We start from the raw sequence: 57671 nt of genomic DNA on the forward strand, positions 1-57671 counted from the left end.
CTTCGTTGGGCCAATAATTCCAGCCACTTGGCCATGGCATCCCACGTGCTGAAGCACGGGGCATCAGGGCGTCCTCCCGAGGAGGCCCGCCAGCTTGAGGAGGCACATCATGGATATCCGGTTCCACGGCGTTCGCGGCAGCATCGCGGTTTCTGGCTCACGCATCGGCGGCAACACGGCCTGCGTGGAGGTGACGAGCCAGGGCCACCGGCTGATCCTCGACGCGGGCACGGGCCTGCGCGCGCTGGGCGAGTCGATGATGCGCGAGCCGATTCCGCACGACGTGACGATGTTCTTCTCGCACCTGCACTGGGACCACGTGCAGGGCTTCCCCTTCTTCACGCCGGCGTACCTGCCCACGTCGCGGCTGACGATGTACGGACCCGGCGCGAATGGCGCGCAGGCGCTCCAGTCGGAGCTTGCGGCGCAGATGCAGCCGCCGCACTTCCCGGTGCCGCTGAGCACCATGCGCTCGAAGATGGACTTCCTGTCCGCGCTGCACGCGAGGACGGTGGAGGTGGGCCCGTTCAAGGTGACGCCCATCGACGTGCCGCACCCGCAGGGGTGCCTGGCGTACCGCGTGGAGGCGGACGGGCACTCGTTCATCTACGCCACGGACGTGGAGCTGCGGCTGGAGGACCTGTCGCCGGAGGTGGCGCGGCTGTTCGAGGGCGCGGACGTGCTGTGTCTGGACGCGCAGTACACGCCCGACGAGTACGACGGGAAGAAGGGCATCCCGAAGAAGGGCTGGGGCCACTCGACGATGATGGACGCGGCGGGCGTGGCGAAGACGGTGGGCGCGCGGCGGCTGTGCCTGTTCCACCATGACCCGGCGCACTCGGACGAGGTGCTGGAGGACATGGCCGAGCAGGCGCGGACGCTGTTCCCGGTGTGCGAGCCGGCGCGCGAGGGCCAACGACTGGTGCTGGGCCGCGCGGCCTGAGAGGTGGGCCGGACGATGCCACACGGATGCTATGGTGACGCTTCGGCCTTCATCCTCCCGCCCCTGCCCACCATGCCCCCCGCCCCGGATGTCACCCAGGTCCTCCTCCCCTTCGGGGCGCTGGTGGGCCGTGAGGTGGACCTCGACGCCTTCCTCCAGACGTTGATGGACCGCATCGCCGCCACAATGCAGGCGGACCGGGGCACGCTGTGGTTGTTGGACCCCGCACGGCGCGAGCTGTTCAGCCGCGCGGCGCACCTGCCGGAGGTGTCCCAGATTCGCGTGAAGCTGGGCCAGGGGGTCGCCGGCACCGTGGCCCAGCAGGGCCAGCCCATCAACGTGCCGGACCCGCGCGGCGAGCAGCGCTTCTTCGCGGACATCGACCGGATGACGGGCTACCGCACCACCAGCCTGCTCGCGGTGCCGCTGCGCGACGTGGACGGCGCGCTGTACGGCGTGCTCCAGGTGCTCAACCGCCGGGGCGCGGACCGCTTCACGCATGAGGACACCGAGCGGCTGGACGCCATCGCGTCGCAGGTGAGCTCCGCCCTGCAGAGCACCAGCCTCTACCAGGAGCTGCAGCGCGCCAAGGACCAGCCCCAGGCGCCGGTGGGCTACTTCTTCAACCGCATCATCGGCGAGTCCCCGCAGCTGCAGAGCATCTACCGGCTGGTGCGCAAGGCCGCGCCCACCGACGCCACCGTGCTGCTGCGCGGAGAGAGCGGCAGCGGCAAGGAGCTCTTCGCGCGCGCCGTGCACGTCAACGGCCCGCGCCGCGACAAGCCGTTCATCAAGGTCGACTGCGCCGCCCTGCCCGCCACGCTCATCGAGAACGAGCTGTTCGGCCACGAGAAGGGCGCCTTCACCGGCGCGGACCACCGGATGCCCGGCAAGTTCGAGGCGGCCGACAACGGCACCGTGTTCATCGACGAGATTGGCGAGCTGCCCCTGCCCGTGCAGGGCAAGCTGCTGCGTGTCCTGCAGGACCGCGAGTTCGAGCGCGTGGGCGGCACGCAGGCCATCAAGGTCGACGTGCGCATCGTCGCCGCCACGCATCGGGACCTGGCGCGCATGGTGGCCGAGGGCCGCTTCCGCGAGGACCTCTACTACCGCATCAAGGTCGTGGAGGTGGTGCTGCCCCCGCTGCGCGAGCGCGGCGCCGAGGACATCGAGCGGCTGGCCCGGCACTTCGTCGCCACCGCCGCGCGGCGCCACCGGCTGGTGACGCCCCGCCTCAGCCCCACCGCGCTGGAGCGGCTCAAGCGCTACCGCTGGCCGGGCAACGTGCGCGAGCTGGAGAACTGCATCGAGAGCGCCGTGGTGCTGTGCGAGGGGGAGATCCTCGAGGAGCACCTGCCCCTGCCGGACATGGACCGCGTCCCCGGGAGCGCGCCCGCCGAGCCCGCGCGCGCCACGACGCCCGCCGCGTCCGAGACGGGCCTGAGGTCCCTGGCCGAGGTGGAGCGCCTGCACATCCTGCGCGTCCTGGACGCAGTGAAGGGCAACCGCACCGCCGCCGCGAAGGTGCTGGAGATCGGCCGCAACACGCTCGCCCGCAAGCTCAAGGAGTACGGCCTCGCCGACGAGGCGTGAGCGCCGCGCCCCGGTGGGCAGGCGGCCTTCCGCGTCAGTCCAGAATTACCCCTTGGAACCGACAGCACGTGCCTCCCGGTAGAACCTGGAGCATGCTGGAGCAGCCATCCATTCCGTCCGAGGGGAAGCCCATGAAGGTCATCGAGTCGCTGCTCGCCCAACTTCCGCCGGCGCTGGCCGAGAAGCTTCCGGACGTGAAGCTGCAGGACCAGGACATCCGGGTGACGCTCGCGCAGGAGGGCCTCACGCGGGACAACATCCTGCCGCCCAAGCTGAGCCTCGCGGACTTCACGCTGTCGTTCGATGGGGCCGTGGAGGCCACGGTCCGCAACTTCAACTCGCCCGGCGACGTGGACGAGAACGGCGTGGTGGGCGAGCCCGCCGCCGCCAACGCGCCCGCCTCCGAGGGCTCCCGGCCCCAGTTGCTGCTGGGAGGAAACACCGGCTGGATGCGCTACCAGGCCACGGCGCGCATCAAGTCCGCGGGGTCCACCGGCTCGCTACCGTTCGTGTCCGGACAGGGCAAGAGCGAGGTGTTCGCCACGCTCAGCGACTACCGTGCGCACCCGCTGACGCGGAACATGCGCGAGGCGGCGAAGGAGGACCTGTCGCATCCACGGCTGCTGGTGTTGTCCACGGACCTGACCAAGCTGGGCCCGGGTGACGCGGTGGCGTGGCAGGTGCGCGGGACGCTGGAGGCGGGGCTCGAGCTGAACTGGGCGGACCTGTTCACCACGAACCTGGCGAACCTGGCCTTCGTGCGCACCAGCGAGCTCATCGAGCTGAAGACGGCGCTCGACGCGAAGGTGGGCGCGCGCGTGTCGCTCACGGACGACTACCAGCTCGTCTTCTCCCGCCCCGCCGCGAGCCGCATCCAGCTGGCCGTGCGCAAGGCGAAGTCGCGCGAGGCCACGCTGGGCGCGGGGCTCAACCTCCAGGTGGAGCTGGCCGACGCGGAGGCGGTGCGCAAGCGGCTCGGCGAGGTGCTCACGGCCATCACCGGGCAGGCCGAGGCGAAGGTGGAGGAGCTGGTCGACAAGGCCCTCGACAAGGTGCTCAGCGCCGAGGAGCAGGCCCAGCTTCGCGGCATCCTGGAGCGGCTGGGGCTGGACCCGCAGCTGGTCGTCCTCGACCACCTGAAGCAGGAGTGGGCGCAGCTCAAGCAGAAGGTGTCGAGCGCGCTCGACACGTTGGTGAAGGCGCGCGTGGCGGCGTCCTTCCAGTACGAGTACCTGCGCGTGTCCGAGTCCTCCACGCTGCTGGAGGTGGAGCTGGACGAGGCCACCGCGCTGCGCTTCCACGGCTCGCTGCTGCGCGGCAGCCTGGTGGACCTGCTCGCGTGGCTGCGTGAGCCCGCGAACGCGGGGAGCTACACGCTGCGCAACTACCTGAACACGTCCTCCGCCACGCTCCAGTCGACGGTGGGCTTCACGCTCGGACTGGGGAGCTTCGAGGTGCTCAAGTCGCGCTCCACGCGCAAGCAGACCTGGGTGAACCAGGAGAACTTCCAGGGCGCGCGGCGGCAGGCGTTCCTGGGACAGCGCGCGTACGAGGACTCGTTCCTGGGGCACCGTGGCCGGTGGGTGGTGGACTTCCGCGCGGACATGGAGGCGTTCACGCTGGCGCCGACGGCGCCGGACTTCCGCCTGGGCCTGCACATGCTGCTGTGGGGCCAGAAGAAGAAGCTGTCGAAGCAGGAGCTGCGCGAGGCGGTGGACGACGCCGTCGTGTGGGGCGTGCTGGACGCGAACGACGCCGCCACGGTGCTGACGAGGCTCGACGCGCACGTGGGCAGGTCGGACGTGGAGACGCAGCTGGAGATCAAGGTGTCGGACGACATGCTGCGCGAGTTCCTGCCGCGACTGCAGGGCTTCGACGTCAAGCTCTTCTCCCGCGCGCTCGCCCGGGCCATGCCGTGGAGCGAGCAGACGGCGCGGGTGTCCCCGGAGTTCCGCAAGCTGGTCTACGCGCCCATCTGGGAGTCGTACCTCAACGAGGTCCTGGACAAGGGCAGCTTCCTGTCCGGAGACCTCTCCCCCACCCTCGCCGCGCAGATCGCCCAGTGGTTCATCGAGCGCGACGCGACGGTGAAGCAGCTCGCCTCGGACCTGCTGCTGCGCGAGAAGACGTGGAGTGGCACGGGCGGCAGGTTCACCTTCGCGGAGGTGACGCAGGCGAACAGCGGGACGTTGGGAAAGTGCCGCCGCTTCGTCGCGGGCCTGGTGCGCCTGCGCCGGTCCATCGACGAGCGGCGGAGCGGCGAGGAGCTGCGCGCGGTGCACGGTGAGCTGGAGGGGATGTGGAACACGGGGTTCCATCTGCGCGCCGCGGGGGCACTGCTCGCCGAGGTCGCGAAGGCCACTCCGCGCGGGCTCGGCGGCATCGAGCGCACGTTCACCGTGCGGATCGCGAGCAGCCAGGAGCAGCTCGTCTTCTCCACCGCGTGGGGTCCGTCGTCGTCAACGTAGGCAGGGCGCGGAGCTCACAGCGTGCGCGACAACATCAGCGCGGCGGCCACGGACATCACCCCGGCCGCCGTGAAGTGCGTCCAGGCGCGGCGAGCCAGCGTACCTCGCGTGTCCTGCGCCTCCGGACCCAGGACGACCAGGGCGGGTCCGCCGCCGCGACCGCACAGCTCGTAGGAGCCCTCGCTCGAGCCCCGTCGGAGCTCCCCCACCACGAAGCACGTCTCGCCCGCGGTCCCCACGCGCTCCCAGGACAAGGCCCAGGGCTCGTCCGTCAGCTGGCGAGCCTCGGGCACCGAGGCGCCCTCCGGCGTCACCGGCCGCTCCTCGAGCCACGCGGAGGGCGTCGGCAGACAGACCGTCCTGCAGCGGCGGGGCCGCACGGGCGCCATCAACGACGCGGGCGAGAAGCGCACTCGAGCCCGGATGCGCGCGCCGCGCAACGTCAGCGTCGGGGAATAGGCGCGCTCACGAGACAGCAGCGTCCCCTTGCGCCCATCCGAGGCGACCTCGCGCAGCTCCGCTTCGTAGAACGCGCAGCCCACGCCCCCTGGCGATGTCAGCTCCTCCTGCGCATCGAGCGTACCCTGGAAGACACCCCAGCTCATGGAGGCCCCGGCGCGCAGCTCCGCCACGGCGTCATCCAGGCTCTTCGGCGCCGAGTCGCGCAGCAGCTCCGAGCCCGAACGGACCCGGGTGCCCCGCACCGCGAGCAGGGCCGCCGCCACCAGCAGCGCGATGCCCAGCGACCTGCCGAACGACTCGGACGACCACACCACGAAGGCGACATTGCCCAGCCCGGAGACGAGCAGGAAGCCACCGAAGGCCAGCAACCCGAACCAGACGAGCGGCAGACGGGGGACTCGCGAGTCCGGCCCCCGCCGTCCCACGGTCAGCACGGCCACCACCAGTCCCGCCAGGAGCGCCGCATAGATGGGCGCCAGCACGGCGCGCCAGAATTCCATCCCGTCCCCCGGCCGCACGAACAGGGCCCGCTCCACGCCAGACCCCGGATACCGAGGGAAGGTGGTACGCCGGACAGGCTCGCGCAAGGTCGCCCGGAGTCTCACCCCGTCCCGCGCCTGACAGGTGCCGCGGGAACCGCCCTCCGTCGGACGGAGTCCGGCCGGGTCGTGCGAGGGAAGTGTTGAGTACGTGAGGATTCCACGACAGGCGCCGACAAGTCGTGAGCCCAGCCCGCTTCGGCGCGCAGGTGCTGGAGAAACAGCTCAGGAAGCAAGAGAGTGCGCTTCAGACGGCCATGGAGTTGCCGCACCCGCACGTTCGCGAGGAATCGCGGAGCTCGATAGATGCTTCGGCTGCTCTCGGACAAGCTGTCCGGGTGAGGCGTAGCGACGGCTCCTTCCGCCCCCCCGAGTCACCTCAGGCCGCTGAACCCACTACTGCTCCTGGCCCGCGGAGGCCCGGCGCAGCGGCTGCTCGCGAAGCTGTCCCTTCACCTTCAGGTCATCGAAGGTGCAAGCGAGGTTACGGCATCCCACCGCCACCTTGGCGACGCGGTTCTCCAGGCCGGGCAGCAGCTTGCGGGCGAAGCGCTGCCGTCCGAGGAACCCTTCCGCGAGCACGCCGCCCTTCACGCGGCTGAGCTTCAGGCGCACCTGGTAGGGCCCCCGGTCGGGCAGCGGCATCTCGTCCTCGACGAGCCCGTCCGTGTCCTGCGCGCTGTTGCCGACGATCTCCTGTCCGTCCTCGGCGAAGTAGCGCCACGCCAGGCGCATGCCGACCTCCGGAATCGCGAAGGCCGACACCTGGAGGTCCCGGATGCGGAAGGACAGCTCGCCGTAGTGCTGTGAGTCCGGCTCGTCCGGACGGTACTCGTCCCCGAGCGGCTTCACGTCCATCATCACCGAGGCGTCGAAGTGGTCCGCCGCGAAGTAGCGCGTCGCCACATAGGCGCGAGGCACCAGTCGCCGGCCACCGGCATCCTGCCCCCCCTGCCATGCGCGGAGCTGTCCGCCTTCGACCTTCCACAAGCCGCTGTGGAGATTGAGCTCCTCGGGGCCCTTGTCGTCGAAGGACACCTCGAAGCGCGCCTCGCCATCCGGCGTCGCCGCCTCGACCAGGGTCGCCGTGGAGAAGGCCTCCGCGTACGTGTTCGGCGGGTTCGGCTTCTCGGGCATCCGCCCGTTGACCCATCGCGCGCCGAGCCCCAGCACCGCGAGTCCACCCACCACCGACAGGCCTGCACGCACCCGTCGCCACCCGGTCCGCAGCTTGCGGGTGATCTGACTCGTCGACTTGCGACGCCCCTCGATGGGATGCGTCGGCCGGGTCGTCTGGTTGGGCGCGGACGTCGAGGCCACCAGCAGCTCCAGCGCCTCGCACAGCTCCGTGGCCTTCGCGTAGCGCGCCTCGGGGTCCGTCTCCAGCAGCCGGTCGATGATGTGGTCCACGCGCGGGTCCAGGCCCGGCACCCGCTTGGACGGCAGCTTGAAGCGCCCCAGGGGAAGCTCCCCGGTGAGCAGCTCGTAGAGGACCACGCCCAACGAGAACAGGTCCGCGCGGCCGTCCACGCTCTTCGCGTCGCGCCGCTGCTCGGGGGCCATGTAGTTGAGCGTGCCCATGGCCACCGCCGTCGCGGTGAGCTGCAGCCGGGCCTCGGACTGACGGATGCCGGCGAGACCGAAGTCCGCCACCTTCACGTTGCCGCGCCCGTCCAGCAGGATGTTCTCCGGCTTGAGGTCGCGGTGGATGATGTCCTTGTCGTGCGCGCACTCGATGGCGCGCGCCGCCTGGAGCATCAGCTTCAGGCCCTGCTGCGGCGTCAACGAGCCGGTAGAGATGGCCTCGCGCAGCGAGCGGCCCTCCACGAACTCCATCACGAAGTAGTAGTGCTCGCCGGCCACGCCCCGGTCGATGATCTGCACGATGTTCGGGTGGTTGAGGGCGGCCAGCGCCGTGGCCTCCTTCTCGAACCGCGCCACGAACTCCGGGTCCTTCGCCAGCTTCGGCGGGAGCAGCTTCACCGCCACCGTGCGACCCAGCGAAGTCTGGCGCGCGAGCCACACCTCGCCCATGCCGCCGCGGCCCAGCAGCTCCTTCAGCTCGAAGCCCGGCAGCGTCACCCGCGCCGCCGCCACGAACGTCTCCACCGAGTGGATGTCCAGGTCGGAGTCGGCGTCGCCCCGCCCCGTCGGCCGCGTCGAGCGCACCACCGTCGCGTCCACGGGCACATCCATCCCCGGCGTCGAGGAGGGCAGCGCCACGCCACTCGGGCCAACGCCGCCCGACTCGTTCGAGGACTGCGGGACGCCCTGCCGACCGTTGCCCGGACCGTCTCCTCCGCCCGAAGCGTTCTGCACGAGCACCTCGCCTGCGCGAACGCCCGGCAGGGGCACGCCGAACGGTGCACCCGGAGATGCCCCGCCATGCCCGGGAGCATCGCCCCCCGCAGCGTTCGGAGACGCGGCGACACGCGCCAGCGCATCACCCGCTGCGCCCACCCCTGGCGCCGCCACTCCGAACGGCGCGCCTGGCGACACGCCGCCACGGACGGAGGCCTCGCCTCCGGCAAGCCCCGAGGCCACCGGAGCCTCGCCGCCCACGCTCACGCCCGGCAGCGCGACGCCGCCCGGTGAGGAATCGATGGCGGTCCCCGTCACCCGCAGGCCGGGCACGTCCGTGTCCCCGAAGGACACCTCCACACCACTGTCGCGCGCCGCGTCCCCCGCCGCTTCCACGTCTCTCATGTCGGCCACACCCGAAGACGCGTCCAGGCGCGCCACCGGGCCCACTGACGCGGCGTCACCACCCGCGCTCACAGCGGCGCCCAGGCGCGCTCGCGCCTCGGAGCCCGACGTCACGCCGGCCGCGGACGTCCCACCCACCCACGAGGCACCCGCCCTCGCGATTCCACCCGGAGCCGCGCCGACCCTCGACGAGCCGGGCTCCCGCTCCTCACTCCAGTCGATTCCGCTCGACCCCGCGGACGCATCCCGCAGCGCTCCGCCATTCGCATAGCTGGGGCTGCGCGACGCGCGCTCCTCCCCCAGCCCCGGGACCACCGTGTCGCGCGTGTGCTCGTTCAACGGCTGCGCCCGGTGCGGCGCGAACGTGATGTTCGAGTTGCCCGCCCCCACCGGCTTCACACCGCCCACGTCCTGACGACGCACCTCGAAGCGGATGCCACAACGGCACGTCAGCTTCTGCCCGCTGACATAGACCCGGGTGTCATGTTGGGTCCCGCAGTTGGGACACTCCTGGGTCGTCGTCATCGGCGCGGGGAGGCGGCGGTCGTATGTTCCACGCCATGGACGCGGTAGGTGGGGACGGCCTTCTCCTTGCCCTTGACCTGCAGCGCCGGCAGCTCCTCCACGTCGAAGCCCGCGCCGGACCTGCGCACCGTCGACTCCGACGCGAGCACCTCGCCGCTCTTGGCCATGCCACACAACCGCGAGGCCGTGTTCACCGTGTCGCCGATGGCCGTGAACTCGTGCCGCTCCGCGCTGCCCATGTAGCCGACGACCGCCTGGCCCGTGTTGATGCCGATGCCCACCTCGATGGGCGCCTTGCCGGCCGCCACGCGGTTGCGGTTGATCTGATCCACCGCCTCCTGCATCTCCAGCGCCGCCCGCACCGCCCGCGCCGCGTCGTCCGGATGCGACAGCGGCGGACCCCACACCGCCATCACACAGTCGCCGATGAACTTGTCCAGGTTCCCCTCGTAGCGGAACACCACGTCCGCCATCGCCGTGAAGAAGGTGTTGAGCATCGACACCACTTCCTGCGGCGACTCGTTCTCGGAGATGGTGGTGAAGCCGCGGATGTCCGCGAACAGGCAACTCACCTCCGCCAGCCGGCTCTGCCGCAGGTCCTCCGTCTCACCGGAGATCACCGCGTCCGCCACCGCCTTGGACAGGAAGCGGCTCAGCTCCGCGCGCGTCACCGCCTCCGCGCGGATCTGCTCGCCCAACGCCGCGTTCTCCAGCGCGATGCTCGCCTGCGAGGCGATGCCGGAGAGGATGTTCAGGTCCTTCTCCGAGAAGGCGTTGATCTGCTGGCGGCTGTCCAGGAAGAGCACCGCTTGAATCTTGGAGTTCACCATCAGCGGCACCGCCATGGCCGAACGGATGCCCTGCGCCACGATGCTCTCCGCCGCGGAGAAGCGCTCGTCGATGATGGCGTCCGCCGTCAGCACCGCCTTGCCCGTCTCCACCACGCGCTTGAGCACCGTGTCGGACAGCATGACGTTGACCGGCTTGCCCGTGCGGTGGTGCACCGCCGCCGGGATGAACTCCCCGTCCCCGGCCACCTTCAGGATGACGCCGTGGTCCGCCGCGAGCAGCTGGAAGGCCACCTTGAGGATCTGCTCGAACAGGCCCGTCTGGCTGCCCTGCGTGCTCACCTGCCGGTGGAACTCGTGGGCGATGCGCAGCTTCTCGTAGTCGCGGCGCAGCGCCTCGCCGTCCGTCATCTGGTCCACCGGACGGAAGTTCTGCGGCACCTGGTCCATCTGCGCCAGGAACGCGGGCATGGACACCGACTGCGCCACCACCGTCACGCCGGGCGCCGCGGGCGCGGGGACCACCGGCTGCTCGCCGCTGTGGAAGATGAGCCGCGAGGAGCCCAGGGCAATCTCGTCCCCGTCCTTCAGCCGCAGCTCCTTCACCCGCTTGCCGTTGACGAACGTCCCGTTCGAGGACCCCAGGTCCTTGAGGACGAAGTCCTTGCCCACCTTCTCGATGGTCGCGTGCTCCTTGGAAACCTCGCGGTCCACCAGGCGCAGCGTGTTGGACGGATGACGGCCGAGCGACGTCAACGGCCCCAGGGGGAACTCCCCCAGAGTGCCGTCCGCGAAGCGCCCGGTCAGCCGGGGGCCTCGGAGCTGTTGCCCGGATTTCGGAGCGAATGGGGCGGGAACCTGGCTCACGCGCGAATCCTCACCGGCCCGGACACTACCAGAGCCGCCTGGGAAGCGGGGAACGTCTGGTGGCGCTGGCCGACCAGGGCCCCCTCCGGAGGGCTGCACGGCCGGTCAGGGTCCCGCTCCTGGGACGGCGCGTCAGCTCCGTCCACCCCCTCCCCCTGGTCCCCCATCCTCCGCCCCGCTTCTCTCCCAGGGCCCACACTGGTAAGGGGGGCCCGTGCGAATCAAACAGAAGCCCGAAGACTTCAGCGTCAAGGAATCCTACCGCTTCGATGAAGTCGCCTCCGGGCGTTTCCGCGTCTACCTGATGGACAAGCAGAAGCTGTCCACGTTCGACGCCGTGGCACGCCTGCGGGACGCGTTCGGTCTCAAGCCGGGCTCCATCAGCTATTGCGGCCTGAAGGACAAGCAGGGCCGCACCGAGCAGCTCATCGCCGTGGACGGCGCCGACGTGGACATGCAGGAGCCGGACCTCCGCCTGAAGTACCTGGGCCGGACGAACAAGGCCCTGTCCTCGGCGAACATCACGTCCAACCGCTTCTCCGTGACGGTGAGGGCCCTGGAGGAGTCGTCCCTGGGCCCCCTCAACGTGGCGGCCGCCGAGGTGAACCGCCTGGGCGTCATCAACTACTTCGACAGCCAGCGCTTCGGCTCGCTCAAGCACGGGCAGGGCTTCATCGCCAAGGACCTCATCCGGGGCGACTTCGAGGCGGCGCTCCACAACTACCTGGCCAAGCCGTCGGAGCTGGACCGCTCCGAGGACGCCAAGGTGAAGGCCTTCTGGCGCGACAACTGGGGCCACTGGGACGCGCGCGTCCCCTTCGAGGGCACCAAGAAGTACCACCGCGTCCTGCGCTCGCTGCGCGAGGAGCCCAAGAACTTCACCCGCGCCTTCCTGCAGATCGACGCGGACTACCGCGCGATGCAGCTGTTCACCTACCAGAGCTACCTCTGGAACGAGGGCGTGCGGCGCTACCTGCAACTGCTGTTGCCGCGTGAGTCGCTGTTCCCCATGCGCTACCAGGCCGGCTCGCTCCTGTTCCACAAGGACGCGGATCCGCAGACGCTGCGCGTGCTGCGCGACGCCACCTTCCCCCTGCTCGCGCCCAACAGCACCTTCACGGATCCGAAGATCGAGGACGCCGTGCGCTGGGTGCTCGGCCGCGAGAAGCTCAAGCTGTCGGACCTGGTCATCCCCGGGGCCGAGCGCATGCTCTTCTTCAAGCACGAGGAGCGCCCGGTCCTCTCCTTCCCGCACAAGCTGGTCATCGGTCGCACGCAGCCCGACGAGCTCAACCGGGGCAACATCAAGGTCAACGTCGCCTTCACCCTGCCGCCGGGCGCGTACGCCACGCTCGTCGTCAAGCGCCTGTTCCACTTCGAGTACGCCGAGGACACCGCGGAGGAGATCCGCGCCTCCCAGCGCGCGCACCTCGTCGAGCAGGAGCAGGCCGAGGGTGCCCCCTCCAGCCGCCGCGGCCCTCCCGTCCGTGAGGAGCGGGGCACCGGCCGCCGGGCCCCCGCCGCCCGTGGCGCCGCCGGCCGCCGCGCCGAGACCACCTTCGACGAGGAGCGTCCGCGCGCCTCGGACCGCCGTGCGCCCGCGCGCGGCGAGGCCCCCAGCCGGCCCGGTCGGCGCACCACCTCCGAGGTCGAGGCCCCCGCCCGTCCCGGACGCAAGAGCACGGCCGAGGTCTCCGAGACGCCCACCCGGGGCCGCTCGCTCGCCCAGCAGGCGGAGCCCAAGCCCAGGCAGGAGCCCGCCGCCCCGCTCGGCTTCCGTGAAAAACAGCGCCAGCGCAAGGCCGCCCGCGAGGTCGCCCGGGCGGAGACCGAAGCCAAGCGCTCGAAATCACGGAAGAAATAAGTCTGCAACGGCGATGAAACACCTGGACGCAATGGGGGAGCGCGCACACCGTAGACCCAGGTGTGAACGCTCTTGCCCTCGACGACGCTCCCGGGACCCTCGCCCACGCCATCGGGATGCTGATGGCTGACGACGCCGTCCCCCTCCCCTGGAAGGCCGACGTGCAGGCGGCCCGCCGTGGAGATCCGTCCGCCTTCGAGTCCCTGGTGCGCAGCGTCCAGCGCCAGGTCTACGGCCTGGCGCTCCGGCTGCTGCAGAGCGAGGCCGAGGCCGCGGAGGTGTCCCAGGAGGCGCTCCTGCGCGCGTACCAGAACCTGCACCGGTACGACGACTCGCGCCCGTTCGACCTCTGGGTGCTGGCCATCACCCGCAACCTCTGCCTGGACCTGCTCCGCCGCCGCACCAAGGTGCGCACCGAGGAGCTGGAGCCCATGAAGGAGGTGCTCCCCAGCAACGAGGCCTCCCAGGAGGAGGGCGCCATCGCCCGCGAGGAGCGCCAGTCGCTGGAGGAGGCCATGGCCACGCTCTCCGTCGATGATCGTGAAGTCCTCGCGCTCTACTACGTCCAGAAGCGCACGACGAAGGAGATCGCCCAGATCCTCGGGTGCGCCCCTGGCACCATCATGGCCCGGCTCTTCAGGGCCCGAGAGAAGCTTCGCAAGAAGATGAGCACGGAGGAGGCCCCCCGATGAGCGCGCACCCCTGCCCCGACCTCGAGGTCCTCTTCGCCGAGCTGGAGGAAGGTGAAGGCCCCGCGCTGGACCACGCCGCCGAGTGTGACGCCTGCGCGGGGGTCCTCGAAGAGCACCGGCTGATGGAGAACGACCTGTACCGGCTGGCGGATCCCCTCCCGCCGCCGACCCTGGTCGCCAGCGTCATGGCACGCGTGGCGGCGGAGCCCGTACCTCAGCGTCGCGAGGTCTGGTCCGGGCTCGCCATCCTGCTGACCTCGTTGCTCGGTGGGCTGGGCTACCTGGTGATGAACGACCAGGCGCTCGGCCGGCTGGGCACGGGCGTGGCGTCCTTCCTCGTGGAGGGGCGCTTCCTGGCCGAGGGCGTGCTGAGCGGCGCCCGTGCGTTGTGGTCGACCGAGGGCCTGGCCGTGGCCGCATTCCTCGCGTTCCTCCTCCTGACGTCGCTGGCCGGTCTCAAGCGGCTCGCGGGCAGCGCCCCCACCCCCTCCGAAGCCTGAGCGCCCCATGAAGATCTCCTCCCGATTCCTCATCCCCGCGTTGCTCCTGGGCGCCCCCCTCGCGCTCGCCGAGTCCGCCCCCGCCGCCCGCGCCGCCGAGTCCGCGCCCGCCGCGAAGAGCATCGACGTCTCCTTCCGCGGCAGCCTGCGCGACGCGCTGAAGACCATCGCCGACAAGGGCGGGCTCAACCTGGTCGTCACCGGCGACCTGGACGTCCCCGCCGAGGTCCACCTGCGCGGCATCTCCGCCGACCAGGCCCTGCGCACCGTGTCCCGCGCCTACTCGCTGCGCATGGAGCAGGACGGCTCCATCATCACCCTGCGCCCCATGACGCCCTCGGAGAAGGAGGCCGCGGCCCAGGGGCTCGCCGAGCCGGCGCCCGCGCCCCAGGCGGTCCCCGCGCCCGTGGCCCCGCCCGCGCCACCCGCTCCGGCGGCGCCCGCGGTCGCCTCCGAGGGCTCCGAGCACGAAGAGGAGTCCGCCACGGACGCGGAGACGATGCGCGAGGTGCGCGAGCAGATCCGCGAGCAGATGCACCGCACCCGCGACGAGCTCAAGCGCTCGCGCCGCTCGGGGGCCCGCAACGTGGTGGCGCGCGGTCAGTCCCTGGAGGTGAAGGAGGGACAGACGGTGGAGAGCGCCGTGGTGTACGGCGGCAACCTGGTGGTGAAGGGCAACGTGGAGAAGGACGCGGTGGCCTTCGGCGGCAACCTCATCGTCCACGGCCACGTGGAGGGTGACGCGCACGCCTTCGGCGGCAACGTGGTCCTCAAGCCCGGCGCCTCCGTGGAGGGCGACGTGTCCTCCTTCGGCGGCAACGTGGACCGCGAGGACGGCGCGAACGTGGAGGGCAGCATCAACACCTTCGGCGGGGCCAACATCGGCCGCGTCGTCGCGAAGGAGCTCAACAAGGGCCTCCAGGAGTCCAGCGACGAGGGCGAGGAGCGGCGGCGCAACCGCGACGACGACGACGGGGGTGGGCTCGCCGGGTTCATCCTCACGTTCGCGGTGCTCTTCGGGCTGGGCTTCCTGGGCCAGATGTTCTTCCCCTCGCGGATGAAGCAGCTGGGGGATGAGATCCGCGCGCGGCCGGTGCAGAGCGGCCTGACGGGCCTGCTCGGGGTGGTGGCGATGATTCCGCTCACGGTGGTGCTGGCCATCACCATCATCGGCATCCCCGCGGCGCTGGTGCTGTGGATGGCGGCGCCCCTGGCGGCGGCCCTGGGCTTCGCGGCGGTGGCGAGCGAGCTGGGCACGCGGCTGCCGGTGATGCGCGGACGCAAGACGCAGGCGGTGGTGCTCGCGCTGGGGTTGCTGGTGTTGCTGGTGGTGGGCGCCATCCCCGTCTTCGGCGCCATCGTCTCCTGCCTGGTGGTGCTCATCGCCCTGGGCGCGGTCATCCGGACCCGCTTCGGCTACCGGCCGCGCGGCATGGGCATCCCCGAGCCCATCCACACCCACGGGGAGCAGCCGCTCTGACGCACCCGCGCCGGGATTTGCCCGGCGCGTCAAGGACCACGGCCTGCACGGCCGCCCGCTCCACCCACCGGGGATCGCCACGAGGCCTGAGACGGCCCGTCGCGGTCCCCGGTGACGTTCTGCGGGAGTCTTAGAGAAGTTCCAGCGCGCCATCACCTCGACTGTCGGCTGGGCCTCATGACCGGGGTGCGTCATGCGCCGACAGGCTTTGACCACCCGCGGGCGTTACGCCATTTTGCGCGGCACCCATGCGACGTCTCCCAGATGCCTCGTTGCGCGGCAGGGCCATCACCGTGGACCTCGAGGGCGAGAGCATCCCCGCCATCGAGGGCGAGCCGGTGGCATGTTCCCTCGTCGCCGCGGGCGAGCCCATGCTCGCCCGTTCCGTGAAGTACCACCGCCCTCGCGGGCCCTACTGCTTCGCCGCCGCGTGCTCGCAGTGCCTGATGCGCGTGGACGGGCTGCCCAACGTCTACACGTGCCGCACGCCCGCGCGCGACGGCATGAAGCTGGAGCGGCAGAACGCGTACCCCTCCGCGAAGGTGGACGTGTTCGAGACCATCGACTGGTTCTTCCCCAACGGCCTGGACCACCACGAGATGTTCGCCGGCGTGCCCGTCGCGGAGACGGTGATGGCCAAGGTGGCCCGGCAGTTGGCGGGCCTGGGCCTGCTGCCCAAGGACGCAGCCCCCGCTCCCCCGCCGTCTCGCACGCTGCGCACCCGCGTCGCGGTGGTGGGCGCGGGCGCCGCCGGGCTCGCCGCCGCGAGGGAGCTGACCGGACGAGGCATCCCCTTCCTGATGTTCGAGCGCGAGGACCACGTGGGTGGCCGGCTGGCGCACGGCGCCCCGGAGGCGGACGCGCCCGCCATCGACGACGTGGCCACGCTCGCGCGGGACAGCGTCGTCACCCGCGCCACGGCGCTGGGCCTGTACGACGACGAGCAGGGCCGCTACCTCGCGGTGGGCGCCCGGGAGAACGGCGAGGCGCGGCTGCTCAAGGTCTACGCGGAGCGCTTCCTGCTCACGCCCGGTGGACACCCTCCGATGGTGCCCTTCGAGAACAATGACCTGCCCGGCGTCTACGCGGGCCGCGCGGCCAGCCTGCTGTTGCGTCGGCACGCGGTGGCGCCGGAGCGCGCGGCGCTGGTGGGCTGGGGCCAGGAGCTGCAAGGGCTGGCGCGGCTGCTCGAGGAGCACGGCGTGAAGGTCGCCGTCGTGGTGGACCTGAAGGGCGCGCCGGGCGCGGGAGCGCATCCGACGACGGTGGAGGGCTCGGAGCCCAAGGCGCACGGCCTCCGGCACGTGAGCGGGTTCAGCTTCACGCCGCGCCAGGGGGGACGGCGCAAGGTGGACTGCGACGCGGTGCTGGTGTCGGTGCCGGTGACGCCCAGCTTCGAGCTGGCGCGGCAGGGCGGCGCCAAGGTCTCGTTCGAGGCCTCGCGCGGACTGTTCCGGGTGGAGGCGAGCGCCGAGGGCCGCACCGACGCGGCGGACGTGTTCGTGGCCGGAGACGTGACGGGCGGTGGCAGCGCGAAGGAGGCGTCCGATGCGGGCCGCCGCGCGGCCCAGGCGCTGGTGGAGGGACTGTCATGAGCAAGTCGATGATCTGCTCCTGCGAGGACGTCACCGCGGACGACGTGCGGCACGCGGTGTCGCGGGGCTACTGCGACGTGGAGTCGGTGAAGCGCTACACGGGCTTCGGCACGGGCATCTGCCAGGGCAAGAGCTGCCTGTCCGCCGTGGCCGCGCTCCTGGAGCAGGAGAAGGCGCTCAAGGCCGACGCGGTGGTGCCCTTCACGCCCAGGCCTCCGCTCTACCCCACCGAGCTGCGGCTGCTCGCGAGCGCCCCGGTGGACGAGTCCCAGCCCCCCGTGGGCGGCGTGCCCCAGGAGGTGGATGCCTTCCCCAAGGGCCTGCGCCCCACCGAGCCCCTGCCCGCCAAGGCCAAGGTGGTCATCATCGGCGGCGGCATCATGGGCCTGGCGCTCGCGTACAACCTGGCGCGCGAGGGCGAGACGGACGTGGTGGTGCTGGAGCGCGGCTACCTCTGCGCGGGCGCGTCCGGCCGCAACGGCGGCGGCGTGCGCATGCAGTGGGGCACCCCGGCGCTGGTGGAGCTGGCCAAGCGCTCCATCGACCTGATGAAGGGCTTCGCCCGGGAGATGGGCATCAACGTGTGGCTGCGCCAGGGCGGCTACCTGTTCCTCGCGCGCACCGACGCGGTGGCCAGGCGGCTGGAGCGCAACGTGGCGCTGCACAACCGCTTCGACGTGCCCACCCGGCTCGTCACGCCGGACGCCGCGCGCGACATCGTCCCGGGCCTCACGATGAAGGGCTGCGTGGCCGCGTCCTTCAACCCCGAGGACGGCGTCATCTTCCCCTGGCCCTTCCTGTGGGGTTACGCGCAGGGCTGCCGCAAGAAGGGCGTGCGCGTGGAGACGTACACGGAGGTGACGGGCTTCGACGTCAGCGGCGGACAGATCCGCAAGGTGAAGACGGACCGCGGCGACATCGCCTGTGACACCGTGGTGCTCGCGTCCGGCGCGTGGAGCCCCGAGGTGGCGAAGCTCGTCGGCGTGCAGCTGCCCAACGAGCCGCACCGCCACGAGATCCTCAGCACCGAGCCCCTCAAGCCCTTCCTGGGGCCGCTCGTGTCAGTGCTCGACTCGGGCCTGTACTTCAGCCAGTCCATGCGCGGCGAAATCGTGGGCGGCATGGGTGACCCCAAGGAGCCCGCCGGGCTCAACATGGGCAGCACCCTGCGCTTCGTGTCCCGCTTCGCCCAGGCCCTCATGGAGCAGCTGCCCCACGTGGGCCACGTGAAGGTGCTGCGCCAGTGGGCCGGCTGCTACGACGTGACGCCGGACAACAACCCCATCCTCGGGCGCACCCCGGGCCTGGACAACCTGCTCCAGATGTCCGGCTTCGTCGGCCACGGCTTCATGATGGCCCCCGCCGTCGCCGAGCGGATGGCGAAGTGGATGCGCACCGGCGAGTCCGACGAGCTCTTCACCCGCTTCAACCTGCGCCGCTTCTCCGAGGGCACGCTGGAGCGCGAGGACATGATCATCGGCTAGGCGCCCGCGCTCCGCTCACCGCGCCCCCGGGCCGCGTTCCCCCTCTTCAATGAGCGAGCGGAACGCGGCCCGTGGATTTTTCCGTCGCTGTCCGGGACCACGACACCCGACGCCGGGAGCGTCCCATTACAGGACAGTTCCGGAATTAATTGTAAATCACGAATATCATGAAGACTCTCGGCGGCGACGCGAAGGGGCTTTACAACCGCCGGTGACGGAGCGGAGCACGCGCGCACCACCCGGGGCTCGGCGCGAGGAGGGCTGTCGAGTGGAAGTGTCCCGCGCGGAACGCTGGCATGGGGAGTGCCTTGGGCACGCCGCGCGCAATCCCGCGTGTGGAGGAGACCCGATGTTCGCCAAGAGCCTGCGTGCGTTGTTCGTGATGGGTGCCCTGTCGGCCTGCGGTACCGAGCAGTCCCCCGATGTCCCGGACCAGGAGGCGAACGAGCCGCTGCAGTCGCAGGAATCCAACGTCATCGTCGGCTCGGTGAACTGGGTGAGCTCCACCACGCTGACGGGCGCGCAGGCCACGGCGGCCAAGGCGGTGGGCTACCTGTCCATCCCGGCGGTGGGCAGCCGCTGCACCGCGTGGCTGGTGTCACCGGATGTCATCATCACCAACAACCACTGCGTGGGCAGCGCGTCCGAGGCCGTGGGGGCCCGGGTGTCCTTCAACTACATCGACGGCGTCGCCTCGGCCAGCCGCGTCTGGTACTCCTGCGCCACGTTCATCAGGACGTGGTCCACCGACGACATGACGGCGCTGCGCTGCTCGGCGACCAACGGCCAGCTCCCCGGCAACGTGCAGGGCTACCTGACGGTGGCCAGCGCCAACGCCGCCACCAACGCGAGCATCTACGTGGTGCACCAGAACTGCGACTACTACACGTCGTCGGGCTGCTCGCCGACGAAGAAGCTGTCGCCGGGCGTGGTGAAGAACGCGAACTACTCCACCACGGACCTGTCCTACGACGCGGACACGCTGGGCGGCTCGTCGGGCTCGCCCGTGCTGTCGACGGGCTCCAACCAGGTGGTGGGCCTGCACCACATCGGCCTGGGCGGCAACTCGCAGGGCCGCGGCACGGCCAACACCGGCGTGAAGGCCACCCGCGTGAAGGCGCGTCTGGCGGAGATCGGCCTCTAGGCCGTCACGCCGGATTGGGCTCGCGCGCCAGCAGCACGGGCGACGCGAGCCCCACGGGCAGGGCGTCGGGCGCGGCCAGGGCCTCGCGGCGGACACCGCGCAGCGCCAGCCGCCCCAGGCTCCGCTGGAGCCCTCGTGGCAGGAGGGGCAACAGCCGCATCACCCAGCGGTGTCCCCAGCCCGGGTACACCAGCGCCTCGCCCCGCTCGAAGGCCGCCAGCGCGGCGCGAGCGCAGCGCTCGAGCGACATCTGGAAGAAGGGCGCGCGCCCCGCCTCCTCGGCGCCCGAGTCCCCCACCGGTCCCGGAGCCACGCGGGTGATGACCACGCCGCGCCCCTCCACCTCCAGCCGGAGCGACTCGGTGAAGCCGTCGAGGAAGCGCTGCGTGGCGGCGAACATCGCGGAGCCGGGCAGCATGAGCTGCGCCGCGCCCGAGCCGATGTTCAGCACCCCGCCCCGCCCCCGCTCCAGCATGGGCGCGAGCAGCCGGTGCGTCAGCAGCGCGGGCACCCACACGTTCGAGCGCAGGAGCTCCTCCAGCCCTCCCCAGCGCGCCTCCGCGTAGAGCCCCCGCAGGCCCAGCGTGGCGGTGTTCACCAGCACGTCCACCCGGACGAACTGCGCCTCCAGCGAGGCCACCATCGCGTCGACCCCGCGCGGCTCGCACACGTCGCAGGCGTGGAGGAGGACGCCCAGGGTGGGATAGCGCGTGAGCAGCTCCTCACGCAGCGGCTCCAGCCGCGCCACCTCGCGGTCCACCAGGACCAGCGTGCGGACGCGCCGGGACAACAGCCGGGCAAGCTCCCGGCCGATACCCCCGGCCGCGCCGGTGATGAGGACCGTGGCCTGATCAATGGGAGGTCGCATGGGGGCCATCCTGCGCACGAATCGCGGGCCGCGCTCGCCTCCCCGCAAGCTTTGCGCGTCGCGGTAGCGAACGGGCGGGCAGGCGCTGGCACGCAACTTCCATCTGAGGACGTTCGGCCCCACCCCAAGAGAGGGCCTTTCACCTCAGCGAGGAGCCGACCATGGCAGCGCCATCCCGAATTCTCGTCCCCGTCGACCTGAGCGAGGGCTCTCGCTCCATCGTCGACTACGCCCTCCAGCTCGCCCGTCCCTTCAACGCGTCGGTGGAGGTCCTCCACGCGTGGGAGCCCCCTCAGTACGTCGCGCCGGACTTGCTCGTCGCCGCCCCCGGATGGAACCCGCTCTCGCTGGAGCAGGTCGCCCTGGACACGGCGGGCAAGGAGCTGGCCACGCTGCTCAAGCAGATGGAGCCGGCCTCCGTCCCGCTCAAGCACCGCGTGGTGGTGGGCGAGGCGGCCTCCACCATCCTGGAGCTGGTGGAGAAGGAGGGCTTCGACCTCATCATCATGGGCACCCACGGCCGCCGGGGGCTGTCGCGCATGCTGCTGGGCAGCGTGGCGCAGAAGCTGGTCTCCCGCGCGCCCTGCCCCGTGCTGACGCTGCACGTCCCGCAGGACACCCAGAAGTAGGCGTCAGGGACTCAAGGCCCGAGCGCCGCCTTCAGGGCGGCCTCGCGCCGGCGCGCCGCGAGCACCGTGGGCACCGCCAGCACCGTCATGGCCACCATGACCAGCGCCGCGCCCAGAAGCTCGCGCGCCCCCACGCCCGGTAGCCCCAGCCACAGCGACAGCCCCAGCGTGGCCACCACGCCCGCGAGCACGCTGGAGGCCCGGTTCACCGGCACGGAGAACGCGTTCTCCCGCGCGTCCAGCAGGATGAGCCCACCGAAGATGCCGGTGCCCTGGGACAACAGCCCCACCAGCATCTCCTCCAAGAGCCGCCCGCGGGCGAACATGCCGGTGAAGCCCTCGCGGATGTCCAGCGCCGGCCCCGCGCCGCCCCACACCGCCACCAGCCCGAGCACCAGCACCAGGAAGGGCGTGGCCACCATCTGCTCCTCCACGAAGTAGCGGATGGACAGGCTCTTGTCCTCGGATTTGGCCAGCCGGCTCATCGCGCGCAGGCGGATGAAGTAGCTCAGCAGGTACACGCCGACGTCCAGCGCGGCCACCCACGTCAGGGTGGCGCGCGCGTCCTTCCCCGACGCGACGAGCACGGCGGCGAAGCTCAGCACCAGCGCCACCCACGAGGGCCAGCGCACGTGCCTGCGGCTGAGCACGTCCACGATGGGCGCCAGCACCAGCACCCCGCCGCGCATCAGCAGCATCATGAAGACGATGGAGGTGCCCTCCAGCGTGTACGCCAGCGTCGTGGTGCCGATGATGGCCGCCGAGCACATCCCCGACAGGAACGTCCACGCCCCCGGCGCGGGCACCCGCAGGCCCAGCACCTGGCGGTGCGCCGCGAAGCGCCACCAGCGCTTGAGCGAGAGGAAGACGAACATCCCCACCATCGACGTCGCCGCGCTCACCGGCAGGAGCGTGAAGCCGACGATGCCCTCCTCCATGCCCGGCAGGGAGCCGCTCGACAACGCCTTCGTCAGCGCGCTGTACGGGGCATACGCCGCGAAATAGCCGAAGGCATAGGCCCAGATGGTCAGGTCATGCGAGGAGGAGTCTTGCTGTGTCGACGATGTGGCCAGGGGAAACCTCGGGGCGTGCGGGCCAGGGCCTCCCCCACCCTACTGCAAGCCGCGCGCCCCGACCTGCCTCCCGGGAGGGAAACAAACCCATGCAATGGGTGTGGGCCTGCCGCGTAGACCTCTCAACCCGGTCGTCCCCAGGAGCCGTCCATGCGCTCACGCTTCCTTTCCACTCTGGCTCTCGCGTCCATCCTGGCCCTGCCCGCCTTCGCCGGCGATGACGCGGCCAGGAAGTCGACCTCCCCGGTGAAGGTCGTCTGCGACACCACGGCCAAGGACGGCAGCCGCGTGGTGCAGGGCACGGACCTGGTCATCGAGGCGGGCGAGAAGGCCAAGGATGTGGTCGCCGTGGAGGGCGACATCATCATCCGCAAGGGCGCCACCGTCGACGACGCGGTCGCCATCCGGGGCCGCGTCATCGTGGAGGCCGGCGCCGTGGTGAAGGGCGACGCGGTGTCCATGGGCGGCGAGGTCCGCCTCCGGGGCAACGCCCGCGTCGAGGGCAGCGCCGTGGCCCTGGGCGGCAAGCTGACCACCGACAAGGACGTCCACATCGAGGGCGACCGCATCAGCCTGTCCTTCGAGATCGGCGGGAAGGACCTGCTGCGCGGCTTCATCGAGGACGCGCTCGACGAGGAGTCGGGCTGCCACATCATTGACAACGAAGTCACGGACGCCTGAGCGGCGTGTCTCGTCGAAGCCGCTACGCGGCGCTGGGAGTCCCCGGCGTCGCGGCATCCTGGGTGAGCGGCTGCAGCGTGGCGCGCAGGGCGAGGATCTGCTCGCGCACCAGCGTCTTGAGCTTCTCCACGTCATCGAGCGTCATGCCCTTGGTGGAGATGGGCGTGCCCACCGTCACCAGGCCGCGCGAGGTGGAGAAGCGCCAGGAGTGCTTGGGCAGCGCCTTGCGCGTGCCGCTCACCGCCAGCGGGAGCACGTCCGCCTGCTGCTCGATGGCCAGGCGGAAGGCGCCGTCCTTGAAGGGCAACAGCTCGTCCGTCTTCGAGCGGGTGCCCTCCGGGAAGATCATCACCGGCATGCCCTTGCTCATCCACTGCTTGCAGCGCGCCATGGCGCCCGTGGCGGACTCCTTGTCGCCGCGGTGCACGGGGATGTCCCCGGCGATGCCCATCATCCACCCCACCACCGGCACCTTGAACAGGCTCGCCTTGCCCAGCCACTTCATCTCCCACGGCAGGCGGGAGATGAGGAACGGGTCCGCGTTGGACTCGTGGTTGCTGACCACCACCGTGTTGGGGGCCACCTGGTCCGGCACCGGCCCGTGGATGCCGAAGCGCCAGTACGGCGTCAGCTTCGCGGCGGTGACGCCCACCATGCGGAAGCACCGCCCCACCGCGTAGCGCTTCTTGTCGAACGGCAACGTGAAGACGGCGATGACGAGCTGAACGAAGAAGCCGACCAGCGCGACGATGCCAATCTCGACCCAGGTCCAGATGGAGAGCAGTGCGTTCATTGAGAGCCTCGAGGGGGATCAGCGGACGGCGGAGTCCAGGTCCACGCTCACCGGGCAGTGGTCGGAGCCCGACACGTCGGGGTGGATGGCGGCGCGCTTGACGAAGGCCATGGCCGCGGGGGACGCCAGCACGTAGTCGATGCGCCAGCCGATGTTCTTCTCGCGCACGCCGAAGCGCTGGCTCCACCACGAGTAGTGGCCGGCGCCCTTGTGGAAGTGTCGGAAGCTGTCCACCCAGCCGGCGCGCAGCCAGCGGTCCAGCTCCTCGCGCTCCTCGGGACGGAAGCCGCTCGTCTCGCGGTTCTCCCGGGGCCGGGCCAGGTCGATGTCCTGGTGCGCGGTGTTGAAGTCGCCCACGACGAGCAGCCGCTCACCGTCGCGCAGCGGCTTCTCCAGCTGGTCGAACAGGCGTCGGTAGAAGGCGAGCTTGAACGGGATGCGGCTCAGGTCACGGTCCTTCCCGTTGCCGTTGGGGAAGTACACGTTGGCCACGGTGAGCTTGCCGAAGCGGGCGAGCTGCAGCCGCCCCTCCACGTCCATCTCCGGGACACCCAGCCGGGTCTCCACCATGTCCGGCTCGTCGCGGGAGAACAGCCCCACCCCGCTGTAGCCAGGGCGCTCCGCGGCCGAGAAGTGCGTCTTCCACCGGGCCGGAGCACGAACCTCATCCGGCAGTTGCTCGGGGCGCGCGCGCACCTCCTGCAATGCCACCACCTGCGCCCGGGCGCCCGACAGCCAGGGCAGGAAGCCCTTGGTATGGGCCGAGCGCAGCCCATTCACGTTCCATGAGACGACTCGCACGGGAACGCTTATGACCCGGCCGCGCCGGGTTTTCCAGCCCCTACCGGTTGATGGACCCGGTAGGGGCCGGAAGGCCCTGAGTCAACTACTCCGTGGGACTGGCGCTGTTCTGCGGCTGGCGCTGCGTCCGGAGGATGAAGTCGGACGCGTTGTCGTCGGAGTCATACCCGTTGCCCGCCGCCGCGTCCGAGCCGCCCTCCATGGTGGCCGCCGTCGAGGAGACGGTCGCCTTGCGCTCGAAGGAGCCGGCCTCCGCGGGGACCGTCGGGAAGGCGGTGCCCTCGGGGGCATTGCCCGTTCCATAGGCGAAGGCGTCCACCTTGGCCGGGTCGTTCATGTTGGTGGTCGTCAACGCCGGCCCACCCAGGCGCAGGTTGCCACCGCCGGTGCGGCTGGCGGACATGGAGAACGCCGGACCCCAGTTCGCGTCACCCGCGACGGAGCCGGCGTAGTCCGGATGCGTCACCAGGAAGAAGCCCCGGGGCTGGATGACCGACCCCGCGGGCAGCGTGAAGGACAGGTACGTGGTGCCCGTCGCGCTCTTGTACTGGAGCTTCCAGCCGGACAGGTCCACCGGGCTCGTCGTCGGGTTGAACAGCTCGACGAACTCGTCGTTCGCGCCGCCCGGGCCCGCCGGCGCCGCCTCGCTGATGACCACGTGGTTGGCGCCCGCGGGCTGCTCCGTGACGCGCAGCTGCGCGGACACCGAGTCGCCGCCCAGGCTCGCCACCACCTGGCCCTCGCCGCTGACGTTGGCCGCCGTGAAGTCGAACTTCGCGGACAGCGTGTCGGCGCGCACCACCACCTGGGCCGGCACCGCGCCCAGGCTGGCCGGCTGCACGGACAGGCTCACCACCGTGTCCACCGACGGAGGCACATCCAGCGTCACCGTGAGCGTGGCCGTCCCGCCGCCCGTCACCACGACGAGCTCGGGAGACAGCTGCTCCAGCGCCGCCGGCTGGTCCACCGCCAGCACCGTCACCGTGGCGTCGCGGGACACCGCGCCCAGCGTGGCAGTGAGGGTGGCCTTCTTCACGTCCGGGTCCAGCGCGGAGTCGGTGTTCAGGAGCACCACCGCGGAGCGCTCGCCCGCGGGGATCACCACCTGGCCCCCCACCACGGAGACGGCGGGGCTGGACGACGCCACCGTCACCACCGTGTCCACCGTCACCGGTCCGGTGAGCGTCACCGTCAGCGGCTCCGGGAACGTGGGGCCGTTGACGCCCGAGCGCACGAAGACGCCCGTGGGCGCCAGCGACGCCAGCGACACCTCACCCGCGCTCGCGGGCACGAGGTCCGCGGCGGAGCGCGGCTCGATCTTCGAGTGGTCGTTGCGCAGCTCCAGCACGCCGGTGATGGAGAAGTAGCGGTCTCCCAGCGCCGGCAGCGGGAACGAGAACAGGTAGTCGTTGATGCGCAGCGCGCCGTCCACCTCGAACTCACCGGTGGGCGCGGTGTCGCCGCCACCCGGGGCGGGCGCGGTGTGGGTCACCTGCACCTGCGACACGCGCACCAGCACACCCTCCAGCGGCGTCGCGCGCGAGCCCCCCGTGGCCACCTCGGCGGGCGTCACCACCTGCGGAGGAGGCAGCGTGCTGCCCTGGGAGACCACCTCCACGGAGGGCGAGGCGAGCTGGAGCTGACCGAAGTAGTTGGCCACCGTCGCGTCGACGTTCACACGCGAGCCGGCCATCACGGTGCTCGGCGGCGCCGTGCGGGTGAAGACGAAGGCGCCGGAGTAGTCCGGCCCCTGGTAGCCCTGGTCCAGCGGGTTGACCTGCACGAAGAAGCCCGTCGCGCCCACGCCGGTGACGGTGGCGTTGGAGACGAACACGCGCTGGCCCAGCCACGGAGACGTTCCACCGGGCCCCGGCTGCTTCACCGTGTAGATGGACAGCGAGCAGGCCGCGTCACCCGGGTTGGGCGTCGGGCAGAGGTCGCACGCGTCGCCCTTGCCGTCGCCATCCGAGTCCGCCTGGTCCGGGTTGTGGGTGTTGGGGCAGTTGTCCGAGGCGTTCGGGACGCCGTCACCGTCGGTGTCGTTCGGGTCGGGGCGGGTGCACTCGGTGGTGCCGGGCGCGAACGGGCACACGTCGCACGCGTCACCCACGCCGTCGCCGTCGACGTCGGGCTGCACGCCCTGGTCCATCGGGCGCACCGGGTTGAACACGCCGGGGCAGTTGTCCACCTCGTCGGGGATGCCGTCGCCATCGACGTCCGCGCCCGACAGGCCACCGGAGTACACGGTGGAGCCCGACACGGAGGCCGGCCAGCGCGCGTTGGTGGAGGTGCGGGACGGCTCGCACGTCGGCTCATCCGTCGGCACGCCACACGCGAACAGCGGGTAGGCGCCGGAGTTGCGCGACTGCAGCGTGGACAGCGACATGCTGATTTCGGTCTGGAGGCACACCGAGCGCTCGACGCCGCAGACATCCAGCGTGTCGCAGCCCGCCCCGCTCAGGGCGGAGATGACGGAGGTCTCGCCGTAGAGCGCCTTGCCGCCGCGCATCGTCAGCACCACGTCCGCGGGCTCCGCCCGGATGACGGCGCGGTGCGGAGAGGCCTGGTGGCCGTTGAGCCGGAAGATGGCCACGTCCGCCACCTTGCCCGGCACCAGCGCGCCGGTGTTCGTCGCCTGGAAGGCGTGCGCCGCGTTGCCCGTCACCAGCGCCCACGTGTCCGCGTCGCTGAGCGAGTCATTGAAGTAATCGGTGTCCAGGTCGTCCGCGCAGCGCAGCTCGCGCAGGATGTTCATCGAGCCGGACTGCAGCCAGTCGGTGCCCAGCGTCATGTTGACGCCCAGGTACTTGTAGAGCGGGATGGCCGCGGTATCGCCATACAGGCCGATGTTGGAGCGCGGCGACCAGACCAGGCTGGTGCTCGAGGTGGCCATCATCCGGATGTCGCTGGCGCTCAGGCCGATGCCGTGGACCAGCGCGGTGCGGGAGCTCAGGATGTTCTGGCCACCGGACTGCTGACCGGAGAGGCAGAGGAACTCGTTGCGCGCGCTCGTCTCGATGCCCTCGGCGATGTGCGGCAGGTAGGCCGAGGCGGCCGGGATGACCGACGGAGAGTCGACGCGCTCGTAATCACAGCCGCTCGCGCGCTCGCGACCATCCGAGTCACCCAGGGGGAACGTCTGATACTCCGCGCCCGAGCCCGCGCCCAGGCCTTCCTGGTTGGTGCCCGTGTCGGACGTGTTCGGCGCGTCCAGGTTGCGCAGCAGGCCCTTGGCGCCGCCGGAGCCGGCGATGGACGTGGTGCCCGCGATGACCTGGCGCAGCTCCGCCCAGCGGATGCCGTCCGCGCCCACCGTGTTGCCCGCGGGCAGACGCGTGTGCTGGTTGTTGCCCTGGCGCCAGTCGTGGCGGTGCTCGTACTTCTCATCCGTCCGGGCGAAGGGCGCCTTCTGGAAGGTGATGTGGTCGTGCGCGTTGATGAGACCCGGCGACACCACCGCCTGGGGGCACGTGACCTGCGTGGCCGAGGCCGCGCCCGCCGCCTGCGAGCAATCACAGCTCACGCACTGGATGACACCCGCGGAGTCCACGAGCACCTGGCCCCCGTGATAGACCTTGTCGGGCGCGAGCACGATGCCCGTGAACAGCTTCGCCGCGCTACCCGACGTCACCGTGCAGTTCCCCGTCGTCGGAGGAGGCAGGTTCGCCGCGGGGCACATCACGACGTTGCCACCCCCCGGACCCGCATCGGGCTCACCCGGGCCGGCGTCGGGAGTCCCCGAGCCGCCATCCGTCTCACCGGGGCCGGCGTCGGGAGTCCCCGAGCCACCGTCCGTCTCACCGGGGCCCGAGTCGGGCGTACCGGAGCCGCCATCCGTCTCGCCCGGACCTGAATCAGGGGTGCCAGAGCCGCCGTCCGTCTCGCCCGGACCCGAATCAGGAGTCCCCGAGCCGCCGTCCGTCTCGCCCGGACCTGAATCAGGGGTGCCAGAGCCGCCGTCCGTCTCGCCCGGACCCGAATCAGGAGTCCCCGAGCCGCCGTCCGTCTCACCCGGACCCGCGTCGGGCTCGACATTGCCGCCATCCGTCTCACCGGGCCCCGCGTCGGGCTCGCCCGGGCCGCCGTCCGTCTCACCGGGGCCAGCGTCGGGCTCGCCCGGGCCGCCGTCGCCTCCACCCGGACCGGCATCCGGCTTCGGCGTCGGCTGACATGAGCTCTCGCACCCATCGCCGTTGGTGGTGTTTCCGTCGTCACAGGTTTCGCCGCGCTCGACGACACCGTTGCCACAGACAGGACCGGGAGGATCATCATCGCCGCAGGCGGTGACGACCAGGAGTAGCGCCGTGAGCGGCGCCAGCAATTGGCGGAAAGACATGAAGGAGAGACTCCGAAGTAGGTGTGACCTGCGGGGGGGCCTGCAGCCTACAACCGTCGTTGCTCCTTCGAGCTGGCAAAATTCCAACATCGGCGTAGCAAATTGCCACCCAGGGGGTGAGTTTCACCCCAGGGAAATTCAAGCAATTCAAAGATTTACGCACACAGCCAAGACAACCCCGCTGTCCCGGGTCCTTCGTGAGACATCCCAGACACAGACACAGACACTGCCTGTGTTTGCGCGCAGTCTCGCTGAGACAGAAGCGTCACACCCGGTGTCACGGCGCGGAAGGCGGCGCCTCCGCCGGCCGCAGCCCGTGGTCGACGAGGAAGCCCCGCACGGCGTCGGCGATCTCCGTCCCGGCCTCCAACAATCCCGCGTGCCCGGCGTCCTCCACCAGCATCCAGTGGGCATGTGGCAGCGCGTCACGCATGCGCACCATCTCCCGCAGCGGGACGAGGGTGTCATGACGCGCGGCGATGATCTGCGTGGGCACCTTCACCTGGGGCAGCACGTCCCAGGCGTGCCCCTCCGCGAACCCACGCAGCGTGTGCCAGTAGGCCTGGGGGCTCATCGTCCGCAGCGCGCGCAGGAACTCGTCGATGTCGTCACGCGGAGCCCGAGGCCTCAGCGCCCCCACCGCGCGGGCCAGCGGATACGCCAGCCGGCTGCCCAGGAACGCGCGCACCACGGGTGTCGCCAGAGGCACCGCGGGCGTCGCCAGACGGAGGGCCTCGCGCGCCGTGCCCAGCAGCGTCCTCGCCGCCAGCCCCGCGTCCCCCGAGCCCGCCGCGCCCGGGCTCCCCGCGATGAGCGTCATCGCCGGCACCAGGTCCGGACGGCGGCGATACAGCTCCAACAGGACGCGCACGCCCATGGAGTAGGCCACCTGGTGCGGGGGGCGTCCATCGCCGAGCGCCATCACCGCCTCCGTGACGCGCTCCAGGTCCCCCACGTGCACGGAGAAGTCGTAGTCGCCTCCGCGCGACTCCTCGCTGCCCCCGTGGCCCCGGTAGTTCCAGTGCACCACCCGGTGGTCCTGCTCCAGGCTGGCGACGACGTGGCGCCAGAAGTTCTCCGAGGAGCCGATGCCATTGCTCAGGAGCACGGTGGCGCGCGGCTTGAGCGCCTCGTCCGAGGACTCCTCGAGCAGCTCCCCCAGGTGCGTATGCCAGGCCACCCGGGTTCCATCCGGAGCGACGACGAAGCGCGTGGTGCGACGGTAGGGCATGCCGCCCTCACCATGGTGCGAGGACGGCGAGCGCGCAAGCCATGCGTGCCCCAGGCCCCGTCGTCACACTCCTCCACCGCAGGCGTCCGAGGTATGAGGGCGCATGCTTCGTGAAGACGCGCAGGCGCTCGACCTCACCCCGGTGCTCGCGCACTACGCCGAGCATGGCTATGCCCGGCTGGGCAGGGTCCTGGACGAGGAGGGCCTCGTGGCCCTGCGCGAGCGGGCGGACGACCTGATGCTCGGCCGCGTGGTCTACCCCGGCATGTTCTTCCAGCCGGACGCCACCACCGGACGCTACGAGGACGCCCCCCTGGGCCTCGGCTGGCAGGGGCCCTCGCTGGACTACCGCAAGCTGGAGAAGCTGGAGAAGGACGCGCGCTTCCTCGCGTGGCTGGAGAATCCGCTGTTCGAGCGCATCGTCCGCGCGCGCATCCCCGGCGACATCGTCCTGTACCGCGCCATCCTCTTCCACAAGGGCCAGGCCGGCGGCAGCAACCTGCCCTGGCACCAGGACGGAGGTCGGCTCTGGGGACTCACCCGGGAGCCGGAGCTCCAGTTGTGGACCGCGCTGGATGACGCCCCCGAGGACGGCGGCTGCCTGGAGGTGGTGCCCGGCAGTCACCGGCGAGGACTGGTGACGGAGCTGGGCGGCGTCATCCCGCCGGACCAGGTGGCCGCCGAGGACGCGGAGCACCGCGCGGTGCCCCTCCCCGCGCTCGCGGGCGAGGTCATCCTGGTGCACAACCACCTGTGGCACCGCTCCGGCCGTGGCCGCCCCGGCCTGAGGCGCCGCGCGTTCTCCGCCTGCTACATGAGCGCGGACACCCGCTGCGTGCGCAAGAAGAAGGCGCCCCGCGTGTTCCATCCGCTGTTCCGCCACGGACGCGACTGAAGCGGCCTTCAGCCCACCAGGTGCAACGGAGGGGGACGTCCCAGCGCGCGCGCGCGGTGCCCCACCGGCAGGGAGACGCGGAAGGTGCTGCCCCGCCCCACCTCGCTCTCCACGGAGATGTCCCCGCCGAAGCCGGTGACGATGCCGTGGCAGATGGACAGGCCCAGGCCCGTCCCCTCCCCCACGGGCTTGGTGGTGAAGAACGGGTCGAAGATGCGCGCGCGCACCTCCGGCGTCATGCCCACGCCGGTGTCGCTCACCTCCACGATGACCCGGTCCCCCGAGGCGCGCAGCACCACGCGCACCTCGTGGTGCTCCGGCTTGCCCTCTGGAATCGCATGCGCGGCGTTGATGAGCAGGTTGAGGAACACCTGCCCGAAGCGCCCCTCGCTGCCCTCCACCGGAGGCACGTCGCCGAAGTCGCGGATGATCTGCGCGCGCATCTTCAGCTCTCCGCGCGCCATGGTGATGGCGGACTCGAGCACCGCCTGCAGGTTGACGGCGGTGGCCACCTCGTCGTCCCCGCGCGAGAAGGTCCTCAGGTCCCGGACGATCTGCCGCACCCGGTGCGCGCCATCCACCGCCTCGCGCAGCACCTCCTCCATCTCGGACGTGCGCCCCGGGGGCAGCTCGCGCGTCACGTTCTGCAGCTCCACGGAGAGGAACGACAGGTTGGAGAGCACGAAGGCCAGCGGGTTGTTGATTTCATGCGCCACGCCCGCCGCCAGCGTGCCCACCGCGGCCAGCCGGTCCGACACGACCAGCTGCGCCTGCATCGCCTTGCGGTCCGTGACGTCCAGCGACACGCCCCCCAGGAGCCTCCGCCCTGAGCGGTCGCGCACGATGAAGCGGTAGGTGAGCCAGTGCCGCTCCGAGCCGTCCGGCGCGGGAATCATGCCCTCCGTCGCGCTGGGCTCCCCCGACGCGAGCACCGCCTGGTCCTCGCGCCGCACGTGCTCCGCGGAGGCCGCGGGCATCAGCCGCGCGTCGTCCATCCCCTCCACGTCCGCGCCATCGGCCAGGCCGAAGAAGCGACGATAGGGTTCGTTCACCCAGACACGGCGCCCCTGCGAGTCCTTCATGTACGCCACCGCGGGGCTGTGGTTCATGAAGGCCGCGAACAGCGCCTGGGACTCCTGCAGCGCCGCGAGCGCCGCCGCGCGCTCCTCCATCAACGCATGCCTCGCCGCCGCCTCCGCCGCGTTCCCCATGGCCGCGCCCAACAGGCCCGCCATCAGCTCCAGCGTGCGCACGTCCCGGTCATCGAACGCGTTGGGCAGGTGCGAGGTCAGGTTCAGCGCCCCCACGGGCCGCGCCTCGCGCCACAACGGGACGCAGACCATGGAGCGCGCGCCCACCTGCCGCGTGGCCGCCACGTTGACGCGCACGTCGTCCTCGGTGTCGTCGGTGCGCATCACCTCGCCGCGCAAGAGGCTGGTGCCGGTGAGGCTTCCCTCCACCTTCAGCCGGAAGCCCATGTGCCGCCGCAGGCTGCCGGTGGCCACCCGGTACTCCACGTAGCCCTCCTCCAGCAGCGCCACCGCCGCCCCGTCCGCGCCGCACAACACCCGCGCGCGCTCGCACAACAGGCTCATCACCCCCGACAGGTCCAGCCCCGCCAGCGCCACGTCCGCCTGCGTCTGGATGATGGAGGCCAGCCGCTCCATCTCCCCACGCGCCGCGGCCTGGGTGCTCTGCATCTGCCGACGCCGCGCCGCCCGGCGCTCCAGCAGCAGCCGGCGCGCGCGCACCTCCACCGCGTGGAAGGGCGCCACGAGGAACTCCTCCACGCCCGCCGACAACAGCGGCGCGAGCGCCTCGTCCGTCGCCTCGTCCGCCAGCCCCAGCACCAGTGGATCCTCGGGCCTGGCGCGCCCACGCAGCGCATCCAGCCACCGGGCATCCGGCGCGAGCGACGCGGCCTCCACGATGAGCACGTCCACGTGGCCGTGCACCAGCTCCGCGTCCGCCTCCGCCGCCTCGCCCCGGATGAGCACGTCCTGCCCCTGACGTCGGAGCTCCTCCGCAACGGGATGCTGCGGGTCCGCGCTGATGCACAGGTACCTCATCCGTTCGTTTCCACCTCGGCGAAGGTCCCTGACCGGCTTTGGAATGTTACAATCTAGCAGCAGGAGCAATCCACCGCGTCCGGTCCGACAGTGAGGGGCCGCGCCACCCCAGCAACCCTCCGCGGAAAAGAGGCCGTGCGTGCCGGGCAGTCCAGGAGTCGTCGTCGCCGAGCAACCCCACTACCTGCCCTGGGTGGACTTCTATGAGCAGACGGCGCGCGCGGACACGTTGCTGGTGCTCGACAACGTGCAGTGGCTCCGGCGTGGCTGGCAGCGCAGGACGCGCGTGGCGCTGCCCGCCACCGTGCCCACACCTCCGCCCACCGTGCCCGGCTTCCAATGGCTGTCCATTCCGCTGGAGGACCCACATCGCGACACACTCATCGCCGACCTGGCGGTGGACTCGCGTCAGCGCTGGGCGCGCAAGCACCTGGACACACTGGTGACGCTGTACCGGCGGCGGCCCCATTTCGCCACCCAGGTGCTTCCGCTGCTGGAGCCCTTCTATGACGGCGTCGCGACGGAGGCGGGCCCCGGCTCGCTCCTGCGGGTGTTGCTCGCGAGCACCGCCCTCTTCCACGCGCCGCTGGGGCTGTCGCCGCGCATCCTGCTGGCCTCCACGCTGCGGAAGCAGGGCGACGAGAAGTCGGCGCGGCTGGTGGAGTACTGCCGACAGCTGAAGGCCCACACGTACTACTCGGGGCTGGGCTCGTCGCTGTACCTCCAGGTGGGGCTGTTCCGGAGCGCGGACGTGCGCGTGCTGTGGCAGCGCTTCCGCCACCCGCCCTACGAGCAGGGGCGCGACGGGAGGTTCGTGCAGGGGATGTCCATCGTCGACGTGCTGTCCAACGTCCCCGTGGACGAGGTGCGCCGGTGGTTGGAGCCCTCGCCGTGGGGCCCCTTCGCGCCGGCGCCCCCTAAGGAGCGCTGAAGGGCCTTCAGCCCGCGGAGGCCGCGGTGGTCTCCGCGGGCTTGTCGAAGCGCACGAAGTAGCTGCGCACGGCGGCGTCCAGCAGCGCCGGGTCCAGGCGAGGCTCCTGCCCCATGTAATGGGACATGTCGATGACCTGGTCCAGCAGGTCGCGCGGCTGGCAGGCCGCGAAGGGTCGCTGGGTGGGCCGGTAGTGCTGCTCGATGAGGTAGTCGACCGCGTTGGCGTTGTAGGCCACGCCGCGCTTGCGACACATCACCTCGAAGATCTGATGGAACTGCTCCTCGTCCGGGCGCTGCACCTCCAGCTTGTAGCGGACGCGGCGCAGGAAGGCGTCGTCCACGAGCGCGCTGGGGTCCAGGTTGGTGGAGAAGGCGGCGAACACATCGAAGGGCACCTGCAGCTTCTTGCCGGTGTGCAGGGTGAGCATGTCGATGTCGCTCTCCAGCGGGACGATCCACCGGTTGAGCAGGTCCTTGGGGGAGACCTTCTGCCGGCCGAAGTCGTCGATGAGGAGCATCCCGTTGCTGGCCTTCATCTGGAACGGGGCCTCGTAGTACTTCACCTCCGGCGAGTACACGAGGTCGAGCATCTCCAGCGTCAGCTCACCGCCCACGACGACGAGCGGCCGGCGGCAGCGCACCCAGCGCCTGTCGTACGAGGGGGCCCCCTCCTCCTCCACGGGCTTGTGGAGGTTGCTGTCGAAGACGCGCACCACGAAGTCGTCGATGAGGATGGCGTGGGGGATGAAGATGTCCCCGTCGAAGCAGTTCACCATGCCCTGGCAGATGGCTGTCTTGCCATTGCCCGGCGGCCCGTAGAAGAAGATGGCGCGCCCGGAGTTCATCGCCGGACCGATGCCGTCGTAGATGTAGTCGCGGATGATGAGGTCGCCGAACTTGTCCTGCATCCGCGCGCGGGTGATGCGATTGCCGCGCACCGTCTGCTTCTTCACCGCCGCCACGTACTCCTGGAAGGGCACGGGCGCCGGACCGTTGTAGCGATTGCGGTCCGTGATCTGCCGGAGCACGTCCGTCACGAAGGGCGTGAGCTGGTAGATCATCGTCGACTTGCCCACGCCGGAAGCGCCGCCGCCGCGGATGTCCACGTACTTCTGGCGGCGCAGGCCCTCGATGATGTCGTCGACGATGGAGGTGGGCAATTGCAGCCGGCTGGCCAGGTCCATGCCGCGCATCTCGCCGGCGAAGAACAGCGCCTTGAGCACCAGCTCCTCGACGAACGTGGCCGTGAGCCCCGTCTCGGACAGGTCGCGGGGCTGGGTGGGCCAGAAGCGGTCCGGAGCCCCGGGGCCGCCCGACTCGAGCGCGCGACGCGAGCCGGTGACGGCGGACCGGCGCTCCGGGCCTGAATAGGCCGGAGGAGGCACCGTCCTGCGCTCGGCGCCCCCGAAGGCACCACCACCGCCCGGGGCCGCGGCCTGGGGACGGCGCTCCGGGGCGCCCGGGGCGGCGGAGGGAGGACGGCGGGCGGCGCCCTCCTGGTTGGACACGATGACGGACGGCAGCGCGCCGGCCGGCGGGGGAGGACGGCGCTCGGCGCCCGGGCCCGGCTGGGCGGTGCGCCGCTCGGTGGGGAACTCCGGATCATCCGAGGGAGGCGACTGGGGTCGCATGGAAGCACCGGGCCTGCGCTCGCCGAGCCCGGGGGACGCGCCGGCCAACGGGCCGCGGGCGCGCGGGGGGGAGCTGAGGACCGGGCTGGGGATGTCGGACTGCGCGGGCGTCTCCGTGGGGGTGGCGCTGCGACTCGAATCGTCGCTCGACTCACCCGCCGTCGGGGGGGACGGCCTCCTGAACAGGGTCATTCGGTGCTCGCTCCAGGGTGTTCGCCAGCGAGCCTACCCGAAATGACGGGGGACAACGAGGCGCCCCGGGCGTGGGCCCCACGGGCCATGATGCGCGCGCCTCCCCATGGAGGGGGTCTGTCGCCGGCGTCCACGCCGGCCCGGGCCCGCCATTCACCCAGGAGCCACACCCTTGAAGCACATCCTGACCCTGTTCACCCTGCCCCTGCTGTTCATCGCCAGCGCCGCCGCGGCCCAGGGCGCGCCCGTCATCTCCTTCCACGCCGACTGGACGCTCACCCAGTCCCGCACGCTGGTCGCGGGCGACGCGGTCCAGGTGACGTACGACACGAACCGGCTGCCGCAGTGCCGGCTCACGCTTCCGGATGGAACGGCGGGCTGGAGCCTCACCGGCCACTACCGCGTCAACGGCGGCCCCGAGGGCAGCTTCGACGTCGCGGGCCAGCCCACCGTCGGCGCCCCGCCCGTGGTGTCGCTGCCCTCGGAGGGCACGCTGGCGCTGTGGTTCCGCGTCTCGAGCCCCGGCTGCGAGCACTACGACTCCCACTTCGGCTCCAACTTCCAGTTCGCCGTGCGCGCGGCGGGCACCGCGCCGACGCCGACGTGGGTGTTCCAGGAGGGCTGGCTCGAGTACACGGTGGGCACCGTGAAGGCGGGACAGCCCTTCCTGGTGGACTACGACATCGACCGGCTGCCCGAGTGCCGCCTGCTCTACAACGGCGCGCCCACGTGGGAGGTCTGGGTGCACTACCGCTTCGACAACGGCGTCACCGGGAGCCAGAGCATCACGCAGGTCAGCGGCTACTCGCGCTACGGCGTCCCGGTGACGCTCACCCCGCCCGCGGGGGCCCGCGCCGTGACGATGTGGTTCGAGAACTGGGACCGCGGCTACTGCCGCCGCTGGGACTCCCTGCACGGACAGAACTACCGCCTCGCGCTGCAGCCGTAATCCCCTTCCCTCCGCCCCACCGAGATGACCCACGCGGTGGGGTGGACCCGGTTGCTTTTTGCGAGGCCCGGCGGTCAACTGCGCCGCTTTCCAACCAGGGGCCGGACGGCAACCGACATGTTCAATCAGACCCACAAAGCACTGGCACAGCAGCTCAAGCCCCTGGTGAAGTCCGCGGCCCGCAACTTCATCCATCGCCTGGAGCCCTGGCTGGGGCCGCCGCCTGCCGCGGCGGCGGTGCAAGCCGCTCCCGCCCCTGCTCCCGACCTCACCAGCGCCGTCTGGACGCTGCCGGACAGGCCCCTGACGGTGTCGCTCCCGCCCATCGCGGAGCTGCTCCGCGAGAAGCACGGTGGCGAGCCGCTCACCCTGGTCGCCAAGGGCCTCTTCGGCGACGACGGAACCGTCCAGACCGGCCTGCTCCAGTCGCTCTCCGAGGAGCAGCTCCAGGCCTACGTCGCGGCGGACACCGCCCCGCTCCCTCCCATGCAGGAGCGCGCCCACTACTTCGGCGAGCAGCACGTCAGCTACTGGCTCAACGGCCTGAGCGACTACCTGTTCCTGAAGGGCCTGCTGAAGTCCGCGGGCATCGACCCGGACGGGCACTTCCGCTTCCTCGACTTCGCCTGCTCGTCGGGCCGCGTGCTGCGCCACTTCCTCGCGCACGCCCCGAAGGCGGAGGTCTACGGTTCGGACATCTACTCGAACGCCATCCGGTGGATGAACCGGTACCTGTCACCCAAGGGCTTCTTCTTCCAGACCGCCATCGTCCCGACGCTGCCCATCCCCGACGCGTCCATCGACCTCATCTTCTGTGGCTCGGTCTTCACGCACATGGATGAGTTCGAGGAGTCGTGGCTGATGGAGTTCCGCCGCGTCCTCAGGCCGGGCGGCGTCGCGTTCATCTCCCTGCACACGGAGCGCACCTGGGACGCCATGGCCCGGGACGCGGAGCACCCCATCCGGCGGCACCTCCTCGACCACCCGTATCGGAGCCTGGAGTCGGACACCCAGCCCGTGCCCTCGGCGTGGTTCGACCAGCCGATGCCCTCCGAGCGGGTGGTGCTGCGCTACATGCCCTCGCCCTTCCACAACATCCACACCTTCTACAAGTCGGACTACATCCGGACGAAGTGGGCGCGCTTCTTCGACGTCCGCGAGCTGCTCCAGAAGGTCCACGGCGCGCACCAGGACGGTGTCGTGCTCATCAAGCGCTAGACGGCGCCCGCGCGCCCGGTCGGCGCCCGCTCGTGGAGGAGCAGGGCGCCGACGCGTGGTGAGTCAGAGCGCCAGGCTCTTCTCGATGTCCGCCAGCTTGAAGCGCGCCATCGCTAGGTTCGCGTTGGCGCGGTTCAGCGCGAGGTAGAAGAACAGACCGTCACGCGTCGAGAGCGGCCGGATGATGTGGTACTGCTCGCCGAGCGTGATGAGGATGTCCTCGATCTTGTCCTTGATGCCGATGACGCTCATCGCCTTCATCTTGGCGCGCACCACCTCGGTGTTGGCCGCGGCCGCCGTCTCGATGTTGAAGGCCGCGGTGCCGCCCTGGGAACCCAGACACATGCCGCTCTTCGCATCCACCAGGCACGCAGCGAACGCGCCTTCGATCTTCAGTGTCTCTTCCAGGGTCTGCTTCACGTTCGCCATGACTTCTCTTTCGACTGGGGGGGGGGGTGGGGTGCTGCTCGACAGGGTGCACCAGCTCCTCCAGCGTGAACGTCAGCTGGCTGGAGTAGGTGCGCGGTTGGGGAACGAAGAGCGCCTGCGCATCCGGCACCGCCAGCAGCGCCTGGACGTGGCCGGCCATGTGCTCGCGCAGCAGGTCGCGCAACGTCTCGCGCGGTACCAGCCCCCACGACACCAACACCTCGCAGAAGTTGCCGCCACTCTTGCGACACTCCGCCATGACCTGCTCGACGTCGTCGCGCGTGACGAGCTGCTGGTGGATCAACACGGACGAGAAGTTCTGCACCCCGGGCCCGTTCAGGACCGCCCAGGCCACCTTCTGCCCGACGATGAAGATCCGCCCGGAGACGCTGGCGGACTTCACCACCACCTCACCTCCCTGGTGGCTCTCCAGGGCCTCATGAAGCACGGTGCGCAGCACAGGGCGTGAAACCTGGGTCACCGTTCGGGATGCTGGTTCCATGGAGTGGGTCCGGGACGCACCAGGTGTACTGATCTGCATATTCATCGCTCTGCGGGCAACTATATCCAGCCTCCCCGCAATATCGCAACCCGACTGCATTTTTCGCGGAAATCAGGCGATCTGGGTTCACCCCGCCCCAGACTCGGAGCGGATCCGACCCATCGCAGAGATCAACGAGGTTGGGAAGGAAATTTCCCGTAAGAATACATACACAGCGTGCGTCTCGGCGCCGCCCAACCCAGGAGGCATGGGCCCGGCTCACGGGAGCCGACAGCCTGCCTGCTTTCCCACCATTCCCGACGCGGCCCCCTGCGTGAATTGTCCGCTCATTGACAGTCACCTCCCGAGTGACGCCGGGGCCATGTGCAATCCATACCGACTGTCCGCGAGGCTTTCCTGTCATGAATGACATCCACGCGTTGCGGACCCATCTGGCCTTGAATGGCCGGATGCGGCTGGAGTTCCACGCCGCCCTGTCACGGTTCTTCAAGGAGCAGGGGGTCCCGCTCGACGAGAGGATCCTCGACTCCGCCACGCTGGCCACCGAGGAGGAATTGATGGCGCGCTCGCTGGCGGCGGCCTCCCCCGCCCCGAGCGCCCAGCTTCATGCCGCGCCCTACGCGATGAACGCCTACGCCGGCGCGTACCCGTCCTATTGGGGCTGGATGCCGACCTGGTACGCCTATCCCTACGCCTCCTACTACCCGACCCCGGGACGCTGATGGGCGCGCTCACCCCCGTGGAGGGTGCGGGCGGCATCCTCGAGTTCCCTGACGCGCTGACGGACACGAAGGCCCTGCTGGAGCTGGCGCGCGAGCCCGACGGCTGGCAGCCCACGGCGAACGCGTCCGTCACGGACAAGCACGCGAACATGCGCACCCTGGAGATGACGCTCCCGGCGCTCGCGCCCTACCGCGCGCTGGTGGAGGGCGCGCTGCTCGACGCGGCGAACGCGCGGTGGAGTCTGTCGTTGCGCGAGCACCTGCCCCAGGCGCACCTGGTCCGCTACGAGCCCGGGCAGATGTACCCGCCACACTTCGACCACCTGGGCACCCCGGAGCGCTTCTTCACCGTCATCGGGTACCTCAACGACGACTACCAGGGCGGCGCCACCGTGTTCCCGGACCTCGCCCTGCGCATCGAGCCGCGCGCGGGGAAGGTCGCCGTCTTCCCCTCGCACTACTGTCATTACCCGGCGGACGTCACCTCCGGCACCAAGTACGTGGCCGTCACCTTCCTGCTGGGAAGGCGCCCCGGCCCCCGCGTGTTCCGCGCGCAGCCGCCCCGGCCCTGAAGCCGACGCACGCTATGACTCCAGGACCTCCGGCCCCCGGAAGTCCCGGTCATGCCCCAGCGACGGGAGCGCCCGGCGCGCCTCCTCCACGCGCGCCAGGTCGATCTCCGCCGTCACGAAGCCCGCCGAGTCCCCGCCCGCGTCCGCCAGCACCTCGCCCCAGGGGCTCACCACCAGCGAGTGCCCGTACGTGCGCCGCCCTCCCGCGTGGAGCCCCACCTGCGCGGGCGCGAACACGAAGCAGCCGGTCTCGATGGCGCGAGCCCGCAGCAGCACGTGCCAGTGCGCGCGCCCCGTGGGCACGGTGAAGGAGGACGGCAGCGTCAACAGCGTCGCGCCCGCATGCGCCAGCGCGCGCTGCAGGTGCCCGAAGCGCATGTCGTAGCAGATGCCCATTCCCAGCCCACCCCAGGGCGTGCGGGCCACCACCGCGCGCTCGCCCGGCCTGAAGACAGAGGACTCGCGGTAGCGCTCACCGTTGGGTAACTCCGCGTCGAACATGTGAATCTTGTCATACCAGGCCACCACCCGGCCCTCCGGGTCGATGACATAGGAGCGGTTGGCGCACCGCTCGCCCTCCACCTTGACGTGGATGGAGCCAATCAAAAACCAGACACCGTGTTCCCGCGCCAGGCCCTTCGCCGACATCAGCCCGGGGTGGTGCTCCTCTGCCACCACCTTCGACAATGTATCCTCGTGGTTTGCCCCTAGGAGCGTGGAGTTCTCCGGCGTCATCACAAAGTTCGCGCCGGCCGCCAATGCCTTGCGCGCCTGCTCCTCGATGAACGAAATATTTGGCGCCATTTCATTGCGCGCATTCACCTGGATGAGGCCGACGATGAGCTTCGACATGTCTCTCCTGGCTCCTTGACCAATAACGCGGTTGTCTTTATATACCGGCTTTCGGAAAGGGGCTTCGTTCCGCTATGTCCAACGCACTCGACGTGGACGGCCTGGAGGGCGACGCTCGGGAGGGCAAAGCCAGACGCCTGGCGATTGAGAGCCCCTTCCTCCGTCGGATGCAGCGCAGACACTTCTTCCTGTTCAACGTGGGCCCGTTGCTCGGGACGCTCGCGGCGGTGGGCTGGGCCTTCGTGCGGCCCATCGGCGCGCTGGAGCTGGGGTTGTTCGGGGTGATGTGGCTCATCACCGGGCTGGGTGTGTCGGCGGGCTACCACCGCTTCTTCACGCACCGCTCCTTCAAGGCGCCCACGCCCGTTCGCGTGGCGCTCGCCATCATGGGGAGCATGGCGGCGCTGGGGCCCGTCATCTCCTGGGCGGCCATGCACCGGCGTCACCACCGGCTGGCGGACCGCCCGGGGGACATGCACTCGCCCAACCTGCACGGCGCGGACTTCGGGGGCCGGGTGCGCGGGCTGGTCCACGCGCACTTCACGTGGATGCTCCAGCACGAGTATCCGAACATCGTGCACTACGTGCCCGACCTCCTGGAGGACCGGGCCATCGTCCGCGCCTCGCGCCACTACCAGACGTGGGTGGTGCTGGGGCTCGTCGTGCCGACGGCCATCGGCGCCCTGGTGACGCGGACCTGGGAGGGCGCGCTCGCGGGCTTCCTGTGGGGTGGCGTGGTGCGGATGTTCGTGGTGGCGCAGTCCATCTCCGCGCTGAACTCCATCCTCCACACGCTGGGCTCCCGGCCCTTCCAGCTGAAGGACAACAGCCGCAACAACCCGTTGTTGGGGATGCTCATCTGGGGCGAGGGCTGGCACCACAACCACCACGCCTTCCCCCGGTCCGCCTCGTTCGCCCTCGCTTGGTACCGGGTGGATCTCTCCTACTGGTTCATCCGCCTGCTCGAGAGGCTCGGGCTGGCCACGCACGTCATCGTCCCCACGCCGGAGCAGAAGGAAGCACGCCGCGCCCGCGCGGCCATCAAGGACAGCAACGCCCACCTACAGAGGAACGAAGCGACCCATGGAAGCCAAGGCTCATGACGCGGCGTCGATTCAGTCGTGGTGCATCAACTACGTGGCGAGGATCCTCGACACACCTCCATCCCGCATCGACCCCAACGTGGAGGTGGAGCGGCTGGGCCTGGACTCGTCCACGGCCGTGGCGTTGATCATGTCCCTGGAGGAGCACCTGGGCATCGAGCTGATGCCGGAGCTGCTCTTCGAGTACCCCACCCTCGCGTCCATCTCCAAGCACCTGGCCACGAAGCTGCCCTCGGCGGCGGGAGGCGCGTGATGGGCAGCCCGGCTCGGGTGGACGAGGCGCCCACCGGCACCGCCGCGGCGCTCCGGGAGCGAGAGGGCGACAAGTACGGCGGCTCACAGGAGGGCATCCAGGCGCACTACGACCACGACGCGCGCTTCTGGGAGCTGGTCCTCGGTCCGACGATGACCTACTCCTGCGCGCTCTTCGAGGACCCGGACGAGCCGCTGGAGCGGGCGCAGATCCGGAAGATCGACTGGCACCTGGCGAGCGCCAACGTGGCCAACGCGCGCACGGTGCTCGATGTGGGGTGCGGCTGGGGCTCGGTGCTGCGGCACACCTCCGCGCGTCCCTCCGTGGAGCGCACGGTGGGCCTCACGCTCAGCCCGCTGCAGGCCGACTACCTGCGCTCGCTGAACCTGCCCCGGGTGGAGGTGCGGGTGGAGAACTGGGCCACGCACGAGCCCGCCCGGCCCTACGACTCCATCATCTCCGTGGGCGCGCTGGAGCACTTCGCCAAGCGCGAGGAGACGCCCGAGGAGAAGGTCGCCGTCTACGCGGACTTCTTCGCGCGCTGCCACAAGTGGCTCACGCCGTCCGGACGGCTGTCCCTGCAGACCATCGCCTTCGGGGACATGCGGCGCGAGGACGCCAGCGACTTCATGAACCGGGAGATCTTCCCGGACTCGGACCTACCCTTCCTGGGAGAAATCGTCGCCGCGGCCGAGGGCCTGTTCGAGATCGTCGCCTTCCGCAACGACCGGCTCCACTACGCGCGCACGTATGACCGGTGGGCCACCAACCTGCGCCGCCACCGCGCGGAGGCGGTGAAGCTCGTCGGCGAGGAGACGGTGGCGCGCACGGAGCGCTACTTCAAGCTCACCTCCATGGGCTTCCGCCTGGGCAAGCAGCACCTGCTGCGCTTCATGCTGCGGCCCATCTCGCCCCACTGGTCCGTCAACGGCACCGACCACTGGGGTCCCCGGGGCGCCTGAGCCATGTCCATCCACTCACCCTGGCTGCGCCACGCGGAGGGCTCGGCTCCGCCCTCGGCGCGCCTGCTGTGCCTGGGCCACGCGGGCGGCGGCGCCTCCAGCTTCAATGGCTGGCGCGCCGTCCTGCCCGACTGGCTGGAGCTGGTGAAGGTCCAGCTCCCGGGCCGCGAGGACCGCAGGGACACGCCGCCGTGTGAGCGGGTGGAAGAGGTCCTGCCTCCGTTGTTCGCCCAGGTGCGCGCGCTCTTGGACCTGCCCCTGGTCATCTACGGGCACAGCATGGGCGCGCTCATCGCCTTCGAGCTGGCGAGCGAGCTGCGTCGCCAGCAGGAGCCTCCGCCGCTGGCGCTCTTCATCTCCGGCCGCCGCGCGCCGCACAAGCCCCTGCGGCCCGCGCACGAGCTGCACACGCTGCCGGAGCTGGCGCTGGTGGACCGGCTCCACGCGCTGGGCGGCATCCCCCCGGGGCTGCTCGGCACCGCGAAGCGCCGCGAGTACTACCTGCCCACCATCCGCGCGGACCTCGCCCTGTCAGACGAGTACGCGTACCGGCGCGAGCCTCCGTTGCCGTTCCCGCTGCACACGTTCATCGGCGAGCACGACAACCTGGTGGTCCGCGAGGACTGGGAGGCCTGGTCCGAGCTGGCGGGCGGCACCTTCACCCGGCGGGTGCTCCCGGGCGGCCACTTCTTCGGCAAGGAGGGCCAGGCCGTGCTCATCACCTCCATCGTGGAGGGCGTCCGCGCGACGCTGTCCGCGTCCACTCCCACGCCCCTGAGGTCTGCATCATGAAGCTCATGCGCGCCGCCTTCGCGGAGGCCATCGGCGAGCCCCTGAAGCTGCGCGAGGTCCCCATCCCCGAGCCCGGCCCCGGCGAGGTGCTGGTGCGAATCGCCGCCAGCGGCGTGTGCCACACGGACGTGAGCATCCTCGACGGCGAGTGGCCGATGAAGAAGCCCCGCTTCCCGGTGGTGCTGGGTCACGAGGCCACCGGCTACGTCGCGGGCCTGGGCGAGGGCGTGCGCTCCCACAAGGAGGGAGACCGCGTCGGCGTGTTCTGGCTGAACTCCGCCTGCGGCACGTGCGAGGACTGCGCCACGGACCACGAGCCCTTGTGCGTGCGCCAGGTGGGCACCGGCTACAACGTGAACGGCACCTACGCGGACTACTGCGTGGTGTCCGAGTCCTTCGCCGTGCCGCTGCCGGACGGGCCCTCCATGGAGGAGCTGGCGCCCATCCTCTGCGCGGGCGTGACGAGCTACAAGGCGCTGAAGACGCTCGGCGCGCGGCCGGACTCGTGGGTCGTCGTCTCCGGCGTGGGCGGCGCGGGCCACCTGGCCATCCAGTACGCGACGGCGCTGGGGTTGAAGGTCGCCGCCGTGGACGTGAGCGCGGAGAAGGCGGCGCTGGCCGAGTCGCTCGGGGCGAGCTTCACCGTCAACGCGGAGAAGGAGTTCCCCGTCAACCGCATCGTCCACCGCACCGGCGGCGGCGCGCATGGCGTGGTGGTCACCACGGGCGCGGCGAAGGCGATGGAGCAAGGCGCGCGGATGCTCCGGCGGGCCGGGACGCTGATGGTGGTCGGCGTGGCGCCGGAGCCCCTGCCCCTGTCCGTGTTCGACCTGGTCATCAAGGGCCTGTCGGTGCGCGGGACGCTCATCGGCACCCGGCGGGACGTGCGCGAGGCGCTGGCGCTGGTGGCCGCCGGCAAGGTGCGGCCGCTGGTGGAGAGCAGGACGCTGGACGACGTCAACGGCGCCATCACCGCGCTGCGCCAGCGGCAGGTCCAGGGACGCCTGGTGTTGAGGATGACGTAGCACGCGGAGGAGCCCCATGGCCCACGTCGAGCAGGTCGCAGGCAAGCGGGACAAGAAGGCGGTGAGCAGCCCGTATCTGCACAAGCTGCAGCGCCGCCACTTCATCCTCTTCGACATCCTCCCCACGCTGGGCACCGTGGGCGCGCTGTGGCTCGCCTTCACCGTCCGGCCGCCCACGGCCCTGGACCTCACCCTGTTCGCGGTGATGTGGGCGCTGACGGGCTTCTCGGTCAGCATCGGCTTCCACCGGCTGTTCACCCATCGCGCCTTCAAGACGAGCACGCCCGTGCGCGTGCTGCTCACCGTCTTCGGCTGCATGGCGGCGCGCAGCTCCATGATCACCTGGACGTCGCAGCACCGGCGCCACCACGAGCTGGCGGACCATGAGGGCGACGTGCACTCGCCCAACCTGTTCGGCCAGACGTGGCGCCTGCGCCTCAAGGGCCTCTGGTACTCGCACTTCAGCTGGATGCTCAAGCACGAGTACCCCAACGTGGTGCACTACGTGCCGGACCTGCTGGCCGACAAGGCCATCATGAAGGCGGACCGGGGCTACCTGCGCTGGGCGGTGCTGGGGCTCGTCCTGCCCGGCGTCATCGCCGGCGCGCTGACGCAGAGCTGGCTGGGCGCGCTCACCGGCTTCTTGTGGGGCGGCGTGGTGCGCCAGTTCGTGGTGGCCCAGCAGGTGTCCGCGCTCAACTCGCTGACGCACATGTTCGGCACGCGGATGTTCAAGATGAAGGACAACCACAGCCACAACAACGCGCTCTTCGGCCTCATCACCTGGGGCGAGGGCTGGCACAACAACCACCACGCGTTCCCGGACTCGGCCAACTTCGGGTTCCGCTGGTACCAGCTGGACCCGGGCTATTGGATCATCCGCGTCATGGAGGCGGTGGGGCTCGTCTGGGACGTGAAGCGCCCGGACGCCGAGCGCATCGCCGGCCGCATCCAGCGACTGGAGGCGCTCGACGAGCCCGCCCCCGAGCCCACCGCTGGCGCCCGGATGCCGGGCTGAGTCCCCCGTTCCCCACGATTTGCTCGCGCGAGGCTTCCATGCAGACCCGCTACCCCTCCCTCGTCACCGCGCTGCGCACCCATGCCTCCGACCACCCCGAGGACCGCGCCTACGTCTTCCTCGGCGAGCGCGGGGAGGAGGCCGCCGTCCTGACGTACGCGGAGCTGGACCGACGCGCCACCGCGCTCGCCAGGGTGATGGCCGCGAAGGCGGGCCCCGGTGAGCGCGCGCTCCTGGCCTTCCCTCCGGGCCTGGAGTTCCTCGTCGCCTTCTTCGCCTGCCAGTACGCGGGCATCGTGGCGGTGCCCACCATCCTCCCGCGCCAGATGCGCCTGCGCGACTCCAGCATCTCCATCGTCGAGGACTGCGCGCCCAGGCTCGGCCTCACCACCGCCGCGGCCCGCGAGGCCGTGAGCGCCGCCTACGCGCAGGTGCCCGCCGCCCGGAGCATGGAGTGGCTGGGCGTGGATGCGAACGCCACCGACGACAGCGGGCCGCCGCTCGCGGTGAGGGAGCCGGACCCGAACGCCATCACACTCCTGCAGTACACGTCCGGGTCCACGTCGGCGCCCAAGGGCGTGATGGTCAGCCACGGCAACCTGTGCGCGAACGTGGAGATGATCAGCCAGGGCGGCGACCTGTGGCGCCACGCGACGCGCGTCGGGTGGATTCCGATGTACCACGACATGGGGCTCATCTTTAACGCCCTCCAGGGCGCGTACGTCGGCGCGCAGTGCGTGCTGATGTCGCCCCAGGCCTTCGTCGCGCATCCGCTGTCGTGGCCTCGCGCCATCAGCACGTACCGGGCGGAGATGGCCATCGCGCCGAACTTCGCCTACGACCTGTGCCTGGAGAAGTACGACGCGGAGCGGATGAAGGGCACGGACCTGTCGTGCTGGGAGCTGGCGCTCAACGGCGCCGAGCCCGTGCGCGCCAGCACCATCACCCGCTTCGCGGAGGTCTTCGCCGCCCACGGCCTCCCCCGCTTCGCGCCGCGCCCCACCTACGGCATGGCGGAGGCCACCCTTCAAATCTCCGTGGGCAAGCGCGGCAGTCCGCCCCGGCTGTGGAACGTGGGGCGTGAGTCACTGCAGAAGGATCGCGCGCTGGCGCCCGCGCCCGGTGAGCGCTCGCAGGACCTGGTCGGCTGCGGCAGGGCCCTCACCGGCGAGAAGCTGGCCATCGTCGCGCCCGACTCGCACCAGCGGCTTCCCCCCGGGCACGTGGGGGAGATCTGGGTGCACGGCCCCAACGTCGCGCACGGGTACTGGCAGAAAGCGGACGCCACGCGGGAGATCTTCGAGGCCCGCATCGTCGGCGAGGACGGCGCCACGTGGCTGCGCACCGGAGACCTGGGTTGCATGGACGACACCGGCGAGCTGTTCATCACCGGTCGTCTCAAGGACATCCTCATCATCCGGGGCTCCAACTTCTACCCGCAGGACCTGGAGCTGACGGCGGAGAAGAGCCACCCCGCGATCCGCCGGGGACACTCGGCCGCCTTCACGCTGGCGGGCTCGCAGGAGCAGGAGCAGCTGGTCATCGCGTGCGAGGTGCGCGAGGACCAGGTCGCCGGCCTGGACGTGGCGGACGTCGTCGGCGCGGTGCGACGCGCGGTGGTCCACGAGCATGAGCTCACCACCTACAAAGTGCTGCTCACGACCTCCGGGGCAATACCGCGCACCACCAGCGGGAAGATACGACGCAAGGCCACCCGTGAGCTCTGGCAGAAGGAGCAGCTGCCCCTCGTCGGTCAGAGCTAGCGGGAGGAGGATGGCATGGGAGCGATTCGACGACTGGAGCCCACCGACCTGCCCGCCGCGGTCCGCATCTGCAACGCGGAGATTGCGCGAGGTGGCTCCACCTGGGGACCGGTGGAGCTGACCGCCGACCAGCTGGGGGCGCGGCTCTCCGGCGGGCCCCGGCCGCTGGAGTCCTGGGTGTGGGAGGACACGCCGGGCGAGCTGGCGGGCTGGGGCGCCCTGACCAGCCACACGCAACGCGACATCTACGACACCATCGCGGAGGTGGCGCTCTTCGTCGATGAGCCCAAGCGCCGCCATGGCATCGGCCGGGAGCTGGCGCAGCACGCGCTGGCCCGGGCACGCGCGCTGGAGCTGCGGGCGCTGGTGGTGCTCGTGCAGCCCACGCCCGCGTTCCTCATCGCGTGGTGTGTGCGCCAGGGCTTCCGCAACGTGGGCTGGCTCAAGGGCGTGGTGCCCGTGGGCGCCGAGTGGCGTGACACCCTCGTCTTCCAGAGGACGCTGACATGATGAGGCCCGCCGAGGAGCGAGACGCGCCCGCGCTGGCGCGCATCTACAACCAGGCGATGAAGCCGGGCATCTACGCCGTCCCGGTGAACAAGCCCGTCACCGCCGAGGACCGCGTCGCGTGGCTCAAGCGCTTCCAGGCGCCCTTCGGCGCGTGGGTCTACGAGACACCGTCCGGTGACGTGCAGGGCTGGTGTTCGCTCATCCCCTTCGCCGTCCGGCCGTCCTACCCGGGCATCGCGGAGATCTCCGCGTACGTGGACGAGACGCATCGCGCGAGCGGCATCGGCGGCCTGCTCCTGGCGTGTCTGGTGTCCGAGGCTCGCAAGCGCGGGCTGCGCTCGTTGGTGTCGCTGGCGTTCGAGAAGAACGTGGTCAGCATCTCCGGCTGTCTGCAGGCGGGCTTCCGGCCCATGGCCCTGCTGCCGGGCGTGGCGACCTTCGGCGACCACTTCGAGAACGTGGCGTGGATCCAGAAGGACCTCCTGGAGGAGGACCCGCCCGCGCTGCGTCACCTGCTGGAGAAGGTTCCATCGAGTCGAGGAGGCGCACGGTGATTCGTTTCGAGGAGACCTTCGTGGGTGACGAGCCGCTGCCCCGGGTCTGGCGCATCACCCAGGGACAGGACGCCTCGCGCGAGCAGATGGTGGACTGGCTGCGCGAGCACAAGGGCGCGCTCAACGCCGCCCGGGACAGACATGGCGCGGTGCTGGTGCGCGGCTTCCAGGCGCTGGACTCCGCGCCGGCCTTCGCGGACGTGCTGGGCGCCATCGCCAATGACTTGATGGAGTACGTGGGCGGCACGGCGCCGCGCAAGGTCGTCCACGGCCGCGTCACCACGGCGTCCGGACTGCCGGGGACACACTCGCTCGCGCTGCATCAGGAGATGGCCTACCAGGCCAGCCGTCCCGACGCGCTGGCGCTGTTCTGCGAGGTGCCCCCCGACGAGATGGGCGAGACGCCGCTGGCCGACGCGCGGAAGGTGACCGAGCGGCTGGACGCGGGCGTGCGCGCGCGGTTCGACGCCCAGGGGGTCGGCGTGCGGCGCGCCCTGCGCAGCCCGTCCACCGGCGAGGAGAACAGCATCCCCCGTCCCTGGAACCAGGTGTTCCTCACCACGAACCGGGACGAGGTGGAGCGCATCGCGCGCGAGAAGGAATGGAAGGTGGAGTGGCGCCCGGACGAGTCCATGCTGCTGTGGCAGCAGGTGCTCCCCGCCTTCAAGGCCCACCCGCGCACCGGGGAGCGCGTCTGGGCGAACCAGGTCCACTACCACATGCCGGAGTGCATGGTGCGCTGGGCGCTGCGCGATGGCCGCTCCGCGGACGCGGCGGACCTGCGGCGACAGATGGCCGAGACGCCGGAGCTGATGGACCACTGCTTCCACCGCGACGGCACCCGCGTGTCCGCCGAGGACGCGGAGCACGTCTGGGACGTGCTCGAGCAGTCGGAGGTCCCCCTGCGTTGGGAGCGCGGTGACGTGCTGCTGCTCGACAACGTCCTGGCCATGCACGGCCGCCGCCAGTACCGGGGCCAGCGCCGCATCCTCGTTGGGATGATCAAGGACTGACGATGCCTCCCTCCTTCTCCCATCTGGTGGCCTCGCTGAACCTGTCGCAGCCGTTCCCGGGGCGGCGGGAGCTGGAGCGCAAGCGGGGGCGCCCCTACCGGGTCCGGCTGGGCGCCAACGAGTGTCTGTTCGGCGTGTCCCCCGCCGTCTCGCGGGTGCTGGCCACGCGCGGCGGCGAGCTGCCCTACTACTCGGACCCCGCGCAGTTCGAGCTGCGGACGGCGATCGCCCAGGGCCGGGGCTTGACGCACGAGCACGTGGTGGTGGCGGAGGGAATCGAAGGGCTGCTCGGCCTCTTCTCGCGGGCCTACCTGGACCCGGGCGACACCGCGGTGACCTCGCTCGGCGGCTACCCCAGCTTCGACTACTACGTGCGCGGCTGTGGCGGGCGACTGGTCCACGTGCCGTACACCCGCGCCGGATGGAACGACCTGGACGCGCTGGTCGACGCCGCGCGACGACAGCGCGCGAAGCTGCTGTATCTGGCCAATCCGGACAACCCCACGGGCACGCACCATGGCCCCGCGGAGCTGGAGCGGCTGCTGGACCAGCTCCCCGAGGAGTGCCTGCTGCTGCTCGACGAGGCCTACGTCGAGTTCGCGGACCCGGGCAGCGTGCTCCCCTTCACGCGCAGCCGCCCCAACCTGGTGCGGCTGCGCACGTTCTCCAAAGCCCATGGCCTGGCGGCCGCGCGCGTGGGCTATGCGCTCGCGTCTCCCGAGCAGGTGTCGACGCTGGACCGCATCCGTCAGCACTTCGCGGTGAGTCAGCTCTCCCAGGAGCTGGCGCTGGCGGCCTGGCGGGATGTCGACTTCCTGGGCCAGGTGATTGGCGCGACGCGCGAGGGACGGGAGCACTACGCCGAGCTGGCCCGGCGCGTGGGCGCGACAGTGCTCCCCAGCTCCGCCAACTTCGTGAGCTTCGACTTCGGCGGCACCACGCGGGCCCGAGCGGTCGCGCGCTGGCTGGACGAGAAGGACATCCTCGTGCGCCATCCCTCGGAGCCCTTCGGTCAGCTCGTGCGAATCACCGTGGGGCCGCTGGCGGCCCGCGAGCTGCTGGCGGAGGCTCTCGCCTCCGTCCCGAATCCCTGACGCGCCCGCTCACTCCGGGCGGTGGACTTCGAACACCTTGCCCGGATTGAGGATGCCATGCGGGTCCAGGGCCTGCTTGAGCACGCGCATCACGGCCAGCTCGGCCTCGCTCCGCGAGCGCCACAGGTGCCCCTTCTTGAGCAGCCCGATTCCGTGCTCCGCGGAGACCGAGCTCGTCTGCCGCTCCAGCGTCCCATAGACGATGTCGTCGACATCGCCGTGCGCGTCCGAGCCTCCCGCGCCGATGGACAGGTGCAGGTTCCCATCCGCGAGGTGTCCGAAGACATGGCAGTGGTGCGCGGCGCCGAAGCGCTCCGCGAGCCGCGCCTTCACCCGCGCGACATAGTCCTCCATCGCGTCGAGGGGCAGGCTGACGTCGTAGGAGAAGACGGGGCCGGTGCGCTTGAGCGGGTCCAGCTCCTCGCGCAGGCTCCACATCTCGCGGCGCTGCGCGGCGCTGGTGGCCACCGCCGAGTGGGCGAGGAGCCCCTGCGACTCCGCCTGGGCCAGGGCCGACAGCAGCGTCTCGCCGCCCTCCTCCGCCCGGGGCCCCATCGTCTCCACCAGCACGTAGTACTCACACCCCGCGGGGAGGATGGGCCGGCCGCGCGAGGGAGGCGTGGTCATCAAGTCGTAGAACGAGCGCCACATCACCTCGAACGAGGTGAGCTCGCCCTGGAGGCCCGCCTCCATCACCCCGAGGAAGCGGGCCAGGCGCTCGAAGCCGTCCACCGCCACCAGCGCCGTGTGGTGCCCCCGGGGCAGCGGCCGCAGCCGCAGCACCACGCGCGTCACCAGGCCCAGCGTGCCCTCCGAGCCGATGAACAGGTGCTTCAGGTCATAGCCCGCGTTGTTCTTGAGCATCTTCCCGCGCGAGTCCACCACGGTGCCGTCAGCCAGCACCGCCTCCAGGCCCAGCACCGCCTCCCGCATCATCCCGAAGCGCAGCACGCGCGTGCCGCCCGCGTTCGTGGCCACGGTGCCTCCCACGGTGGCGCTGCCGCGAGCCCCCAGGTCCACGGGCACCATCAACCCCACCTCCTCCGCCGCCTCCTGCGCCGCCTGCAACGGCACTCCGGCCTGCGCCGTCAGGCAGCGATTGAGGACATCCACCTCCTCGATGCGCCGCATCCGGTCGAACGCGAGCGCCACCTCCTCCGCCCCGCACACGGCGCCGTGCACCAGCCCCGTCAGCCCCCCCTGCGCGACCACGGGCCGACGGGCCTGATGACACAGCGCGAGCACCCGGCTCACGTCCTCGGTGTCACGGGGCAGCAACAGCACGGATGACCGGCTCCCCGGCGCCATCCGCCGGGTGGCATCCACCCCCGTCAAGACAGACTCCGGTCCGATGGACTGCCGCAACCGAGCAATCAATGACTCCATGGCTGCTCTCTCCAAAAGAAGACACTCCGCCCCGGGCGACGCATTGACCGTGACAACCCTTTACAATAGCATCCTCCAACTTTCCGGGAGGGACTCATGGCGAATGGGCGGCCTGGGGCTTCCGCGGACTCCGTCTACAAGCAATTGGAGTCCGCCTACAACGCATTCATGCTCGAACTGGGAGGGTCCTCGAACGAGGCCCAGCGGCGGGTCTTCATGGCCGCGCAGCAACCCTGGGACGGTGGCAAGGATTACGCCACGGCCCACGCGGAGCATCGCCAGCGGATCGACGACGCCTGGAAGGACGTCGACCTCACCCAGCGTTATCTGAATGCATTGAAGGATTACAAATCCGCGGTCGAGAAGGTCATGGCCAACACGGATGTCCATGCCCTGGACTCGATTGCGCTGATGGCCTGGTCGCAGACCTTTCATCACATCGCCATGTATGGCTATTGGCTGAACGACCCGGGGGTGCTGGGGAAGAGCGACACGCCCTCGGGAGGTGCTGAGCGCATCGAGCCGGATCCCAGCAGGAAGCCCACGCCGCCCCCCGCTCCCCCGAAGTAGCCCGAGCGCGCTCCGTGAGCCGCACGGTGCTGATGTTCGGAGTGGAGAGCCTCCTCGGCAGCCACCTGGTGGCGGACGCGTTGTTGTCGCCCCGGGAGCCGGGAGAGCTCGTTCATTGTGGGGTGTCGAGCCCGCCGCTCCAGGGAGCCCGCACGGGGCCCCTGGAGGCCATCCGTCACGCCGCGAGACACCTCGCGCCGACGATGTCGGAGGGCGTCCGCGAGGAGCTGCTGGCCGCGCGCCTGCGCTGGGTCGTTCCAGGGGCGTGGGAGGCGCCGGTGGACGAGCTGTGGTGTCTGTCGTCGGCGGCCCTGGAGGTGTTGCCGCGCTCGCGCATCGGCGAGCTGAACCTGGTGAGCCAACCCTCCGTGTCGACGGAGGAGCTGGAGCGTCAGCTCGCAGGGCGGTGCGGGGCACGGGACATCCCCTGGCGGCTGTTCCGCCCGGGGCTCCTGCTGGGCGTGCCCTCCGAGGAAGGCACGGGCTGGAGTGAAGGGCTGCTGCCGCTGCTCTCGGCCCTGCACACGCTGAAGCACGAGGTCGAGGAGCGTGCCCCCGGGTACTTCGACCACCACGCGCTGCGGGTGCGCGCCCCCATCGACGCGCAACCGAGCGTCCTGCCGGTCCACCACGCCGTGAAGCTGTCGCGCGGACTGGCGAGCCGTCCCGACACCCGAGGCCGCGTCCTCGACCTCGTCGCGCCCGTGCCCCTTCCCTTCGCGGAGCTCTGCGAGCACCTGGGCCTGGAGTATGGGCTGAGCCTGCTCGCCGTCGGTCCGCATGAATCCCTGGCGCCCGTGGACCGGCTGTTCCAGCTGCGGCTCCGGGACTTCGAGCGACACCTGCACGTGTCACCACCTCGGGGCTCCGAGGAGCTCTACGCCTTCGCGGGCGTGGAGCCGCGAGCGCTGACGATGGAGCCCAGGGCCTGGCGCTCGATGTTCCGCGCCGTGAGGAAGGCCCAGGACGTGGCCCACGCGGAGCGGCGGCGGCGGGTCGACACGCTCTGGTTCTCGCTGCGACGCTCGACAGTGGCCGTCGGTGGCGACTCGGAGCTGACGTGCCTCTCCGGAGGCATGGGGGAGCCCCCGGTGGTCATCCTCAATGCGCTGGGACAGGGCCTGCGCTACTGGGCGCGGCTGGTGGAGCGTCTGCTCTCCAAGGGACGCCGCGTCCTGCTCTGGGAGCCACGGGAAGCGACGCGCCCTCTGCTCCTCGAGGACCAGGTGAAGGACCTGGAGGCGGTGCTCAACGCGGAGGGTGTCTCCCGCTGCCACCTGGTGGGCTGGTGCACCGGCGCCTCGGTGGCGGTGGAGTTCAGCCTCCGGCACCCGGACGCCGTCGTCTCGTCGGTGTTCCTCAATCCGTCGTTCAAGTGCGACGGCGGCCCGAAGGAGCTGGACACCGACTACGAGGAGACGCTGGAGCCGCTGTTCCGGATGCTCGACCGGCGCCCTGCGATGGTGTCCTCGGTAATGAACTCCCTGCGGACCCGCGCGAGTGCGCACCCGCCCGACTCCACCGAGGTCCTCACCCGGATGAACCGGGACCTCGAGACGGAGGTGCTGGCGCCGTTCCGGACGGAGGCGTCGACGCTCGACTACGCCCGGCAGCTCATCGACTTCTGGGCCTATGACGTCCGGGCCCGGGCCCGGGAGGTCCGCGCGCCCGTGCTGCTGTTGGGAGGTGAGCTGGACCGGGTGGCCTCGTCCGCGGCGGCCTGTGAAGTGGCTCGGCGCTTTGCCGACGGACGCTACCTGGAGGTCCACGCCGGGACGCACTACTGCCTCTATGACCGGCCCGCGCTCGTGGCCGAGGTGATGGAGCGGTTCTTCGAGGACCCGCGCCAGGTGGATGGCCTGTCCGGAGAAGTGGAGCACGTGAGATGAGCCAGCGCGTCGGCGAGCGCATCGCCAACCTCTCGCCCGAGAAACGCGCCCTGCTGGAGCGTCGCCTGCTCAGGCCCACCGCCGCGCCGGACCGCATCCCGAGGCGACCCGGGGACTCCGGCCCACCCCCGCTGTCCTTCGCGCAGCAGCGGCTGTGGTTCCTGGAGCAGTTGGAGCCGGGCAATCCGTTCTACAACCTGCCGCTCGCCACGCGCTTCCGGGGCCTGCTCTGGCCCTCCAGGCTGGAGGAGGCGCTGAGCGAGGTGGTGCGCCGTCACGAGGTGCTCCGGACCACGTTCGTCCTCCAGGACGGGGAGCCGACCCAGCGCGTGGCGGCGCACCGCGCGCTCACGTTGCCGGTGGTCGACCTGAGCGAGCTTCCCCCCGAGCAGCGAGAAGCGGAGGCCGCGCGACGCACCGCCATCGAGGCCCACCGCCCCTTCCGCCTGACCGAGGAGCCACCGCTGCGCGCCACCCTCTTCCGACTGGCCGAGGACGACCACGTGCTGGTGCTGGGCATGCACCACATCGTCTCGGATGGCTGGTCGATGGGCGTGCTCGCGCGCGAGGTCTCCGCGCTGTATGCCGCGTTCAGCGCCGGCCAGCCATCACCGCTCCCGGAGCTTCCCATCCAGTACGCGGACTTCGCGGTGTGGCAGCGCGACTGGCTGCGCGGCGACGTGCTGCGACGGCACCTCTCCTACTGGAAGCAGCGGCTTGCGGGGATGCCCACCCTGCTGGACCTGCCCACGGACCGGCCGCGCCCTCCGGTGCAGGTGTTCCGAGGCGCCACGTACACCTTCCCGATTCAAGCCTCCACGGTGGAGGGGCTTCGCGCCGTGGGCCGCGAGCTCAACGCCACGCTCTTCATGACGCTGCTGGCGGCGGTGGATGTGCTGCTCCAGCGCTACAGCCGACAGACGGACGTGGTGGTGGGCGCGCCCATCGCCAATCGGACCCGGGTGGAGACGGAGGGGTTGATCGGCTTCTTCGTCAACACGCTGGTCCTGCGCGCGGACCTGTCGGGGGACCCGACCTTCCGTGAGCTGGTGGCCCGCGTACGGGACGTGACGCTGGAGGCCTTCGCGCATCAGGAGCTCCCCTTCGACCGCCTGGTGGAGGAGCTCCAGCCCGAGCGCAACCTGTCCCACAACCCGCTCTTCCAGGTGATGTTCATCCTGCAGAACGCGCAGGCGAACCTGGAGGCGAGCACCCGCTTCGCCGCGCCGCAGTTCAGCGCCGGGACGTCGAAGTTCGACCTCACCGTGTGCGCCATGGAGACGACGGACGGCGGGCTGCTCATGGCCCTGGAGTACAACACCAGCCTGTTCGACGCGCCCACCCTGGTGAGCCTCGCGGAGAACCTCCAGGCCCTCCTGGCGAGCGCGGCGTCCCATCCGGAGCGGAGCATCTCGCGGCTCTCGATGAGCCCGCATGGCGAGGCACACGACGTCCCGCGCGACGAAGGCGACGCGCCGGACTTCGAGCTGCTCCATCAGCTCTGTGAGCGACAGGCGAGGCTCCGCCCGGAGGCGCTCGCGCTGGAGTCCCCTGGACGCACGCTGACGTATGGCCAGCTCAATGCACGGTCGAACCAGCTGGCGCGACGCCTGCGTGCGCTGGGCGTTGGCCCGGAGGTCCCCGTGAGCGTGTGCCTGGAGCGCTCACCGGACCTGGTCGTCGTCGTGCTGGCCCTCTGGAAGGCCGGGGGTGTCTACGTCCCGCTGGACCCGGCACATCCCCAGGACCGCATGGCGTATGTGCTGGAGGACTCGGGAGCGCGGCTCCTCGTGACGGAGGAGGCGCTGTGCGAGCGGTTGCCTCCCTTCCCGGGAACACGGCTCACGGTGGACACGCTCTGGGGCGCGCTGGAGGAGGAGGACCCGAGCGACCTGCGTCCCCAGGCCACACCGGACAACCTGGCGTATGTCATCTACACCTCCGGCTCCACGGGGCGGCCCAAGGGCGTGGCGGTGGCCCACCGCACCGTGTGCAACGCGGCCGAGGCCGAGCAGCGCCTCTTCGATCTGCCGCCCTCGGCCCGCATCCTCCAGTTCTCCGCGTGGACCTTCGATGTCTCGCTGTTCGAGCTGCTGATGGCGCTGCGCTCGGGTGGGACGCTCTATCTGGCGCCGACGAAGGCGCTGCTGCCTGGAGCCCCGCTGTTGGAGCTGCTGAAGGAGCAGCGCATCCACGCTGTCACGCTGCCCCCTTCCTCGCTGGCGGCGCTGCCCTGGGCGGAGCTTCCCGAGCTGCGGATGATGGTGGTGGGCGGAGAGGCCTGTCCCCTGGAGCTGGTGACGCGCTGGGGGCGCGGACGGCGACTGTTCAACGTCTACGGTCCCACCGAGGGCTCCATCTGGAGCACCTGCGCGCTGTGCCCCGAGGACCTCCAGGTCACGCCGCCCATCGGCAGGTCACTGCCTCGGGTCCGCACGTATGTCCTGGACGCGAACCTGGAGCCCGTCCCGTTCGGCGTCCCGGGTGAGCTGTACCTGGGGGGCGCGTGTGTCTCGCGCGGCTATCACCGACGGCCGGACCTCACCGGGGAGCGCTTCCTGCCGGACCCCTTCTCCACCGAGCCCGGCGCGCGCATGTACCGCACCGGCGACGTGGTGCGCCGTCAGCGCGAGGGCGACCTGTGCTTCGTGGGACGCGCGGACGAGATGGTGAAGGTCCGCGGCTACCGGATTGAGCCCGCGGAGGTCGAAGC

The 57671-nt window shown here is 70.7% G+C and carries 47 protein-coding genes (1 of these 47 running past the window's edge); 33 read left to right on the forward strand and 14 right to left on the reverse strand.

Annotated features, from left to right (window positions below):
- The first annotated feature begins 109 nt into the window (after positions 1-109).
- From OWM54_RS00005 to OWM54_RS00015, 3 genes are all read left to right on the forward strand, one after another.
- The gene (locus OWM54_RS00005) at positions 110-943 is read left to right on the forward strand and encodes an MBL fold metallo-hydrolase (protein WP_267696250.1); all 834 of its coding nucleotides are present in this window, start codon (positions 110-112) and stop codon (positions 941-943) included.
- Between the two features lie 15 nt (positions 944-958).
- Positions 959-2536 (forward strand): sigma 54-interacting transcriptional regulator, encoded by a 1578-nt coding sequence (locus OWM54_RS00010; RefSeq protein WP_267696251.1) that lies wholly within the window; start codon positions 959-961, stop codon positions 2534-2536.
- Between the two features lie 92 nt (positions 2537-2628).
- Complete coding sequence (locus OWM54_RS00015) at positions 2629-5004, forward strand: hypothetical protein (protein ID WP_267696252.1); 2376 nt, start codon at positions 2629-2631, stop codon at positions 5002-5004.
- A 14-nt stretch (positions 5005-5018) separates the two neighbouring features.
- On the opposite strand, the gene OWM54_RS00020 is transcribed toward OWM54_RS00015, so the two are convergent.
- From OWM54_RS00020 to OWM54_RS00030, 3 genes are all read right to left on the reverse strand, one after another.
- A complete protein-coding gene (locus OWM54_RS00020) occupies positions 5019-5966 on the reverse strand; it encodes a hypothetical protein (protein WP_267696253.1) in 948 nt (315 codons plus the stop codon).
- A gap of 435 nt (positions 5967-6401) precedes the next feature.
- Entirely contained in the window at positions 6402-9236 is a 2835-nt protein-coding gene (locus tag OWM54_RS43200) for a serine/threonine-protein kinase (RefSeq protein WP_324289035.1), read from the reverse strand.
- Positions 9233-10891, reverse strand: a complete 1659-nt coding sequence (locus tag OWM54_RS00030) for an adenylate/guanylate cyclase domain-containing protein (protein WP_267696254.1) — start codon at positions 10889-10891, stop codon at positions 9233-9235. The genes OWM54_RS43200 and OWM54_RS00030 overlap by 4 nt, the downstream gene beginning before the upstream one ends.
- Positions 10892-11105: 214 nt before the next feature.
- On the opposite strand from OWM54_RS00030, the gene truD reads away from it, so the two are divergent.
- From truD to OWM54_RS00065, 7 genes are all read left to right on the forward strand, one after another.
- Positions 11106-12755, forward strand: coding sequence for a tRNA pseudouridine(13) synthase TruD (gene truD / locus OWM54_RS00035; protein ID WP_267696255.1), 1650 nt, complete (start codon positions 11106-11108; stop codon positions 12753-12755).
- Between the two features lie 122 nt (positions 12756-12877).
- Positions 12878-13447: an RNA polymerase sigma factor gene (locus tag OWM54_RS00040; protein ID WP_174816812.1), complete on the forward strand. Its 570-nt coding sequence runs from the start codon at positions 12878-12880 to the stop codon at positions 13445-13447.
- Positions 13444-13947 (forward strand): hypothetical protein, encoded by a 504-nt coding sequence (locus OWM54_RS00045; RefSeq protein ID WP_223748704.1) that lies wholly within the window; start codon positions 13444-13446, stop codon positions 13945-13947. The genes OWM54_RS00040 and OWM54_RS00045 overlap by 4 nt, the downstream gene beginning before the upstream one ends.
- A 7-nt stretch (positions 13948-13954) precedes the next feature.
- Positions 13955-15427 (forward strand): hypothetical protein, encoded by a 1473-nt coding sequence (locus OWM54_RS00050; protein ID WP_267696256.1) that lies wholly within the window; start codon positions 13955-13957, stop codon positions 15425-15427.
- Positions 15428-15675: 248 nt separating this feature from the next.
- On the forward strand, positions 15676-17022 hold the full coding sequence (locus OWM54_RS00055; protein ID WP_223748706.1) for a 2Fe-2S iron-sulfur cluster-binding protein: 1347 nt from the start codon (positions 15676-15678) through the stop codon (positions 17020-17022).
- Entirely contained in the window at positions 17019-18506 is a 1488-nt protein-coding gene (locus tag OWM54_RS00060) for an FAD-dependent oxidoreductase (protein ID WP_267696257.1), read from the forward strand. The genes OWM54_RS00055 and OWM54_RS00060 overlap by 4 nt, the downstream gene beginning before the upstream one ends.
- 349 nt (positions 18507-18855) lie before the next feature.
- Positions 18856-19650 carry a trypsin-like serine peptidase gene (locus OWM54_RS00065; RefSeq protein WP_223748708.1) on the forward strand — a complete coding sequence of 265 codons (795 nt, stop codon included), beginning with the start codon at positions 18856-18858 and terminating at the stop codon, positions 19648-19650.
- A gap of 4 nt (positions 19651-19654) precedes the next feature.
- Here the strand turns inward: OWM54_RS00065 and OWM54_RS00070 are convergent, their stop codons facing one another.
- Positions 19655-20518, reverse strand: coding sequence for an SDR family NAD(P)-dependent oxidoreductase (locus OWM54_RS00070; RefSeq protein WP_267696258.1), 864 nt, complete (start codon positions 20516-20518; stop codon positions 19655-19657).
- A 161-nt stretch (positions 20519-20679) separates the two neighbouring features.
- Here OWM54_RS00070 and OWM54_RS00075 point away from each other — a divergent pair, with 161 nt between their 5' ends.
- Entirely contained in the window at positions 20680-21147 is a 468-nt protein-coding gene (locus tag OWM54_RS00075; RefSeq protein ID WP_223748710.1) for a universal stress protein, read from the forward strand.
- Positions 21148-21158: 11 nt separating this feature from the next.
- Here the strand turns inward: OWM54_RS00075 and OWM54_RS00080 are convergent, their stop codons facing one another.
- Entirely contained in the window at positions 21159-22109 is a 951-nt protein-coding gene (locus OWM54_RS00080; protein WP_267696259.1) for a hypothetical protein, read from the reverse strand.
- Positions 22110-22370: 261 nt separating this feature from the next.
- On the opposite strand from OWM54_RS00080, the gene OWM54_RS00085 reads away from it, so the two are divergent.
- Positions 22371-22901: a hypothetical protein gene (locus OWM54_RS00085; RefSeq protein ID WP_267696260.1), complete on the forward strand. Its 531-nt coding sequence runs from the start codon at positions 22371-22373 to the stop codon at positions 22899-22901.
- A gap of 22 nt (positions 22902-22923) precedes the next feature.
- Here OWM54_RS00085 and OWM54_RS00090 read toward each other — a convergent pair whose 3' ends face one another.
- The 4 genes from OWM54_RS00090 to OWM54_RS00105 form a co-directional block, all read right to left on the reverse strand.
- Positions 22924-23694: a lysophospholipid acyltransferase family protein gene (locus tag OWM54_RS00090; protein WP_141327203.1), complete on the reverse strand. Its 771-nt coding sequence runs from the start codon at positions 23692-23694 to the stop codon at positions 22924-22926.
- A gap of 18 nt (positions 23695-23712) precedes the next feature.
- The gene (locus OWM54_RS00095; protein WP_267696261.1) at positions 23713-24495 is read right to left on the reverse strand and encodes an exodeoxyribonuclease III; all 783 of its coding nucleotides are present in this window, start codon (positions 24493-24495) and stop codon (positions 23713-23715) included.
- Positions 24496-24580: 85 nt separating this feature from the next.
- Positions 24581-28831 carry a lamin tail domain-containing protein gene (locus tag OWM54_RS00100; RefSeq protein WP_267696262.1) on the reverse strand — a complete coding sequence of 1417 codons (4251 nt, stop codon included), beginning with the start codon at positions 28829-28831 and terminating at the stop codon, positions 24581-24583.
- Between the two features lie 277 nt (positions 28832-29108).
- Complete coding sequence (locus tag OWM54_RS00105) at positions 29109-30062, reverse strand: alpha/beta fold hydrolase (protein ID WP_267696263.1); 954 nt, start codon at positions 30060-30062, stop codon at positions 29109-29111.
- A gap of 103 nt (positions 30063-30165) precedes the next feature.
- Between OWM54_RS00105 and OWM54_RS00110 the strand changes: the two genes are divergently transcribed.
- Entirely contained in the window at positions 30166-30957 is a 792-nt protein-coding gene (locus tag OWM54_RS00110; protein ID WP_267696264.1) for a phytanoyl-CoA dioxygenase family protein, read from the forward strand.
- An 8-nt stretch (positions 30958-30965) separates the two neighbouring features.
- Here OWM54_RS00110 and OWM54_RS00115 read toward each other — a convergent pair whose 3' ends face one another.
- A complete protein-coding gene (locus OWM54_RS00115) occupies positions 30966-33026 on the reverse strand; it encodes an ATP-binding protein (protein WP_267696265.1) in 2061 nt (686 codons plus the stop codon).
- 139 nt (positions 33027-33165) lie between these two features.
- On the opposite strand from OWM54_RS00115, the gene OWM54_RS00120 reads away from it, so the two are divergent.
- Positions 33166-33957, forward strand: coding sequence for a WbqC family protein (locus tag OWM54_RS00120; protein ID WP_267696266.1), 792 nt, complete (start codon positions 33166-33168; stop codon positions 33955-33957).
- Between the two features lie 7 nt (positions 33958-33964).
- On the opposite strand, the gene OWM54_RS00125 is transcribed toward OWM54_RS00120, so the two are convergent.
- Positions 33965-35782, reverse strand: a complete 1818-nt coding sequence (locus OWM54_RS00125) for an ATPase (RefSeq protein ID WP_267696267.1) — start codon at positions 35780-35782, stop codon at positions 33965-33967.
- Positions 35783-35954: 172 nt separating this feature from the next.
- On the opposite strand from OWM54_RS00125, the gene OWM54_RS00130 reads away from it, so the two are divergent.
- Positions 35955-36731, forward strand: coding sequence for a DUF6209 family protein (locus tag OWM54_RS00130; RefSeq protein WP_267696268.1), 777 nt, complete (start codon positions 35955-35957; stop codon positions 36729-36731).
- Between the two features lie 117 nt (positions 36732-36848).
- Complete coding sequence (locus OWM54_RS00135; protein ID WP_267696269.1) at positions 36849-37949, forward strand: class I SAM-dependent methyltransferase; 1101 nt, start codon at positions 36849-36851, stop codon at positions 37947-37949.
- A 63-nt stretch (positions 37950-38012) separates the two neighbouring features.
- Here OWM54_RS00135 and OWM54_RS00140 read toward each other — a convergent pair whose 3' ends face one another.
- A complete protein-coding gene (locus OWM54_RS00140; RefSeq protein WP_046717983.1) occupies positions 38013-38378 on the reverse strand; it encodes a hypothetical protein in 366 nt (121 codons plus the stop codon).
- 257 nt (positions 38379-38635) lie between these two features.
- Here OWM54_RS00140 and OWM54_RS00145 point away from each other — a divergent pair, with 257 nt between their 5' ends.
- The 3 genes from OWM54_RS00145 to OWM54_RS00155 all read left to right on the forward strand — a co-directional run bounded on the left by OWM54_RS00145 (position 38636) and on the right by OWM54_RS00155 (position 40174).
- The gene (locus OWM54_RS00145; RefSeq protein WP_267696270.1) at positions 38636-38821 is read left to right on the forward strand and encodes a hypothetical protein; all 186 of its coding nucleotides are present in this window, start codon (positions 38636-38638) and stop codon (positions 38819-38821) included.
- A gap of 460 nt (positions 38822-39281) precedes the next feature.
- Complete coding sequence (locus OWM54_RS00150) at positions 39282-39602, forward strand: hypothetical protein (RefSeq protein WP_267696271.1); 321 nt, start codon at positions 39282-39284, stop codon at positions 39600-39602.
- Complete coding sequence (locus OWM54_RS00155; protein ID WP_267696272.1) at positions 39602-40174, forward strand: prolyl hydroxylase family protein; 573 nt, start codon at positions 39602-39604, stop codon at positions 40172-40174. The genes OWM54_RS00150 and OWM54_RS00155 overlap by 1 nt, the downstream gene beginning before the upstream one ends.
- Positions 40175-40186: 12 nt before the next feature.
- Here OWM54_RS00155 and OWM54_RS00160 read toward each other — a convergent pair whose 3' ends face one another.
- The gene (locus OWM54_RS00160) at positions 40187-41026 is read right to left on the reverse strand and encodes a carbon-nitrogen hydrolase family protein (RefSeq protein WP_267696273.1); all 840 of its coding nucleotides are present in this window, start codon (positions 41024-41026) and stop codon (positions 40187-40189) included.
- 74 nt (positions 41027-41100) lie between these two features.
- On the opposite strand from OWM54_RS00160, the gene OWM54_RS00165 reads away from it, so the two are divergent.
- The 11 genes from OWM54_RS00165 to OWM54_RS00215 are packed head-to-tail and all read left to right on the forward strand — an operon-like array spanning position 41101 to position 51113.
- Positions 41101-42129, forward strand: coding sequence for an acyl-CoA desaturase (locus tag OWM54_RS00165; RefSeq protein WP_223783217.1), 1029 nt, complete (start codon positions 41101-41103; stop codon positions 42127-42129).
- A complete protein-coding gene (locus tag OWM54_RS00170; RefSeq protein WP_141323960.1) occupies positions 42110-42382 on the forward strand; it encodes an acyl carrier protein in 273 nt (90 codons plus the stop codon). The genes OWM54_RS00165 and OWM54_RS00170 overlap by 20 nt, the downstream gene beginning before the upstream one ends.
- Positions 42382-43344, forward strand: a complete 963-nt coding sequence (locus tag OWM54_RS00175; RefSeq protein WP_141323959.1) for an SAM-dependent methyltransferase — start codon at positions 42382-42384, stop codon at positions 43342-43344. Before OWM54_RS00170 ends, OWM54_RS00175 begins: the two co-directional genes overlap by 1 nt.
- Before the next feature lie 3 nt (positions 43345-43347).
- Complete coding sequence (locus OWM54_RS00180) at positions 43348-44136, forward strand: thioesterase II family protein (protein WP_267696274.1); 789 nt, start codon at positions 43348-43350, stop codon at positions 44134-44136.
- The gene (locus tag OWM54_RS00185) at positions 44133-45161 is read left to right on the forward strand and encodes a zinc-dependent alcohol dehydrogenase (RefSeq protein WP_267696275.1); all 1029 of its coding nucleotides are present in this window, start codon (positions 44133-44135) and stop codon (positions 45159-45161) included. The genes OWM54_RS00180 and OWM54_RS00185 overlap by 4 nt, the downstream gene beginning before the upstream one ends.
- A 16-nt stretch (positions 45162-45177) precedes the next feature.
- Positions 45178-46179, forward strand: a complete 1002-nt coding sequence (locus tag OWM54_RS00190) for an acyl-CoA desaturase (RefSeq protein WP_267696276.1) — start codon at positions 45178-45180, stop codon at positions 46177-46179.
- A 38-nt stretch (positions 46180-46217) separates the two neighbouring features.
- Positions 46218-47942 (forward strand): fatty acyl-AMP ligase, encoded by a 1725-nt coding sequence (locus OWM54_RS00195; protein ID WP_267696277.1) that lies wholly within the window; start codon positions 46218-46220, stop codon positions 47940-47942.
- 15 nt (positions 47943-47957) lie between these two features.
- Positions 47958-48452 (forward strand): GNAT family N-acetyltransferase, encoded by a 495-nt coding sequence (locus OWM54_RS00200; RefSeq protein ID WP_248542765.1) that lies wholly within the window; start codon positions 47958-47960, stop codon positions 48450-48452.
- Positions 48449-49006 (forward strand): GNAT family N-acetyltransferase, encoded by a 558-nt coding sequence (locus OWM54_RS00205; RefSeq protein ID WP_141323953.1) that lies wholly within the window; start codon positions 48449-48451, stop codon positions 49004-49006. The genes OWM54_RS00200 and OWM54_RS00205 overlap by 4 nt, the downstream gene beginning before the upstream one ends.
- Positions 49003-50019 carry a TauD/TfdA family dioxygenase gene (locus OWM54_RS00210; protein WP_267696278.1) on the forward strand — a complete coding sequence of 339 codons (1017 nt, stop codon included), beginning with the start codon at positions 49003-49005 and terminating at the stop codon, positions 50017-50019. The genes OWM54_RS00205 and OWM54_RS00210 overlap by 4 nt, the downstream gene beginning before the upstream one ends.
- Positions 50020-50021: 2 nt before the next feature.
- Positions 50022-51113 carry an aminotransferase class I/II-fold pyridoxal phosphate-dependent enzyme gene (locus tag OWM54_RS00215; RefSeq protein WP_223748736.1) on the forward strand — a complete coding sequence of 364 codons (1092 nt, stop codon included), beginning with the start codon at positions 50022-50024 and terminating at the stop codon, positions 51111-51113.
- A gap of 9 nt (positions 51114-51122) precedes the next feature.
- Here OWM54_RS00215 and OWM54_RS00220 read toward each other — a convergent pair whose 3' ends face one another.
- Positions 51123-52397: an FAD-binding oxidoreductase gene (locus OWM54_RS00220; protein ID WP_267696280.1), complete on the reverse strand. Its 1275-nt coding sequence runs from the start codon at positions 52395-52397 to the stop codon at positions 51123-51125.
- A 198-nt stretch (positions 52398-52595) separates the two neighbouring features.
- Between OWM54_RS00220 and OWM54_RS00225 the strand changes: the two genes are divergently transcribed.
- The 3 genes in view from OWM54_RS00225 to OWM54_RS00235 are tightly spaced (at most 14 nt apart) and all read left to right on the forward strand, a layout consistent with a single transcriptional unit that may run on beyond the window.
- Positions 52596-53069 (forward strand): hypothetical protein, encoded by a 474-nt coding sequence (locus OWM54_RS00225; protein WP_223748738.1) that lies wholly within the window; start codon positions 52596-52598, stop codon positions 53067-53069.
- A 14-nt stretch (positions 53070-53083) separates the two neighbouring features.
- The gene (locus OWM54_RS00230; protein ID WP_267696281.1) at positions 53084-54958 is read left to right on the forward strand and encodes an alpha/beta fold hydrolase; all 1875 of its coding nucleotides are present in this window, start codon (positions 53084-53086) and stop codon (positions 54956-54958) included.
- Positions 54955-57671 carry the 5' portion of an amino acid adenylation domain-containing protein gene (locus OWM54_RS00235; RefSeq protein ID WP_267696282.1) on the forward strand. It continues 619 nt past the right edge of the window, so 2717 of the gene's 3336 nt are visible here — the first part of the coding sequence; the start codon lies at positions 54955-54957; its stop codon lies beyond the right edge, outside the window. The genes OWM54_RS00230 and OWM54_RS00235 overlap by 4 nt, the downstream gene beginning before the upstream one ends.

The sequence above is a fragment of the Myxococcus sp. MISCRS1 genome (genome assembly GCF_026626605.1).
GTDB classification, from domain to species: domain Bacteria; phylum Myxococcota; class Myxococcia; order Myxococcales; family Myxococcaceae; genus Myxococcus; species Myxococcus fulvus.

Bases quoted from the DNA above. Each gene is read 5' to 3' on its own strand.
- OWM54_RS00075 (WP_223748710.1), top strand. From the start codon at position 20,680: ATGGCAGCGCCATCCCGAATTCTCGTCCCCGTCGACCTGAGCGAGGGC.
- OWM54_RS00195 (WP_267696277.1), top strand. From the start codon at position 46,218: ATGCAGACCCGCTACCCCTCCCTCGTCACCGCGCTGCGCACCCATGCC.
- OWM54_RS00180 (WP_267696274.1), top strand. From the start codon at position 43,348: ATGTCCATCCACTCACCCTGGCTGCGCCACGCGGAGGGCTCGGCTCCG.
- OWM54_RS00065 (WP_223748708.1), top strand. From the start codon at position 18,856: ATGTTCGCCAAGAGCCTGCGTGCGTTGTTCGTGATGGGTGCCCTGTCG.
- OWM54_RS00020 (WP_267696253.1), bottom strand. From the start codon at position 5,966: ATGGAATTCTGGCGCGCCGTGCTGGCGCCCATCTATGCGGCGCTCCTG.
- OWM54_RS00215 (WP_223748736.1), top strand. From the start codon at position 50,022: ATGCCTCCCTCCTTCTCCCATCTGGTGGCCTCGCTGAACCTGTCGCAG.
- OWM54_RS00100 (WP_267696262.1), bottom strand. From the start codon at position 28,831: ATGTCTTTCCGCCAATTGCTGGCGCCGCTCACGGCGCTACTCCTGGTC.
- OWM54_RS00010 (WP_267696251.1), top strand. From the start codon at position 959: ATGCCACACGGATGCTATGGTGACGCTTCGGCCTTCATCCTCCCGCCC.
- OWM54_RS00015 (WP_267696252.1), top strand. From the start codon at position 2,629: ATGCTGGAGCAGCCATCCATTCCGTCCGAGGGGAAGCCCATGAAGGTC.
- OWM54_RS00060 (WP_267696257.1), top strand. From the start codon at position 17,019: ATGAGCAAGTCGATGATCTGCTCCTGCGAGGACGTCACCGCGGACGAC.
- OWM54_RS00040 (WP_174816812.1), top strand. From the start codon at position 12,878: ATGGCTGACGACGCCGTCCCCCTCCCCTGGAAGGCCGACGTGCAGGCG.
- OWM54_RS00090 (WP_141327203.1), bottom strand. From the start codon at position 23,694: ATGAACGCACTGCTCTCCATCTGGACCTGGGTCGAGATTGGCATCGTC.
- OWM54_RS00140 (WP_046717983.1), bottom strand. From the start codon at position 38,378: ATGGCGAACGTGAAGCAGACCCTGGAAGAGACACTGAAGATCGAAGGC.
- OWM54_RS00110 (WP_267696264.1), top strand. From the start codon at position 30,166: ATGCTTCGTGAAGACGCGCAGGCGCTCGACCTCACCCCGGTGCTCGCG.
- OWM54_RS00055 (WP_223748706.1), top strand. From the start codon at position 15,676: ATGCGACGTCTCCCAGATGCCTCGTTGCGCGGCAGGGCCATCACCGTG.
- OWM54_RS00165 (WP_223783217.1), top strand. From the start codon at position 41,101: ATGTCCAACGCACTCGACGTGGACGGCCTGGAGGGCGACGCTCGGGAG.
- OWM54_RS00205 (WP_141323953.1), top strand. From the start codon at position 48,449: ATGATGAGGCCCGCCGAGGAGCGAGACGCGCCCGCGCTGGCGCGCATC.
- OWM54_RS00150 (WP_267696271.1), top strand. From the start codon at position 39,282: ATGAATGACATCCACGCGTTGCGGACCCATCTGGCCTTGAATGGCCGG.
- OWM54_RS00200 (WP_248542765.1), top strand. From the start codon at position 47,958: ATGGGAGCGATTCGACGACTGGAGCCCACCGACCTGCCCGCCGCGGTC.
- OWM54_RS00050 (WP_267696256.1), top strand. From the start codon at position 13,955: ATGAAGATCTCCTCCCGATTCCTCATCCCCGCGTTGCTCCTGGGCGCC.
- OWM54_RS43200 (WP_324289035.1), bottom strand. From the start codon at position 9,236: ATGACGACGACCCAGGAGTGTCCCAACTGCGGGACCCAACATGACACC.
- OWM54_RS00175 (WP_141323959.1), top strand. From the start codon at position 42,382: ATGGGCAGCCCGGCTCGGGTGGACGAGGCGCCCACCGGCACCGCCGCG.
- OWM54_RS00085 (WP_267696260.1), top strand. From the start codon at position 22,371: ATGCGCTCACGCTTCCTTTCCACTCTGGCTCTCGCGTCCATCCTGGCC.
- OWM54_RS00115 (WP_267696265.1), bottom strand. From the start codon at position 33,026: ATGAGGTACCTGTGCATCAGCGCGGACCCGCAGCATCCCGTTGCGGAG.
- OWM54_RS00105 (WP_267696263.1), bottom strand. From the start codon at position 30,062: ATGCCCTACCGTCGCACCACGCGCTTCGTCGTCGCTCCGGATGGAACC.
- OWM54_RS00155 (WP_267696272.1), top strand. From the start codon at position 39,602: ATGGGCGCGCTCACCCCCGTGGAGGGTGCGGGCGGCATCCTCGAGTTC.
- OWM54_RS00045 (WP_223748704.1), top strand. From the start codon at position 13,444: ATGAGCGCGCACCCCTGCCCCGACCTCGAGGTCCTCTTCGCCGAGCTG.
- OWM54_RS00125 (WP_267696267.1), bottom strand. From the start codon at position 35,782: ATGACCCTGTTCAGGAGGCCGTCCCCCCCGACGGCGGGTGAGTCGAGC.
- OWM54_RS00070 (WP_267696258.1), bottom strand. From the start codon at position 20,518: ATGCGACCTCCCATTGATCAGGCCACGGTCCTCATCACCGGCGCGGCC.
- OWM54_RS00160 (WP_267696273.1), bottom strand. From the start codon at position 41,026: ATGTCGAAGCTCATCGTCGGCCTCATCCAGGTGAATGCGCGCAATGAA.
- OWM54_RS00145 (WP_267696270.1), top strand. From the start codon at position 38,636: ATGACCTGCTCGACGTCGTCGCGCGTGACGAGCTGCTGGTGGATCAAC.
- OWM54_RS00225 (WP_223748738.1), top strand. From the start codon at position 52,596: ATGGCGAATGGGCGGCCTGGGGCTTCCGCGGACTCCGTCTACAAGCAA.
- OWM54_RS00005 (WP_267696250.1), top strand. From the start codon at position 110: ATGGATATCCGGTTCCACGGCGTTCGCGGCAGCATCGCGGTTTCTGGC.
- OWM54_RS00185 (WP_267696275.1), top strand. From the start codon at position 44,133: ATGAAGCTCATGCGCGCCGCCTTCGCGGAGGCCATCGGCGAGCCCCTG.
- OWM54_RS00190 (WP_267696276.1), top strand. From the start codon at position 45,178: ATGGCCCACGTCGAGCAGGTCGCAGGCAAGCGGGACAAGAAGGCGGTG.
- OWM54_RS00170 (WP_141323960.1), top strand. From the start codon at position 42,110: ATGGAAGCCAAGGCTCATGACGCGGCGTCGATTCAGTCGTGGTGCATC.
- OWM54_RS00135 (WP_267696269.1), top strand. From the start codon at position 36,849: ATGTTCAATCAGACCCACAAAGCACTGGCACAGCAGCTCAAGCCCCTG.